Below are 55,969 nucleotides of genomic sequence, written 5' to 3'. Positions count from 1 at the left end.
TCGCCGGACCGCGGCTGATCTCCCGCTGGGGCACCCGGGTGGTGACCGCGGGCGCGCTGATCCAGGGGGTCGGACTCGGCCTGATCATCCTGGCCGCCCGGTACTCCTGGCCCGACCTGGGCCTGGTGACCCTGCTGCCGGGAGGTGCCGTCGCCGGGATCGGCCAGGCGCTCCAACTCCCCGTCGTCCTGCGGCTGGTGCTCTCCGACGTGCCGCCCGCGCGGGCGGGTGTGGGCAGCGGCGTGATGGTCACGGCCCAGCAGGCCTCGCTGGCCCTGGGCGTGGCGACGCTGGGCAGTCTCTTCCTCTCCCTGGTGCCGGGCCTGGGCATGCGGGACGCCCTGGTGACGACGCTGCTCGTGCAGCTGGCGGGGGTGGCCCTGACGGGCGTCCTGAGCCTGCGTCTGCCGCGCACGATGAGCTGACCCGGCTCATCTCCCGGCGAACACCCCGTGAAGACACTGCTGTTGATGTTGTTCTTGCTGCACACTCCTTGCCGGAGGCGAGGCACATGGTGCAGACGAACACGAGCAGGGTGAGCCGCCGGGACCAGGACGGGCGGGAACACGTCGTCCGTGTGCTGCGCAAGGGCCCCCAGCGCACGATCAGTTGCGAGACCTGCGGCTGGCGCCGGGCGGCGCAGTTCCTGCCCTGGCTGAAGGCGGAGGAACACCTGGCGGAGGCACACCGGGCGACGGTGGATCCGTCCGAGGGGTGACCCCGCCGGTCCTCAGGCCCCCTCGCGGGCGTCCAGGTCGCCGACCAGGCCGCGCAGCAGGGGGCCGTACTCGGGGTGGGCGAGAGCGTGGGCCATCTGGGCCACGAGGTAGTCGGCCGGGTTGCCGGTGTCGTACCAGCGACCCTGGATGACCTGGCCGTACACCGCCCGGGTCGCCGCGTAGGCGTTGACGGCATCGGTCAGGTAGATCTCGCCGGTGCGGTGCTCGTACCAGCGGCGGGTGCGCTCGCGCAGTTCGTCGACGATGCCCGGGGTGATGACATAGCCGCCGATGGCCGCGTACGACGAGGGCGCGGCGGCCGGGTCGGGCTTCTCGACCAGGCCGGTGATGCGCAGGGTGCCGCCGCCGAGATCCTCCTGGACGACCGGGACGCCGTAGCGCCGGGACTCGACGGGGTCCATCGGCATCAGGGCGAGGACCGGGCAGCCGGTCTGCTCGTAGGCCCGGATCAGCTGCTGGGCGCGCGGCACCTCGGCCACGAACACGTCGTCCGGCCACAGCACCAGGACGGGCTCGTCACCGAAGGAGCGGGCGGCGTTGAGGACGGGGGTGCCGTTGCCGTAGGGGCCCTGCTGGTCGAGGTAGGTGATGTGGCCGCGGCGGGCCAGCTCGGCGATCTCCTCGACGGCGTCCGCGTAGGCGCTCTTGCCGTCGGCGCGCAACTGCTCGACCAGGGCGGGGTTGGGGCGGAAGTGGTCCTGGATCAGGGACTTGCCGCCGGAGACGACGATGGTGATGTCGGTGATGCCGGAGTCCACCAGCTCGCGCACGGTGTGCTCGATGACCGGCTTGTCGCCGACCGGGAGCATCTCCTTCGGCGTCGCCTTGGTGAGGGGCAGCAGCCGGGAGCCGAGTCCGGCGGCGGGGATGACGGCCCTGCGGATGGTGGAGGACATCGGCTCGCTCACCTTCACTTCGGCCGGGCGGCCTCGTTTCGGCCGGACCGGCTGCACTTCGGCCGGCGCCTTCTCCTCGGCCGGGCCGCCCGCACTCCGGCCGAGCCGCCTTCGCGTCGACCGGGCGGCACACTCTAGCCCGTACACCTGGCCCGTCGACCTCCGGCCATAGGCCCGGCCCGTCGACCTCCAGCCGTAGGCCTAGCCCGTACGCCCGGCCCGTCCGCCTCCGGCCACACGCCCGGCCCGTCGACCTCCCGCCATAGGCCCGGCCCGTCGACCTCCAGCCGTAGGCCTAGCCCGTACGCCCGGCCCGTCCGCCTCCGGCCACACGCCCGGCCCGTCCGCCTGGCCTGTCGACCTCCGGCCGTCCGCCCGGCCCGTCGACCTCCGGCGGTACAACCGGCCCGTCCGCCTAGCCCTCCGTCCGCAGTCCCCTCAGCAGGAGCTCCACCAGCGCCACGAAGTCGCCGTCGGCCTCCGGCCGCTCCCATTCGGTGAAGTACGCGGGGTCGTGGAAACGGCCGGTGGCCTGGAAGACGGCACGGGCCTGCGCCGCCGGGTCCCCGGCGAAGGCGCCGGAGGCCGCGCCCGCCTCGATGATCCCGGTGAGCTGGCCGGTGAGGTCGGCGATGTGCTCGTCGACGACCGAGCCGGCCTCCCTGGTCAGCACCATGTAGGTGGCGAACAGCTCGGGGTCGTCGCCCGCCTTGCGGCGCTTGGCCTCGAAGAGGGCGGCGAGCCAGTCGCGCAGCCGGGTCTCCGGTGTCCGGTCCTCGTCGGCGGCGATACCGGCCAGGGACACGGAGGTACGGTCCAGCCAGCGCTTGATCACCGCCCCCCGCAGCGCCGCCTTGGTGCGGAAGTGGCGGTAGACGCTGCCGTGGCTGACGCCGAGCGCGCGGGCCACGTCGACCACGGTGGCCTTGGCGGGCCCGTGCCGGCGCAGCACCTCCTCGGTGGCTTCGAGGATGCGCTCGGCGGTCAGGGTCTCGGTGGTCGGTGCCATGTCCTGACGGTACCTGGCACGGGGGCCGCTACCTGCTGCCCAGGTGGGTCATCTGCGCGGGCGCATAGCGATCGCCCGCTGCCGCGTCGGCCGGCACGGCATCCTCGATCGCGCGCAGGTCGTCGGCGTCCAGGACGACGTCCAGGGCGCCCAGCGACTCCGTGAGCCGCTCCCGGGTGCGGGCGCCGACGAGCGGCACGATGTCCTCGCCCCGTGACAGCACCCAGGCGATGGCGATCTGCGCCACGGTGACGCCCTTCTGCTCGGCGATCTTCCGGAGCGCCTCGACGAGGTTCAGGTTGTGCTGGAGGTTGCCGTCCTGGAAGCGGGGCGAGTGGGCCCGGAAGTCGTTCGCGGCCAGCTGCCGGTCGGCGGAGAAGTGGCCGGAGATGAGGCCGCGGGACAGGACGCCGTAAGCGGTGATGGAGATGCCCAGTTCACGGGTGGTCGGCAGGACCTCTTCCTCGATGCCGCGCGAGATCAGCGCGTACTCGATCTGGAGGTCGGCGATGGGCGCGGTGGCGGCGGCCCTGCGGATGGTCTCGGCGCCGACCTCGCTGAGGCCGACGTGGCGGACGTAGCCCTGCTCGATCAGTTCGGTGATCGCGCCGACGGTCTCCTCGATCGGGACGTCCGGGTCGAGCCGGGCGAGGCGATAGACGTCGATGTGGTCGACGCCGAGGCGCTCCAGGGAGTAGGCGGCGAAGTTCTTCACGGCGGCCGGGCGGCCGTCGTAGCCCGACCATTCACCGCCCGGGCCGCGCAGCGCACCGAACTTCACGCTCAGCAGGGCCTGTTCGCGGCGGGCGGCCGGGGCGGTGCGCAGGGCCTCGCCGATCAGCATCTCGTTGTGGCCCATGGCGTAGAAGTCGCCGGTGTCGAGCAGGGTCACGCCGGCCTCCAGGGCGGCGTGGATCGTGGCGATCGACTCCTTGCGGTCCACGTCGCCGTACACGGGCGACATGCCCATGCAGCCGAGGCCGAGGGCGGAGACCTGGGGGCCGGTGGTTCCGAGGGTGCGCGTGGGTGTCGTCATGCCCTCACTCTGACATGACAGCTGACAGATTTCAATATCTGTCAGCTGTCACCTGTTACTCCTGGCCAAGAAAAAACGGCCCCCGACACGAGCCCGGCAGGGCCTGCGTCGGGGGCCGAGGAGACGGACTGACTAGCAGCCGACCAGGCGGCTCGCCAGGTAGCCCTCGATCTGGTCGAGGGAGACGCGCTCCTGCTTCATGGAGTCACGCTCGCGGACCGTCACCGCGTTGTCGTCGAGGGTGTCGAAGTCGACCGTCACGCAGTACGGCGTGCCGATCTCGTCCTGGCGGCGGTAGCGGCGGCCGATGGCACCGGCGTCGTCGAACTCGATGTTCCAGTTCTGGCGCAGCGCCTGGGCGAGACCCTTGGCCTTCGGGGACAGCTCGGCGTTGCGGGACAGCGGGAGCACCGCGACCTTCACCGGGGCGAGACGGTGGTCGAGGCGCAGCACGGTGCGCTTCTCCAGCTTGCCCTTGGCGTTGGGGGCCTCGTCCTCGACGTAGGCGTCGAGCAGGAACGCCAGCATCGAGCGGCCGACACCGGCCGCCGGCTCGATGACGTACGGCGTCCAGCGCTCGCCGGCCTCCTGGTCGTAGTAGACGAGGTCCTGGCCGGAGGCCTTGGAGTGGGCGGTGAGGTCGTAGTCGGTGCGGTTGGCCACACCCTCCAGCTCACCCCACTCGTTGCCGCCGAACTGGAAGCGGTACTCGATGTCGGCGGTGCGCTTGGAGTAGTGGGAGAGCTTCTCCTTCGGGTGCTCGTACCACCGCATGTTCTCCTCGCGCAGGCCCAGGCCGGTGTACCAGTTCCAGCGCTGCTCCATCCAGTACTCCTGCCACTTCTCGTCCTCGCCCGGCTTGACGAAGAACTCCATCTCCATCTGCTCGAACTCGCGGGTGCGGAAGATGAAGTTGCCGGGCGTGATCTCGTTGCGGAAGGACTTGCCCATCTGCGCGATGCCGAACGGCGGCTTCTTGCGCGAAGCGGTCTGCACCTGGGCGAAGTTGGTGAAGATTCCCTGTGCGGTCTCGGGACGCAGGTAGGCGATGGAGCCGGTGTCCTGGGTCGGGCCGAGGTGGGTGGAGAGCAGGCCCGAGAACTGCTTGGGCTCGGTGAACTGGCCCTTGTTGCCGCAGTTGGGGCAGTTCACGTCCGCCAGGCCGTTCTCCGGGGCGCGCTTGTGCTTGGCCTCGTACGCCTCTTCCAGGTGGTCCGCGCGGAACCGCTTGTGGCAGGAGGTGCACTCGGTCAGCGGGTCGGAGAAGGTGGCCACGTGACCGGAGGCGACCCAGACCTCGGGGGCCAGGATCACGGACGAGTCGAGACCGACCACGTCCTCACGAGACGTCACCATGTAGCGCCACCACTGACGCTTCAGGTTCTCCTTCAGCTCGACACCCAGCGGTCCGTAGTCCCAGGCGGCGCGCTGACCGCCGTAGATCTCACTACAGGGGAAAACGAAGCCCCGGCGCTTGCTCAGGCTGACGATGGTGTCGATCTTGTCGGCGGCCACGGTGCTCTCTTCATGACGAATGGACGGCAGCGAATGCCTCAGGTTACCGGCGTGGCCACCCCCGGTATCAAATCGGTTCGGGACCCGGGCTTTGTTGACAACCGTTTCCATATTTGATGAAAATGACTGTCATGAACGTACGACGACGCCTCATACCCGCGGTCGCCGCCGCCGGTGCCCTCGCCGCCCTCTCCGCTTGCTCCACCGACAGCGCCGCCGCGGGGAACACCGGCAGGTTCGACGTCGTCGCGTCCTTCTACCCGATGGCCTTCCTCGCCGAGCAGATAGGCGGGGACCACGTGCACGTCACCAGCCTGACCCAGCCCGGCCAGGAACCGCACGACCTGGAGATCAGCGCCAAGCAGACCGCGCAGCTCCAGGAGTCCGACGCGGTCCTCTACCTGAAGAACCTCCAGCCCTCCGTCGACGACGCGGTCGCCCAGTCCGGGATCAGGACCAAGATCGACGCGACCACGCTGACCTCCCTGGAGGAGCACGGCAACGAGGTCGGCGGCCACGCGGCCGAGCACGACGACGAGCACGGCGAGGAAGCGGGCGGCAAGGACCCCCACATCTGGCTCGACCCCGTGAAGTACGCCCAGGTCGCCCAGGGCGTCGGCGCCGCCTTCGAGAAGGCCGACCCGGACCACGCGGCCGACTACAAGGCCAACACCGCGGCCCTGGTGAAGAAGCTCGACGCCCTGAACACGAAGTTCGAGGACGGCCTCGCGCACACCGGCTCCAAGGTCTTCATCACCACCCACGCCGCCTTCGGCTACCTCGCCGAGCGCTACGGCCTCACCGAGGAGGCCATCAACGGCCTGGACCCCGAGTCGGAGCCCAGCGCCAACCGCGTCAAGGACCTTGAGACGATGGCGAAGGCCGACGGCGTCACCACCGTGTTCTACGAGACGCTCGTCAGCGACAAGACCGCGAAGACCATCGCCTCCGACGCCGGACTCAAGACCGATGTCCTCGACCCGATCGAGGGCATCACCGCCAAGTCCCGCGGCAAGGACTACTTCTCGGTCCAGGAAGCCAACCTCAAGGCGCTGCAGAGCGCCCTGGGAGCGAAATGACATCGGAGGACGGCATGACCGAGCCCGTCATCTCTCTGCGCGGAGTCCGCGCCGACCTGGGCTCGCGGCCCGTCCTGCGCGGCATCGACCTCACCGTGGAGCGCGGTGAGGTCGTCGCGCTGCTCGGGGCCAACGGCTCCGGGAAGTCGACCGCGATCCGCACGATCATCGGCCAAGTCCCCACGGCGGCCGGGGAGATCGAGCTCTTCGGCACCCCGCGCGGCCGGTTCCGCGACTGGGCCCGGGTGGGGTACGTCCCGCAGCGCACCACGGCCGCCGGCGGGGTCCCCGCGACCGTCACCGAGATCGTCTCCTCCGGGCGGCTCTCCCGCGCCCGCTTCGGGATGCTCCGCAAGGCCGACCACGAGGCCGTACGGCGGGCCCTGGAGCTGGTCGGCATGGCGGACCGCGCGAAGGACTCCGTCAACGCCCTCTCCGGCGGCCAGCACCAGCGCGTCCTGATCGCCCGCGCGCTCGCCGCCGAACCCGAACTCCTGATCATGGACGAGCCGATGGCGGGCGTGGACCTGGCCAGCCAGGAGGTGCTGGCGCGCACCCTGGAGGAACAGGTCGCGCAGGGCACCACGGTCCTGCTCGTGCTGCACGAACTCGGCCCGCTGGAGCCCCTGATCGACCGGGCGGTCGTCCTGCGGGACGGCTGTGTCCAGCACGACGGCCCTCCCCCGCGCGCGGTCGGGCAGCATGCCCTGCCCGGCCACGACCACGTCCACCCCCACTCCCCCGAGCACGAGCCGATGCGCACAGGACTGCTGAGCTGATGGACCTCCTCGACTACGCCTTCATGCAGCGGGCCCTGCTCGCCGCCGTCCTGGTCGGCATCACCGCCCCCGCGGTCGGCATCTACCTGGTCCAGCGCCGCCAGGCCCTCATGGGCGACGGCATCGGCCATGTCGCGATGACCGGCGTCGGCCTCGGCTTCCTGCTGTCCTGGTCGCCGGTGTGGATGGCGACCCTGGTCTCGGTGCTCGGCGCGGTCCTCATGGAGCTGATCCGCTGGTACGGAAAGACCCGGGGTGACATCGCCCTCGCGATGCTCTTCTACGGCGGCATGGCGGGCGGCGTGATGTTCATCAACCTCGCGCCCGGCGGCTCCAACGCCAACCTGACCTCGTACCTGTTCGGTTCGCTGTCCACGGTCTCCGAGTCGGACGTGACCGCGATCTGCGCACTGGCCGCGTTCGTGGTGCTGGTCACCCTGGGCCTGCGCCGGCAGCTCTTCGCGGTCAGCCAGGACGAGGAGTTCGCCCGGGTCACCGGTCTCCCGGTGCGCGCGCTGAACCTGCTGACGGCGGTCACGGCCGCGGTGACGGTGACCGTCGCCATGCGCGTGGTCGGACTGCTGCTGGTCAGCGCGCTGATGGTGGTGCCGGTGGCGGCGGCCCAGCAGCTCACCCGGAGCTTCGCGGCCACCTTCGCGATCGCGGTGGCGATCGGGGTGACGGTGACGATCGGCGGCACCGTCACCTCGTACTACCAGGACGTGCCGCCCGGTGCGACGATCGTGCTGCTCACCATCGCCGCGTTCATTCTGCTGACCGCCCTGGCCACCCCGCTGGCCCGGCGCCGCGCCCGCGCGGTGGCCGCCCGGCAGCCGGCCGGGGACCCCGCCGAGTGTGCGATTCCGGCCACTCGGGCACCGGAGGGCACGGCCGGCGTCTGACCCGGCACAGGCCGGGCTGGCACAATGGCCCGGCAGGAGCCGAACGAAGGAGGAACCCGTGACGACCGCTGGACCGCCCGTGAAGGGCCGCGCCACCCGGCAGCGGGCCGCCGTGGCGGCGGCCCTCGACGAGGTCGACGAGTTCCGCAGCGCGCAGGAACTGCACGACATGCTCAAGCACAAGGGCGACGCGGTCGGTCTGACCACGGTCTACCGCACCCTCCAGAACCTCGCCGACGCGGGCGAGGTGGACGTCCTGCGCACCTCGGACGGCGAGTCCGTCTACCGTCGCTGCTCCTCCGGCGACCACCATCACCACCTGGTCTGCCGGGTCTGCGGCAAGGCCGTGGAGGTGGAGGGCCCGGCTGTCGAGAAGTGGGCCGACGCGATCGCCGCCGAGCACGGCTATGTCAACGTGGCGCACACCGTGGAGATCTTCGGCACCTGCGCCGACTGCGCGGCCGCCGCCCAGGGCTGACCGACAGGAAACACACAGCAGAGCCGAGGGATAACCCTTGGCTCGTACTCCTTTGCATGACATGACCCGGACAACCGTGCCACGCTCCCTCCAGCTCTCACGCAGTTCCCGCACGGCACCTCCACCCCGTCGTCGCAGTAGGAGTACGAGTGAGACCCTCCCCACGAAGATCAGCCGTCGCCGCGTCCCTGGTGGCCGCCGCGTCCCTCCTCGCCATAGGCGTCCAGACGGTGCCCGCCGCCGCGGGCCCCGCCGCCCCGCACCCCAGCCCGCTGCGCACGGGAGGCCTTGAGGCCAAGCTCTCCCCGGCCCAGCGCACGGCACTGATCAGGAGCGCGTCCGGCAAGGTCGAGGCGACCGCCGACTCCCTCGGCCTCGGTGCCAAGGAGAAACTGGTCGTCAAGGACGTCGTCAAGGACAACGACGGCACCCTGCACACCCGTTATGAGCGCACCTACGACGGCGTGCCCGTCCTCGGCGGCGACCTGGTCGTGCACACGCCCCCGGCCGCACAGTCGACGGGCACGCTCGGCGCGACCTTCAACAACAACCGCCGTACCGTCTCGGTCAAGTCCACGACTGCCACGTTCAGCAAGGCGGCAGCGCAGACGAAGGCCCTGCGGACCGCCAAGGCGCTCAAGGCCGAGAACCCCGCCGCGCAGAGCGCCCGCAAGGTGATCTGGGCCGGCTCGGGCACCCCGAAGCTCGCCTGGGAGACGGTGGTCTCCGGCTTCCAGGACGACGGCACGCCCAGCAAGCTGCACGTCGTCACCGACGCCACGACCGGCGCCGAACTCTCCCGCTACGAGGGCGTGGAGACCGGCACCGGCAACAGCCAGTACAGCGGCACGGTCCCCCTGAGCACCACGCTGTCCGGTTCGACGTACCAGCTGTACGACACCACCCGCGGCGGCCACAAGACGTACAGCCTCAACAACGGCACGTCGGGCACCGGCACCCTGATGACCGACGCCGACGACACCTGGGGCACCGGCTCCGGCTCCAACACCCAGACCGCCGGGGTGGACGCGCACTACGGCGCCCAGGAGACCTGGGACTTCTACAAGAACACCTTCGGCCGCAGCGGCATCAAGAACGACGGGGTGGCCGCCTACAGCCGCGTCCACTACAGCTCGGCGTACGTCAACGCCTTCTGGGACGACGACTGCTTCTGCATGACCTACGGCGACGGCTCGGGCGGCACGCACGCGCTGACCTCGCTGGACGTGGCCGGCCACGAGATGAGCCACGGCGTCACCTCCAACACGGCGGGGCTCAACTACACCGGTGAGTCCGGCGGGTTGAACGAAGCCACCTCCGACATCTTCGGCACCGGCGTGGAGTTCTACGCCAACAACTCCTCCGACGTCGGTGACTACCTCATCGGCGAGAAGATCGACATCAACGGCGACGGCACGCCGCTGCGCTACATGGACAAGCCCAGCAAGGACGGCGGCTCGGCGGACAGCTGGTACTCGGGGGTCGGCAACCTCGACGTGCACTACTCGTCCGGGCCCGCGAACCACATGTTCTACCTGCTCTCCGAGGGCAGCGGCACCAAGACCATCAACGGTGTGACCTACACCAGCACGACCTCCGACGGGGTCGCCGTCGCCGGCATCGGCCGGGCCGCCGCCCTCCAGATCTGGTACAAGGCGCTGACGACGTACATGACGTCCAGCACCAACTACGCCGGGGCCCGCACCGCCGCCCTGAACGCGGCCGCCGCCCTGTACGGCACCAGCTCCACGCAGTACGCCGGGGTCGGCAACGCCTTCGCGGGCATCAACGTCGGCGGCCACATCACCGTGCCGTCGACCGGCGTGACGGTGACCAACCCGGGCAGCCGGACCAGCACGGTCGGGACGGCCGTGAGCCTCCAGATCAGCGCGAGCAGCACCAACAGTGGCGCACTGACCTACGCGGCCTCCGGACTGCCCACCGGGCTGTCGATCAGCAGCTCCAGCGGCCTGATCTCCGGCACCCCGACCACGGCCGGGACCTACAGCACCACGGTCACGGTGACGGACAGCACGGGGGCGACGGGCACGGCGTCCTTCACCTGGACCGTGAACGCGTCCGGCGGCGGCAGCTGCACCTCGACACAGCTGCTCGGCAACCAGGGCTTCGAATCGGGCAACACGACCTGGACCGCGTCCAGCGGAGTGATCACCAACGCCAGCGGCCAGGCCGCCCGTACCGGCTCCTACAAGGCGTGGCTGGACGGCTACGGCTCCACCCACACCGACACGCTCTCCCAGTCGGTGACGGTCCCGAGCGGCTGCACCGGGACCACGTTCACCTTCTACCTGCACATCGACACGGCGGAGACCACCACCAGCACGCAGTACGACAAGCTGACGGTGACCGCCGGGTCGACGACCCTGGCCACGTACTCGAACCTCAACGCGGCCAGCGGCTATGTCCAGAAGTCCTTCAGCCTGTCGGCCTTCGCCGGTCAGACGGTGACCCTGAAGTTCACCGGGGTCGAGGACTCCTCGCTCCAGACGAGCTTCGTGGTCGACGACACGGCGGTGACGACGAGCTGACCGCCTGAAAGGTGCGGGGCGGCTCGGGGGCTCAGGCCTCCGGGTCGCCCTTCATCGCTTCCTCCATCGCGAGCAGCTCCTCGTTCGGGACGGCCCCGCCGAAGCGGCGGTCCCGGGAGGCGAACTCGACGCACGCCCGCCACAGGTCACGGCGGTCGAAGTCGGGCCACAGGACGTCCTGGAAGACCATCTCGGCGTACGCGCTCTGCCAGAGCAGGTAGTTGGAGGTGCGCTGCTCGCCACTGGGCCGCAGGAACAGGTCCACGTCGGGCATGTCCGGGTAGTACAGGTACTTCGCCAGGGTCTTCTCGGTGACCTTGGAGGGGTCGAGCCGGCCCGCCTTCACGTCCTCGGCGAGGGCCTGCGCGGCATCGGCGATCTCGGCCCGGCCGCCGTAGTTCATGCAGAAGTACAGGGTGAGCTTGTCATTCCCCTTGGTCTGCTCCTGGGCGACCTGGAGCTCCTTGGCGACCGACTTCCACAGCTTGGGCATCCGGCCCACCCAGCGCACCCGGATGCCGAGCTCGTCGAGCTGGTCGCGGGTCTTGCGGATGAAGTCGCGGTTGAAGTTCATGAGGAAGCGCACCTCGTCGGGCGAGCGCTTCCAGTTCTCGGTGGAGAAGGCGTAGAGCGAGATGTTCTTCACCCCGGCCTCGATCGCGCCCTGGAGCACGTCGAGGACCCGCTCGGCGCCGACCTTGTGCCCCTCGGTGCGGGGCAGCCCGCGCTCCTTCGCCCAGCGGCCGTTGCCGTCCATGACGATCGCCACGTGCTCGGGGATCAGCTCACCGGGGAGCTTGGGCGCCCGGGCGCCGGACGGGTGCGGTTCCGGCGCCCGGTACTCGCGGCGCTGACGACCGAGGATCCCGCGTACGACCATGGTGGTTCTCGTCTCCCTCTCAGGGTTGCTTCTCTACGTAGCGCAGGGATCTCAGCCCGCGCTCCAGATGCCAGTGCAGGTAGGCGGACACCAGGCCGCTGCCCTCCCGGACGTGTCGCGGTTCGCTCGCGTCCGCGGTCTCCCAGTCTCCCGTAAGCAGCGCGGCGAGGAGTTCCAGGGTCTGTGGTGAGGGTACGACGCTGCCGGGCACCCGGCAGTCCACGCAGACGGAGCCTCCGGCGGCCACCGAGAAGAAGCGGTTCGGCCCGGACATCCCGCACTTCGCGCAGTCGCTGAAGCTGGGCGCGTAGCCGTTCACCGCGAGCGAGCGCAGCAGGAAGGCGTCGAGAACGAGGTGCGGGGCGTGCTCACCCCGGGCGAGGGTCCGCAGGGCCCCCACGAGCAGCAGGTACTGCTGGACGGCGGGCTCGCCCTCGTGGTCCGTGAAGCGCTCGGCGGTCTCCAGCATGGCCGTCCCGGCGGTGTACCGGGCGTAGTCGGAGACGATCCCGCCGCCGTACGGCGCGATGGTCTCGCTCTGGGTGCACAGCGGCAGCCCGCGGCCCACCAGCTCGCTCCCGCGCGCGAAGAACTGCACGTCGACGTGGGAGAAGGGTTCGAGCCGGGCGCCGAACTTGGACTTGGTGCGCCGCACCCCGCGGGCCACGGCCCGCACCCGCCCGTGTCCCCGGGTGAGGAGGGTGATGATCCGGTCCGCTTCCCCGAGCTTCTGGGTGCGCAGGACGATCCCGTCGTCCCGGAAGAGACTCATCGCCCACCCCCGTGGGCGCCGATCCGGTCCGCCTCACCCGGCGTCCGGGTGCGCAGCACGATGGCGTCGTCGCGGAACAGATGCATGAGCCCATTCTCGCCCACCCGGAGCCCTGCCTGGCGCGGTCCGGTACACAGGGCCCATGACATACGGAACACCTGGTCTCGTCGACCTGTGGCGGCGCTTCACGGACTGGCTCGGCGCGCACGCGCCCGCGGACCACGCGAGCCTGCGGCCGGGCTGTGCGGAGGGTGGGCTCGGGCGGCTGGCGGACGGGCTCGGTTTCGCCGTGCACGACGACGTGCGGGCGACGCTGGGGCTGCACGACGGGGTCGTCATGCGGCGGGCGAGTACCGAACCCGGCGCCTTTCTCCTCGGTTACAGCCTGCTGGGCGTGGACGGGATCCTGGAGGCGCACCGGGATCTCGTCGCGATGGTGGCGGACGCCCGCGAGGAGGGCGAGGAGGATCTGGTCGTCGGCCGGACGGCCGATGTCCGGTGGGTTCCCCTCGCGCGGAACATCTCCGGGGATCTGTTGTTCGTGGACCACCGGCCGCACCACGCGGGGGAAATCGGGGAAATCTCGTTCGGTGATCCCGGGTACCGCATGCTGTGGCCGCGCATGGATCTCATGCTCGCGGATCTGTGCGAGGCACTGGAGAAGGGGACCCCGGTGACCTGCGTCCCCCGGATTCCCCGTCTTTTCGAGGGGCGGATGCTGGAGTGGCCGGTACGGACGCGCTGACCGTGGGCTGCTCGACGGGGGTGGCTTCCCGTACCGCGTCCGGCGCCGCGTCCCATTCCCTGCCGCCGCCACAGGGCCTGAGCTGGACGTACGGCCCCTCGTGCCCCATCACGACGCCGACCTTCCCGGTCCGGGTGTCCACGACGTACGAACCCACGGGCATTTTCGCCACCGATTACCTCCAGACTCCGATTACACGGAACTCCCCCGCCTTTTCGGGTTTCACTCCTCCTTTCTCACGGTCGGATTATTTGGCTGCACCACCGTGTTCGAGCAGGCTTTTCGAAAACCTCTGCCGAATATCCCGCGACGCCTCGCCGACGCCCCACCCGACCGGGGGTAAACCCCCCGGAGAACCCGGCAGTTGACCGGATGGGACGCCGGCGCACGGTCCGCGAGGCTCCTCGCATGAAGCAGACGAAGCAGATGCAGCCGGTGACGAAGAGCCTCGCCCTGATCGCCGCCGCCTCCGGTGTCGTGTTCGGTGTCATGACCCCGCTGTCCGCCTCGGCGGCTCCCGGACCCCAGGCGCTGACATGGACCAAGTGCGAGGGCAGCGGTCTCGATCCGCGCCAACGGTGCGCGACCGTCGCCGTGCCCATGGACTACGCCGACCCGGACGGCCCGAAGATCGAGATCGCCGTCTCCCGGATCCCCGCCGAGAGGCCCGCCGCCCGGCGCGGTGCCCTGCTGCTGGTCCCCGGCGGACCCGGCGGCGACAGCATGAACGACCCCTCCGAGAAGGGGCAGCGGCTGCCGAAGAAGGTCCGCGAGGCCTATGACCTCGTCGGGTTCGCGCCCCGCGGCATGGCGCCCTCGACCGCCGTCGACTGCGGTCTCCAGCACCGGGACCTGGCCCGGACGACCCTGCTGCCCTGGCCCGCGGCGGACGTCTCCGTCGACGCGAACATGGCCGCGGGCAAGCGCCTGGCCGAGGCCTGCGCCCGCAACGGCGGCGAACTGATCCGGCACATCAGCACCCTCAACGAGGCCCGCGACCTCGACCGCGTCCGCGCCGCGCTCGGCGAGCGCGAGGTGTCCCTGTGGGGCGTCTCGTACGGCACCTATGTCGCCGACGCCTACCTCCAGCTGTTCCCGCACCGCACCGACCGGGTCGTCCTGGACAGCAACGACAACCCGGACCCCGTGCTCGCGGAGCGCGCCTGGCTCGCCGCGTTCGAGCGGGGCGCCGAGGACAACTTCCCGGAGTTCGCCAAGTGGGCCTCCGCGCCCGGCAATCCGGACCGCCTCGCCGACACGGCCGCCGAGGTGCGCCCCCTGTTCCTGAAGCTCGCCGCCCGTCTCGACCGCGAGCCGATCCCCTGGCCGGGCGCCAACCCCGACGAGCTGAACGGCAACGTCCTGCGCCAGACGATGCTCGACTCCTTCTACGACCCCGACGACTACCCGGCGCTCGCCCGGCTGATCCTCGCCGCACACCAGGGCACGCTGCCACCCGCCCCCGCCGGGCCGCCCGAGGCCGTCCTCCAGAACGTCACCGCCGTCGCCGCGGCCACCATCTGCAACGACGTCGACTGGCCGAGCGACCCGGACACCTACCGCGAGGACGTGGCGAAGAGCCGTGCCGCGTTCCCGCTGACCGGGGGCATGCCGAGGAACGCCATGCCGTGCACCGCCTGGCCGTGGGAGCCGCAGGAGGCACCGGTGCACGTCACCGACCGGGGCCCCTCCAACATCCTGATGGTGCAGAACGAACGGGATCCCGCCACCCCGCTCAGCGGCGCCCTGAAGCTCCGCGAGGCGCTCGGCCGACGGGCCGTGATGGTCGTCAACGACTCCACCGGCCATGACGCCTACCTCGGCAACGGCACCGCGTGCGGCGACGCGACGGTGTCCCGTTTCCTGGCGACGGGGGTGCGCCCGGCCCGGGACACCTACTGCCGCTGAGGGGTCACGGCCGTGCAACCAAGGGACGGCCGTCGGCGTCGGTCATGGGAGAGATCGACATCTGTCCCCGTACGAAGGAGAGCGAGATCTTAGGCTCCGGAAAGCTGTCCCGCCGCACGCTCCTGGCCGTCGGCACAGCCACGTTCCTGACCAGTACGACCACGTCGGCCGCGCATGCCGACGACGACGTCGCCGCCCGCCTGCGCGCACTGGAGCAGCGGTACGACGCCCGGCTCGGCGTCTTCGCCCACCGCCTCTCGACCAAGCGGTCCGTCCGCTTCCGCGCCGACGAGCTGTTCCCGATGTGCTCGCTGTTCAAGACCCTCGCCGCCGCGGCCGTCCTGCGCGACCTGGACCGGCACGGGGAGGTGCTCGCCCGCCGCGTCCACTACACCGAGGACGACCTGGTGATCCCGGGCTCGGACCAGACGGCCGCACACCTCGCCGAGGGCATGACGATCGCCGAACTCGCCGAGGTGGCCATCACCTACAGCGACAACACGGCCGGCAACCTGCTCCTGCGCGAACTCGGCGGCCCCACGGCGATCACCCGCTTCGCCCGTTCCCTCGGCGACCGGACGACCCGCCTGGACCGCTGGGAGCCCGAGCTCAACACCGCCGAGCCGTGGCGGCGTACGGACACGACGAGCCCGTACGCCATCGGCCGCACCTACGGCCGGCTGGTCCTCGGCGACGCCCTGAACCGACGGGACCGGGAGCTGCTCACGCACTGGCTGCTGTCCAACACGACCAGCGTGAACCGCTTCCACGCGGGCCTGCCGAAGACGTGGACGATCGCCGACAAGACGGGCAGCGGCTCCTACGGCACCGCCAACGACGTGGGTGTCGTGTGGACCGAGGACGGCGACCCGGTCGTCCTGTCCGTGCTGTCGACCCTGCGCGAGCCGGACGCCGTACGCGACGACGCCCTGGTCGCCGACGCGGCCGCGGTGGTCGCCGGCGCGCTGGGCTGACGGCTCAGAAGCGCCGGACGTACCGGCGCTGCCAGGGGGTCTCCACCGCCCGCCGGTCGTAGTGCGACCGGACGTACGCCACGGCCTCCGCGGCGGGCACCCCGTCCAGAACCGCCAGACAGGCGAGGGCCGTTCCGGTGCGGCCCCTGCCTCCCCCGCACGCGAGCTCCACCCGTTCGCCGGCCGACCGCCGCCAGACCTCGGTGAGCACAGCGCGAGCCTGCGCACGGTCCGCGGGCAGCCGGAAGTCCGGCCAGCGCAGCCAGAGCGAGTCCCAGGGGACCTCGGGAGGGGTGCCGCCGAGCAGATAGACGCCGTACGACGGGGTCTGCGCGGCCGGATCCAGCGGGTGCCGCAGGCCACGGCCCCGCACCAGACGCCCGGACGGCAACCGGAGGATGCCCGGCGCCTGTTCGTCCCACCCATTCATGGAGACATTCGAACCCGCCACCGTCGCACGGGCAACCGAATCCGCTCGTCCTGTGGTCTGAGGGGCGAGGGAGGGTGCTTGATGCAGGCCGAACAAGAGGATCGGTTCCAGGAATTCGTCAGAGCGAGATGGTCGCACCTCGTGCGGACCGCCTATCTGCTCACCGGCGACGCACACCATGCCGAGGACCTGACGCAGACGGCGCTGGCGAAGGCGTACCGCTCCTGGCGGCGCGTGTCGGGCAGCGACAACCCGGAGGCGTACGTCCGGCGGATGCTCGTCACGTGCAACAGCGACCGCTTCCGCAAGCGGCGGGTCAAGGAGTCGCTGACGGACGCGCCACCGGAGCGGGCGGGCCGGGAGGAGGCGGTGGCCCGGGTCGACGAACGCGGGGCGCTGATGGCCGCCCTGGCCCAACTGCCGCCCCGGCAGCGGGCCGTGGTCGTCATGCGCTACTGGGAGGACCTGTCGGAGGCGGAGGTCGCCGAGGTGCTCGGCTGCTCGCAGGGCACGGTCAAGAGCCAGGCGTCCAAGGGACTGGCGAAGTTGCGTACGTATCCGGGGCTCGCGCAGGTCATGGACCGCGCCCCGCAGGGAGGCACGAGATGAGCGGGATGAGCGAAGGGGAGCGGGACTTCGAGGAGCAACTGCGGGAGCTGCTCAGCGAGGACGCCTACACGATCCGGCCCTCGTCGGTGCCGTACCCGCAGATCCGCCGCCAGGGCGTGGCCGAGCGGCGCCGGCGGATGGTGCTGGCCGGGGCGGCCCTGGTGACGCTGGCCGCGGTGCCGGTGGCGGCGATCACGCTGGGCGGCTCGGGAGCGGGGGCGGCGGAGACGACACCCGCCGCGGCGTCCACGAGCCCCACGTCCACGTCCACGCCCTCCCCCACCCCGTCCCCCACACCCAGTGGGCCTGCCGGACCGGCGACGGCGGGACAGCTGCGGGACGGGATCACACTGGCTCAGGCCGTGGACGGGCTGGACAAGTGCCTGGCGTACAACCGGGAGACCACCGAGGCCGGGTCCCACAGCCCGGACCTGGGCAAGGCCCAGGAGTACCGGATCATCCTGGCGCTGAACAGCACCGGCGACTCCAACGCGCCCGGTGACGGCATCTGGGTGGTCGCGGTGAAGGAGAAGCCGGTTCAGACGCGGCTGATGTGCAACATCAAGGACGGCAAAGCCGTCGGCGCCAACATCAGCACCGGCAACGACCGTCTGCCGGACTCCCCGCCCGTGCTGGCCGACATCAACAGCGGCAAGCTCTACCAGCAGTCCTTCATCGACAAGGGCCACTGGAAGCTGCCGTTCGGCTGGGGCCTCATCGGCACGGTCGAACCCACGGTGGCCAAGGTGACCGTCTCCTACGGCGACTCCAGCGGTCAGGCCGTCCTCGACCACGGCTGGTTCGTCGCCGGGGGCACGCTGAACGAGCAGGTCACCAGGAACCCGCACGTCAAGGGCTACGACAGGAACGGCAAGCTGATCTACGACTCCGACACGGACAAGACGTACCAGCAGGTGCAGTAGAAGGACGGCCCGGAACCGGGGGGCGCCGTACAGGGGTCGGCGCCCCCTCGTCCTGTGCGGGAAGATCGGTGGACGGCCGATCCCGAGGAGCCCCGATGACCTTTCCCGCCCCGCTGACCGGTGTCGTCCCGCCCGTCTGCACGCCCCTGACACCGGACCGCGAGGTGGACGTGCCCTCGCTGCTCGCGCTCGTCGACCATCTGGTCGCGGGCGGGGTGCACGGACTGTTCGTGCTCGGCACCTCGTCCGAGGCGGCCTTCCTGACCGACGCCCAGCGCAGGCTGGTGGTCGAGACGGTGACCGGGCGTGTCGGGGGCCAACTCCCGGTGCTGGCCGGGGTGATCGACATGACGACGGCCCGGGTCCTGGACCATGTGCGGGCGGTCACCGCGGCGGGCGCCGACGCGGTCGTCGTCACGGCCCCCTTCTACACCCGCACCCACCCGGCGGAGATCGCCCGCCACTACCGGCTGGTCGCGGCAGGCAGCCCGGTTCCCGTCCTCGCCTACGACCTGCCGACAGGCGTGCACACCAAGCTCCCCGCGGACCTCGTGCTGGATCTGGCCGCCGAGGGCGTCCTGGCCGGGCTCAAGGACTCCAGCGGTGACCTGGCCGGCTTCCGCACGGTCGCAGCCGGCGCCCGCGGCCGCTCCGACATCACCGGCTTCAGCGTCCTGACCGGCTCCGAGGCCTTCGTCGACGCGGCCCTCGCCGTGGGCGCGGACGGGGCGGTGCCCGGTCTCGCCAACGTCGACCCCGAGGGGTACGTCCGCCTGGACCGGCTGTTCCGCGCGGGCGACCTGGAGGGGGCGCGGGCCGAACAGGAGCGGCTGTGCGCCCTGTTCGGCATGGTGGGCGTGGGCGACCCGGCCCGTATGGGCGCGTCCTCGTCGGCGCTGGGCGCGTTCAAGGCGGCGCTGCACCTGCGGGGCGTGATCGCGTGCCCGGCGACGGCGGAGCCTCAGGTGCCCTTGTCGGAGGACGAGGTGGAGCGGGTGGGCAGCTTCCTGGCCGAGGCAGGACTGCTGTAGACGAACGACCGCGGGTCACCCCGTCCGAGGCGTCACCATCCCCGACTCGTAGGCCACGATGACCAGTTGGGCCCGGTCCCGGGCGCCCAGCTTGCCCATGATCCGGCTGACGTGTGTCTTCGCGGTGAGGGGGCTGAGGCCCAACGCCTCGGCGATCTCGGTGTTGTTGAGGCCCCGCGCGACCAGGGCCAGCACTTCGCGCTCCCGGTCGGAGAGGCACTCCGGACCGCCCGTCACGACCGGTGAGGGGGTGCGCAGGAACCGCTCGATCAGACGGGCCGTCGGCCCCGGCGAGAGCAGCGCCTCCCCGGCGGCCACCGTCCTGATCGCGTCGAGGAGTTCGGCCGGCCGGGTGTCCTTCACCAGGAATCCCGAGGCGCCCGCCCGCAGCGCCTCGACGATGTTCTCGTCGGTGTCGTAGGTGGTCAGGACGAGCACCCGCACTCCGGCGAGCGTCTCGTCGGCGGCGATGAGCCGGGTCGCCTCGATGCCGTCCAGGTCGGGCATGCGGATGTCCATCACCACCAGGTCGGGCCGGACCTCGCGGGCCGCGCCCACGGCTTCCCGCCCGCCGGCCGCCTCCCCCACGACCTCCATGTCCCGGGCCGACGCGACGAGCATGGCGAACGCGGCCCGCACCAGGGTCTGGTCGTCGGCGAGCAGCACGCGGATGGTCATACGGTTCCCTCCCCCAGGGTGAACGGCAGCGCCGCCGTCACCTCGAAGCCGCCGTCCGGCCGTGGTCCGGCGTCGAGTGTGCCACCCACGCTGCGGGCCCGCTCCCGCATGCCGAGCAGTCCGAAACCGGGGGTGCCGCCGGGGACGGGCCCGGTGCCGTCGTCGGCCACCGACACGCGTAGGGCGCCGGGTTCGTCGTACAGCCGCAGCCGTACGGCGGGCCGGGGACCCGCGTGCCGGACCGCGTTGGTGAGGGCCTCCTGGACGATCCGGTAGGCGGCGGCGCCGACGGCGGGCGGCGGGTCGGCGCGGACGCGCAGGTCCTGCTCGACGCGGGCGCCGGCGAGCCGGGCGGCGGCGACGAGGTCGGGCAGGCCGTCGAGGCCGGGCAGCGGGCCGCGGGCGTCGGGCAGTCCGGGCTCGCGCAGCACCTCCAGGGTGGTGCGGAGTTCACCGCGCGCGGTGCGGCAGGTCTCGGTGATGTCGTCGAGGGCCTTGGCGACGGTCTTCCGGTCGAGGCGCTCGGGGTCGGCGGCCAGGACGTGGGCGGCGACGGAGGTCTGCACGCCGATCAGGGTGATGCTGTGGGCGAGCAGGTCGTGCAGGTCGCGGGCGATGCGCAGGCGTTCCTCGGCGACCCGGCGGCGGGCCTCCTCCTCTCGGGTGCGTTCGGCGCGGACGGCCCGTTCGACGATGGAGGCCACGTACTGGCGGTAGTAGCGCACGTCGATGCCGCAGAACAGGACGGCGATGATCCAGCCGGAGGTCCCCAGCAGTTCGAGGGCCCGGTGGGGGTTGACGGTGAGCATCACGCTCAGCGAGACGCTCAGCACGGCGGCGCCCGTCAGGACGGTCCGAAGGGGGCGGCCGGTGACGGCGACCGTGTAGAGGGCGACGTAGGCGACGAGGGTGGGGGCCGCGTGGTTGTTGTCGAGGGCGTGGTACGGCGCGATCAGCGTCACGATCGCGGCCAGCACGAGCAGCGGACGGCGGCGGCGCCACACGAGCGGCACGTGGGCGGCGAGCAGCAGCGTCCAGCCGAGGGCGTCCGGGCGGCGGCCGTCGTCGATGAACAGGCCGGCACCGACGGCCGCCGCCGCCAGTACGACGGCGAGCAGCGTGTCGTTGCGGGTGCCGTGCGGGGCGGTCCGCGGGTCGCGGTTGACGGCCGCCATGATCCGTTCGCCCAGCCGGGGCCTCGTGGTCTCCTGCACGGTGTCATCTTCCGGGACTTCGGGGCGGAGGGCGCCCTTCCGGGAGGGAAGGGCGCCCAGGGGTGACCTAGTCACACGCGTTCCGGCTGGGGTTCGTTGCGGACCGGCGGCTCGGGCGCCCGGGACAGCGGGCCCGGCCACCACACCTTGCGCCGCAGCGCGACGGCCGCGCTGGTGACCAGGTAGGTCCGCACCAGGAAGGTGTCGAGGAGGACGCCCACCGCGATCACGAAGCCCAGCTCGACGAGTTGGACCAGCGGCATGTTGGTGAGCACCGCGAAGGTGGCCGCGAGGACGAGTCCGGCGGAGGCGATGACCCCGCCCGTGGTCCGCAGCGCGGTGAGCGCGGCGGTGACCGGTTCGGCGCCGGCCAGGGACTCCTCGCGCATCCGGTGCATCAGGAAGATGCCGTAGTCGACGCCCAGGGCGACCAGGAACACGAAGGACAGCAGCCCGAGCCCGGGGTCGGTGCCCTCGAAGCCGAACAGCGGCCCGAAGACCAGCCCGCCGATGCCGAGGGCTGCGCCCCACACGGCGACCACGGCGGCCACCAGAATCAGCGGCGCGACGAGGGACCGCAGCAGGGCGATCAGGATCAGCAGCACGGAGACGAGGACGATCGGCACGACGATCTTCCGGTCGCGGCTGTTGGTGTCCTTCAGGTCGAGCTGCTCGGCGCTGGGCCCGCCGACGTAGGAGCCGTCGAGCCGGTCCCGCAGGGCCTTGATGGTCGCGGTCTCCCCGGCGGACTCGGGGGCGTTCACGGCGGTGACGGAGATCTCGGTCCAGCCGTCCCCGGTACGTCCCTTCTGCGCGCTGTCGACGCCCCGGGTGCCGCGGATCGCGGCGAGGGTGGCGTCGGCGCGGTCGGCCGGGGTGATGACGGCGATGGGCTGCGTGCCCTGCTCCGGGTAGGCCGCGGCGAGCGTCCGCATGGCGGCGACGGCGTCGGGCCTGGTGGTGAACGAGTCCTCCTGCTTGAGGCTGCCGGGCAGGTTCAGCACGCCCAGCGCGAGCGCCCCGAGCAGCACGGCCCCGCCGGCCAGCACGGTGAGCGGCCGCCGCCCGGCGGAGCTGCCCATCGCGGCGAACAGCGACCGGCGGGCCTTGGGGGTGCTGCCGTAGCGGGGCACCAGGGGCCAGAAGACCCGGCGGCCGAGCAGCACGAGGACCGCGGGCAGCAGCGTCATCATCGCGGCAAGGGCGACCAGCACCCCGACCGTGCCCAACGGGCCCATTCCGCGGCTGCTGTTGAGGTCGGCGGCGAGCAGGCACAGCAGTCCCGCGGCGACGGTCCCGGAGGAGGCGAGCACGGCGGGCCCGCAGCCCTTGAGCGCGGCGACCATGGCGTCGTACGGCCGCTCGATGCGCCGTAGCTCCTCCCGGTACCGGGAGACGAGCAGCAGCGCGTAGTCGGTGCCGGCGCCGAACACGAGGATGGTCATGATGCCGGCGCTCTGGCCGGTGACGGAGGTCCCGAACCCCTGGTTGAGCCCGTAGGCCACGCCTTGCGCCAGGTACTCCGACATGCCCGCGACACCGAGCGGCACCAGCCACAGCAGCGGGCTGCGGTAGATGAGGATCAGCAGCAGGGCGACGACCCCGGCGGTGGTGTAGAGCAGCGGCCCGCCGAGCGAGTCGTAGACCTCGCCGGCGTCGGTGGCGAGGGCTCCTTCCCCGCCGACGTCGACGCCGAGCCCGTCCTCGCCCTTCGCGACGCTCCGCACCTCGTTGACGAGCCGGTCGCGGGCCTTCTCGTCGCTGCCCGGCTCGGTGCTGGCGACGGGGTACATCACGGTGGTCCCGTCCTTGGACGGAATGCCCCGCGGCTCGGCGGTGAGCGTGTGCGCGTCGGCGATCCGCCCGATCTGCCGGGCGGCGGTGGCCCGGTCGGCGGCCGTCAGCCCGCCGTCCCGGTGGTAGACGACGACCATCTCGGTGGCCTCGCCCCCGGGCAGCCGCTCCTGGACCTTCGCGACCTGCGTCGAGTCGGCGCTCGCCGGCAGGTAGTCCACGGCCCGGTCCCGCTGCACATCGGCGAGCTTGGCGGCGAACGGCGACACGGCCACCATGATGACGATCCACAGCCCCAGCACCAGCCAGGGCACGGCCCGCCGCCGCGCACTCTTCTCTACGGCCCCCATCAACGGGCCTCCTTCCGGTCGGACGTCTGAGTCGCTTCCAGACTTCCGCCGCAAAGGGGCGTGTTCGTCGGACGGGAGGGCGAGTTGGCGGCTACTGCCCGGGGAGACCCGGGAGGCCGACTACTCCCCGGGGAGTATCAGGACGGGGTCCTCGCCGCTGCCAGCAGTCTCGTGACGTCGTCCGCGCAGATCGTCAGTGCCGTGCCGATCGTCGAGAGGGCGTCGCGTTCCGCCGGGGTGTAGGGGCCGTCCGCCAGGGCGATGCGGGCCGCCTGGAGGAGGATCGATTCGCGGCCCGCCGGGGCGAGGTGCGGGGCGAGGGGGTCCAGGGCCTCGTGGAGCTCTATGGCGAGGCCCGCTCCGCAGGGGCGGTCGTAGACGCCGCCGGTGTCCTCGGCGAGGGCCTCGACCAGGGTCTCCAGCTGGTCCTCCGTGCAGTCCTCGAAGCCGGCCGCGCGGACCGTGCCGGCCGCGGCCTCGAGCGAGCTGCGGGAGCAGGTGCCGCCCGCCGTGAGGACCCCGAGGGCGACGGTGTGGACGGCGTCGCGGAGCATCGCCGAGAAGCGGGTCGTGGTGGGGTGGTCGAGGACGTCCGTGCCGAAGTGGTCCCGGCAGGCCGCGCATTCCACCACCGGGCCGGTGTCGCCGCGCGGCAGGACCGGGACGCCCAGCAGCGTCAGGCGGCGGCGGCCCGAGAGGCGCTGGTAGTTGCGGTCCCCTCCGCACCCGGGGCAGAAGAACTCGCCGTCTCCGACGGTCGTCCACGCGGTACGGGTGCCCAGGAGGCGCGCAGGCCTGTCGGCATGGCCGTTTCGTCCCCGTCCAGGCAGCACGTCAGCACCTCCGTAACGCCGCGGCAACATCGCCGCGCTTGCGTGATGTTAGCCACATGAGGGAGGCGGCGTCAGCACCTCGGACGATACCTGCTCGTGACCTCCACGCGCCGATGGCCGATAAACAACGGGGCCTTGATCGCCGTATACAGCGATCAAGGCCCCAAAACCCCCGGTCAGGCGGATTATCGAGCGGCTCGGTTGACGGCCGAGACGACCGCCTTGAGCGACGCACGCGTCGTGTTCGCGTCGATGCCGATTCCCCACAGAACCTTGCCGTCGATCGCGCATTCGATGTAGGAGGCGGCCTGCGCGGAGGCGCCCTCGCTCATCGTGTGCTCCTGGTAGTCCAGGAGCCGGGCGTCGATGCCGACCTTCGCCAGCGCGTCGAAGAAGGCGGAGATCGGACCGTTGCCGGAGCCGGTCAGGACGGTGTCGACGCCGTCGACCGTGGCCTCCACCTTCAGCGTGTCCACGCCGTCGGTGTCCGTGGTCGACTGGCCGTTCCTGACCTGGATACGGCCCCAGGGGTTCCCGGGGTTCGGCAGGTACTCGTCCTGGAAGACCGCCCAGATGTCCGAGCCGGTGACCTCGCCGCCCTCGGCGTCCGTCTTCGCCTGGATGATCTTCGAGAACTCGATCTGCATCCGGCGCGGCAGGTCCAGCTTGTGGTCGTTCTTCAGGACGTACGCGATCCCGCCCTTGCCGGACTGCGAGTTGACCCGGATCACGGCCTCGTAGGAGCGGCCGACGTCCTTCGGGTCGATCGGCAGGTAGGGCACCGCCCACTCGATGTCGTCGACGGTGACGCCCTTGGCGGCCGCGTCGGCCTCCATCGCGTCGAAGCCCTTCTTGATGGCGTCCTGGTGGGAGCCGGAGAAGGACGTGTAGACCAGGTCGCCCACGTACGGGTGGCGCGGGTGGACCTCCATCTGGTTGCAGTACTCCCACGTGCGACGGATCTCGTCGATGTCGGAGAAGTCGATCTGCGGGTCGACGCCCTGCGAGAACAGGTTCATGCCCAGGGTGACCAGGTCGACGTTGCCGGTGCGCTCGCCCTGTCCGAACAGACAGCCCTCGACGCGGTCGGCGCCGGCCATCAGGGCCAGCTCGGCGGCGGCGACGGCGGTGCCGCGGTCGTTGTGCGGGTGGATCGAGATGCACACGTACTCGCGGCGGGACAGGTTGCGGTGCATCCACTCGAAGCGGTCCGCGTGCGTGGACGGGGTCGAACGCTCCACCGTGGCGGGCAGGTTGAGGATGATCTCGCGGCCCGGGCCCGGCTGGTAGACGTCCATCACCGCCTCGCAGACCTCCAGCGCGAAGTCCAGCTCGGTGTCGGTGAAGATCTCCGGGGAGTACTGGTAGCCGAACTCGGTCTCCGGGCCCAGCAGCTTCTCCGCGTACTCCATGACCAGGCGGGTGCCGTCGACGGCGATCTGCTTGATGTCGTCCTTGGAGCCCCGGAAGACGACCCGGCGGAAGACCGGCGCGGTGGCGTTGTACAGGTGGACGGTGGCCCGCTTGGCGCCCTTCAGGGACTCCACGGTCCGCTCGATCAGGTCCTCGCGGGCCTGGGTCAGTACGGAGATCGTCACGTCGTCCGGGATCACGCCCGGCTCCTCGATGATCGACCGTACGAAGTCGAAGTCCGTCTGGCCCGACGCCGGGAAGCCGACCTCGATCTCCTTGTAGCCCATCTTGACCAGCTGGTCGAACATCCGGCGCTTGCGCTCGGGCGACATCGGATCGATCAGGGACTGGTTGCCGTCGCGCAGGTCGGTGGAGAGCCAGCGGGGGGCGACGGTGATCCGGTTGTCCGGCCAGGTGCGGTCCGGGATGTCGACCTGCTCGTACCGGCCGTACTTGTGGATCGGCATGGAACTGGGCTGCTGGCGGTTCGCCATGATTGCGGGGCTCCTAGGGATGTCCGGAAAGGACGGCCGACACGCAACACGAAGCTCCGCGGGGAGGGAGTCGACCTGGACTACAGGCCCTCGCCGCGGCAGCTAAGAAGAAGCAGCCCGAAACGCATGATGCGAGCCACTCTAGCCGAGCCGATCCGGATGGGCGGTTCCGTATCAGTATGCGGGACCCACAGCCGACCCGGTAGCACAGAGCGACTGACGACGGGCCTCCGTATCCCTACATTTCACCAATCATGGTTGCACCTAGTGACAAGCACATAACGCAGTGCAAGGGTGCCGGACATGACGACCAACGGGGGCTTCGAGCCCGTCTTCTGCACCGTCGTACCGCCACACGTCCTGGACAAACTGGCCCGTAACGACGACCCCGCACTCTCCGGTCCCGCGCAGCAGACGTTGATGCGCGACAGCGAACTGCGCGGCCGGCGCCGCGTGACCACCGAGTTCGGCCTCGCGGCCGCACCGACGGCGAAGGCCCCGTCGGACCAGCCGCTGCGGACGATCTACGACGCCGGCCACGGCAGCGCCCTGCCCGGCACCGAGGTCCGCGCCGAGGGCTCCGAACCCGGCCAGGACGCCACCGTCAACCGCGCCTACGCCGGTCTCGGCGCCACCTTCGACCTCTACCTGAAGGCGTACGCCCGCCACTCCATCGACGGCGACGGCCTCCCGCTCGACGCGACCGTGCACTTCGACGAGAACTACAACAACGCCTTCTGGAACGGCGAGCAGATGGTGTTCGGCGACGGCGACGGCGAGATCTTCCTCGACTTCACCCTCCCGATCGACGTCATCGGCCACGAACTCACCCACGGCGTCACCCAGTACACGGCGAACCTCACGTACTACGGCCAGTCGGGCGCCCTCAACGAGTCGATGTCCGACGTCTTCGGCTCGCTCATCAAGCAGTACACGCTCGGCCAGACCGCCGCCGAGGCCGACTGGCTGATCGGCGCCGGGCTCCTCGCCCCCAGTGTCACCGGCAAGGCCCTGCGGTCCATGAAGGAGCCGGGCACCGCGTACGACGACGACGTGCTCGGCAAGGACCCGCAGCCCGCGACGATGGACGACTACGTCCGCACCGGCCGCGACAACGGCGGCGTGCACATCAACTCCGGCATCCCCAACCACGCCTTCTACCTGGTCGCGAACGCCCTCGGCGGCCACGCCTGGGAGCGCGCGGGCCAGATCTGGTACGACGTCCTGACCGGCGGGGAGCTCTCCGACCGCGCCCTGTTCAACGACTTCGCGGGGCTCACCGTCAAGGCCGCCCGCGAGCGCTTCGGCGACGGCGGCGAGGAACTCCAGGCCGTGTCGAAGGCCTGGGAGCAGGTCGGGGTGCGGATCCTGTGAGTCCGTGCGCGACATAGCGCGGCATCCGTACTAGACAGGGACCCATGCGTATTCACGTGAGGCGCACGGGCGGGTTCGCGGGCATCGAGCGGCACAAGGAGGTCGACACCTCCGGGCGGCCCGATGCCCACGAGTGGCAGGCCCTTGCCGAGAAGGCACTCGCCGCCGGCCGCGACACCCGCCCGGTCGGCGTCCCGGACGGCTTCAGCTACGAGATCACCGTGGACGGCAGGACGGTGTACGCGGCCGATCCCCGGCTGACGGAGGAGCAGCGCGAACTGATCTCGAAGGTGCTCAAAGAAGGCGCCTAACTGGCAGTTCCCGCTTGCCCGTTGACTTCCCTACCCGCCAGTACCCATGATCCGGCGCATGGCGACTGAAGAGCATGCGATCCCCCGGTTCCCCGACGGCTTCCTGTGGGGCGTCTCGACCTCGGCCCACCAGATCGAGGGCGCGACGGACGAGCGCGAGCGGTCCGTGTGGGACACGTTCACGGCCGAACCGGGCCGGGTGAAGGACGGCTCGACGGCGGAGGTGGCCTGCGACCACTACCACCGCTACCGCGAGGACGTCTCCCTGCTGGCGGGGCTGGGCGTGGACGCGTACCGCTTCTCGGTCTCCTGGCCGCGGGTGCGCACGGACAAGGGCCTCGACTTCTACGACCGTCTCGTGGACGAACTGGTCGCGGCGGGCGTACGTCCGGTCCCGACCCTCTTCCACTGGGACCTGCCGGTGGCGCTGGAGGAGAGGGGCGGCTGGCTGGAGCGGGACACCGCGTCCCGGTTCGCCGAGTACGTGTCCCTCGTGGCCGACCGTCTCGGCGACCGCGTCGACCGGTGGATCACCCTCAACGAGCCCGCCGAGCACACCCTGTTCGGGCACGCGATCGGCGCCCACGCCCCCGGCAAGCAGCTGATGTTCGACGCGCTGCCCGTGGCCCACCACCAGCTCCTGGGCCACGGCCTGGCCGTGCAGGCGCTGCGCGCGGCCGGTGCGACGGACATCGGGATCGCCAACTCGCACGGACCGACCTGGGCGGCCTCCCGGGACCAGCCCGACGTGGAGGCGGCGGACTTCTACGACCTGCTGCTGAACCGGCTGTTCGCGGAGCCGCTCCTGCTGGGCGAATACCCGTCCGGGCTGGGCGACTTGATGCCGGGTGACGTGGCGGCGGACCTCAAGGTCATCTCCGAGCCGCTCGACTTCTACGGCGTCAACTACTACGCCCCGACCCGCGTGGGCGCCCCGAAGGGCGAGGACGTCGAGTTCGGCGGACTGACCATCCCCGCCGAACTCCCCTTCTCCGTCGAGCAGATCGAGGGCGTCCCGGTCACGGACTTCGGCTGGCCGGTGGTCCCGGAGGGCCTCACCGAACTCCTCACGACCTTCCACGAGCGCTACGGCGACCGCCTGCCACCCGTCGTCGTCACCGAGAACGGCTGCTCCTACGAGGGCGTCGACGACCAGGACCGGATCGCCTACCTGGACAGCCACGTCCGCGCCCTGCACAAGGCGGTCGAGGCGGGGGTGGACGTGCGCGGGTACTTCGTGTGGTCGCTGCTGGACAACTTCGAGTGGGCCGAGGGGTACGCGCGCAGGTTCGGCCTGGTGCACGTCGACTTCGAGACGCTCGCGAGGACCCCGAAGGCGTCGTACGGCTGGTACCGGGACCTGCTCCGGGCCCAGAGGTGAGCCAAGCCCTCGCGGAGCCGGTGGAGCGGGTCGGCAAGGGCTGGACGGCCTCCCTCTCGCTCGCCAACGTGGCGATCTGGGTGGGCTGGTACGGCCCGCTCCAGATCCTGCTGGCCCGCCAGGCGGAGGACTTCGCGCCCGGCACCGGCATGTCGAAGGAGACGCTGCTGGCCTGGGTGACGGGGGTGGGCGCGGTGGTGTCGCTGGCGGCGAACCCGCTGTTCGGCGCCCTGTCCGACCGCACCGCGTCCCGCTGGGGCCGCCGCAGCCCCTGGATCGTGGCCGGGGCCGCGGGCGGCGCGCTGTCGTTGCTGCTGCTCGCGGGCGCGCACGGGCTCTGGCTCATGGCGTTCGCCTGGTGCCTGGTCCAGCTGACCCTGAACGCGGCCTTCGCGGCGGTCACGGCGGCGGTGCCGGACCGGGTGCCGCGCCTCCAGCGGGGCGTGGTGGGCGGCTGGATCGGGGCGGCCCAGATCCTTGGCGCGGTCGTCGGCACGGGCCTCGCGACGGCGGCCGGCGGGATCGCGGCGGGCTATGCGGCGTGCGCGGTGTTCACGGTCGCGGGGGTGCTGCCGTACGTGCTGCGCCACCGGGACCTGAGACTGCCGGCCGCGGACCGGCCGCCCTGGTCCTGGAGGGCGTTCGTGCGCGGCTTCTGGCTGAGTCCGCGCCGCCACCCCGACTTCGCGTGGGCCTGGCTGACCCGCTTCCTGATCAACCTCAGCAACGCGCTGGTGATCCTCTACCTCCTCTACTACCTGCGGGACCAGCTCCACCACCACGACCCCGAGCAGGGTGTCCTGATCCTCACCGCGGTGGACAGCGTGGCGCTGCTGGCCACGGTCGTGGTGGGCGGCATCTGGTCCGACCGCGTGGGCCGCCGCAAGCCGTTCGTGCGCTGGTCCGGCGTGCTGATGGCGGTGGCCACGGGGCTGTTGGCCGTCTGGCAGACCTGGCCCGGCGCGATCGTCGTGGCGGCCCTGCTCGGGGTCGGGCTGGGGGTGTTCATGTCGGTCGACTTCGCCCTGATGACGGACGTCCTCCCGACGGCCCTGGACCGCGGAAAGGACCTGGGCATCATCAACGTGGCGAACTCCCTGCCGCAGGTCGCGGCCCCGGCCTTGGCAGCACCGATCGTGACGCACCTAGGGGGGTACAGGGTCCTGTACTGGGTGGCGGCGGTGGTGGGCTTGGCGGGGGCGGTGCTGGTGGACCGTATAAGGAGCGTCGACTAGAGGCTTTTAGGGGCGCGGGGCTGTATCGATGTGCGGCTCCGCCGCGTGGGCGCGACCAGCCCCCACCGGACCGGCAGACGACAACCGGCCCATACTTCACAGCGCCCCCGCCTCCCGCGCCGCATAAACAGACGGATACACCGGCCGATACCCCAGCTCCCGCCGAATCCGCTCCGTCGACATGATCACCAGCCACGGATCCGGATCCACCCGCTCGTACAACTCCCCCGGAATCTCCGCCCCGTTGAGCTGGTGCAACTCGACCGCCGTCACAGGAGCGTCGTCGGCGATGTTGTAGACCCGTCCCGAGATCCCCGGCGTGTGAAGAACCCGCAGCAGCCCCTGTGCCACATCCGCATGGTGCCCCATGTGCAACCGCTGCGCCGAGGACCAGTTCTTCGCCCACATCAGGGACTGCGCGAGATGCGGATCCCCCTCGCCGTAGACGAACGGCAGCCGCGCGATCCGCACGTCGAGCCCCTCCATCGCCAGCAGCGACCGCTCGGCCTCCGCCTTGGACGCGGGGTAGGCGCCCCACATGGACCCGCCGGGCCGGCTCTCGTCGTCCTCGGTGACCGGCCGGCCCCGTCCGGTGCCGTACACCAGACCGGTGCTGACCTGCACGAACCGCTCGACACCCGCGGCCGCCGCGGCACGGCCCAGTTCCACCGCCGCGTCCCGGTTGACGGCCCACGCCTCCTCGTCGGGTACGCCCCGGAAGGCCGCGGCGACGTTCACGACCGCGTCGACGCCGGCGACGGCCTTGCCGAGCGCGTCGGCGTCCCGCAGATCCCCTGTGACGACCTCGGCGCCGAGTTCGGCGAAGGGCTCACCGCGCGAGGCGTCCCGTACCAGGACGCGCACGCGCTCCCCCGGCCGGGACTGGGCCAGCAGCCTCGGGACGAAGCGCCGGCCGACCTGTCCCGTCGTACCTGTCACCAATGTCAGCATGTTCTGCTCCTCTCGTCCGGACCAGCGTGGAACGGCCGGGCGCGTACCGGGAGAGACCTCTCGATCGGGGGATCGGCAGTCCCTGGATAAGCCGGGCGCGGTGGCGCAGGCTGGAGGGGTGAACCGAGCCGAACTCGCCGACTTCCTGCGCCGTGGCCGCGCCCGCCTGGACCCCTCCGACGTGGGCCTCACGGCCGGGGCGCGCCGCCGTACGCCGGGGCTGCGGCGCGAGGAGGTGGCGCAGCTGGCGGGGATGTCGGTGGACTACTACACGCGGCTGGAGCAGTCACGTGGGCCGCGGCCGTCCCGTCAGATGCTGACGGCGCTGGCCCGGGCGCTGCGTCTGACCGACGTGGAGCGGGACCATCTGTTCCACCTGGCCGGGGAGGAGCCGCCGCGCCGGGAGACGGCGTCGGGGCATGTCCGGCCGGGGCTGCTGCTGATCCTGGACCGGCTGCACGACACCCCGGCGCAGGTGGTGAACGACTGCGGGGAGGTGCTGGCGCAGAACGCGATGGCCAAGGCGATGGTGGGCGACGTGATGTCCCGCCCGCGTCGCGACCGCAATCTGACCCGCCGGTTCTTCCTGGACCCGACCGCCCGCTCGCTCTTCCCCGAGGAGGACGTGGCGGGCCACGCGCGCGCCCATGTCGCGACCTTGCGGGCGGTGGCCGCGGCCCGCCCGGACGATCCGGAACCGACCGCGCTGGTGGCCGAACTCCGGGCGTCCAGCGCGGAGTTCGCCCGCCTCTGGGACGCGCACGAGGTGTCCCAGCGCAACCGGGCCACGAAGCGGTTCCTGCATCCGGTGGTGGGCCTGCTCGAACTCGACTGCGAGGTGATGCTCAGCCACGAGCACCACCACCTCCTGGTCGTCCACACGGCCCGCCCGGGAACGGAGTCGTACGAACGCCTCCAGCTGCTCAGGGTGCTGGGCCTCCAGGACCTGTCCCCGCAGGAAACGGCCTACTAGGCCCTGTCTCCCCGGTCGCGGGGGGACGGGGCCTAGAACCCCAGCTTCCGCAGCTGCCGAGGATCCCGCTGCCAGTCCTTCGCGACCTTCACGTGCAGGTCCAGGAAGACCGGTGTGCCGAGGAGGGCCTCGATCTGCTTGCGGCTCTTGATGCCGACCTCCTTCAGGCGCTTGCCCTTGGGGCCGATGATGATGCCCTTCTGGCTGGGGCGCTCGATGTAGACGAAGGCGTGGATGTCGAGCAGGGGCTTGTCGGCGGGGCGGTCCTCGCGGGGGAGCATCTCCTCGACGACCACCGCGATGGAGTGCGGGAGCTCGTCCCGGACGCCCTCCAGCGCGGCCTCCCGGATCAGCTCGGCGATCATGACCTGCTCGGGCTCGTCCGTGAGGTCGCCCTCGGGGTAGAGCGCGGGGCCCTCCGGCAGCAGCGGGACGATCAGGTCGGCCAGCAGGCCCACCTGCTTGTCGGCGACCGCCGAGACCGGCACGATCTCCGCCCACTCGAAGCCCAGCTCCTTGCCCAGCTGGTCGATCGCGATGAGCTGCTCGGCGAGGGCCTTGGAGTCGACGAGGTCGGTCTTGGTGACGATCGCGATCTTCGGCGTCTTCTTGATCGACGCCAGCTCCTTCGCGATGAAGCGGTCACCGGGACCGAGCTTCTCGTTCGCCGGCAGGCAGAAACCGATCACGTCGACCTCGGCCCAGGTGGTGCGGACGACGTCGTTGAGCCGCTCGCCCAGCAGCGTGCGCGGCTTGTGGAGCCCGGGGGTGTCGACCAGGATCAGCTGGGCGTCCTCCCGGTGCACGATCCCCCGTACCGTGTGCCGCGTGGTCTGCGGCTGGTTCGCGGTGATCGCGACCTTCTGGCCGACCAGAGCGTTCGTGAGGGTGGACTTGCCCGCGTTGGGGCGACCCACGAAGCAGGCGAAGCCGGCACGGTGGGGGGCCTCCGACGACGCCGGCGGCTCGGATGACTGACTGCGAACGCTCATGCGCCCCATTCTCCCTGATCCACAGAGCCCCGCCGTACAGACGCCCGACCGTCCGCCTCCCCGTGAGCTTCCAGAAACCTCCACGCAACGAAACATCGCGGAAACACCGGCGTGCCCGGCCGGAAACGCAGGCCGGTGAACCTCTGACGAGCCCCCACACCGTTGGAGACGACCGTGACCCTCGCCGCGCAAGGCATCGACACCGGCGACACCGCCTGGCTGCTCGCCGCCACCGCCCTCGTCCTGCTGATGACCCCGGGCCTGGCCCTCTTCTACGGCGGCATGGTCCGCACGAAGAGCGTCCTCAACATGCTGATGATGAGCTTCGTGTCGATCGCCCTGGTCACGGTGGTGTGGCTGGCCGCCGGCTACTCCCTGGCGTTCTCCGACGACAGCTTCGCCGGGCTGATCGGCGGCCTGGAGCACGCCGGTTTCGAGGGCCTCGGCCCCGACAGCGTGCACGGCACCGTCCCCACCCTCCTCTTCGCGACCTTCCAGCTCACCTTCGCGATCATCACGGCGGCCCTGATCAGCGGTGCGATCGCGGACCGCGCGAAGTTCGCGGCCTGGCTGGTGTTCGTGCCCGTCTGGGCGCTGCTGGTATACGTTCCCGTCGCGCACTGGGTGTGGGGCCCGGGCGGCTGGATCCTGGACAAGCTCGGCGCGCTCGACTTCGCGGGAGGTCTGCCGGTCGAGATCACCTCCGGCGCCTCCGGTCTCGCCCTCGCGCTGGTCCTCGGCCCGCGGCTGGGCTTCAAGAAGGACGCCATGCGCCCGCACAACCTCCCGATGGTCGTCCTGGGCGCGGGCCTGCTCTGGTTCGGCTGGTTCGGCTTCAACGCGGGCTCGGCGCTGGGCGCCAACGGGCTGGCCGCGGCCGCCTTCCTCAACACCCTCGCCGCCGGCTGCACCGGCCTGCTCGGCTGGCTCTTCGTCGAGCAGAAGCGCGACGGCCACCCCACCACGCTCGGCGCCGCGTCCGGCGCGGTCGCGGGCCTGGTCGCGATCACCCCGTCCTGCGGCTCGGTCTCCCTGCTGGGCGCACTGGTCGTCGGCCTCGCCGCCGGTGTCGTCTGCTCCTACGCGGTGGGCTGGAAGTTCAGGCTGAACTACGACGACTCGCTCGACGTCGTCGGTGTGCACCTGGTCGGCGGTGTCATCGGCACCCTGCTGATCGGGGTCTTCGCCGAGAAGGCGATGACCGGCGGCACCGAGGGCCTGCTGTACGGCGGCGGGCTCGGCCAGCTCGGCAGGCAGCTGGTGGCCGTGCTCGCCGTGGGGGCGTACGCCTTCGCCGTGACGTACGGCATCGGCAAGGGGATCGACAAGGTGATGGGCTTCCGGGCCGACGAGGAGCACGAGCACACCGGTCTGGACCTTACGGTGCACGCCGAGACCGCATACGATCACGGCGTCCTGGGCCACGGTGCCCCGGTCAGCGCGTCCACCGTCCACTCCGCCCAGAAGGCCAGGACCACGTGAAGCTCATCACCGCGATCGTCAAGCCGTACCGCCTCGACGAGGTCAAGACCGCGCTCCAGGAGATCGGCGTCCACGGCCTGACCGTGACCGAGGCCAGCGGCTACGGCCGTCAGCGCGGCCACACCGAGGTGTACCGCGGCGCCGAGTACCAGGTCGACCTGGTGCCCAAGGTCCGTATCGAGGTGGTCGTGGACGACGCCGACGCGGACGCGGTGATCGACGCGATCGTCAAGGCCGCCCGGACCGGCAAGATCGGCGACGGCAAGGTGTGGGCGCTGCCGGTGGAGACGGTCGTACGGGTACGGACGGGCGAGCGGGGTCCGGACGCCCTTTAGGGCGCCCCATCGGGGCGCGGGGCTGTGTCAATGTGCGGCTCCGCCGCGTGGGCGCGACAAGCCACCACGGCGCAGCAGCCGAAAACGTACCGCCAGCCCCCCTCCCACACCACCGGCCACGAACAACACCACCGCCACCAACCACGGCAACGCAAAGAAACCTGCACTCGCCGACTCGTGAGTACCCGTCGCGCTCGCCGTCAACTTCACGTCCCCCCAGTCCAGTTGCGGCGCCCCGTGCCACGGCTCGCTCAGCCGCACCCGCTGCCCGGGCAGCAGCTCACCGGGGATCCTCGCGAGGTCGCGCGCCAGCAGGGTCCGCCCGAACAGCCCCGTCGCCCGCAGCTCGACCTTCGGGTTCAGCGTGACGTTGCCGGTGTTGCGCAGGGTGTAGGAGATCGTCGCCCCGCTGTCCCCCAGCCCGGGGACCAGCGGCTGGTGGTGGCTGACGTGCACGTCCTCGACGGTGATCGCGGGGACGGTGGGCCCGCCGACCCGCAGGTAGATCCGCGCGGCGACGGCCCGCTGCACTCCGAGCGCCACCGTGCCGTCGCCCTTGTCGACCCGTTCGTCCAGCGCCACCAGCGCGCCCGGGTGGTCACCGGGTTCGGCGCCCTCGGGCACCGACAGGGTGAAGGGCACGGTGACCTTGCCGTGGGCGGGGACGGTCACCCGGGACCTCGCGGGCTTCGCCCAGGCGCCCACCCCGCGCTGCTTCTCGACGACCGTGCGCACGGCGAAACCGCCGTCGCGGGCGGTGTTGTAGGCGTCGGCGGCGTAGAGCCGGAAACTCAGCGGCTCGCCGGTCTTGTTGGTGACGACGACCTTGTCGTCGATGCTCTGCCCGGGATCGGCGGAGAGGTAGAAGTAGGGGCGCGCCCCGATCTGGGAGGCGGCCGGGTACACGGACCAGCTGCCGTTGTCGGCGGCGTGCGCGGGCACGGGCGCGGCGGCGGCCAGGAACAGGCTCAGGAGGAGGACGTACAGCTTGCGCATGGGTGCGGACCCCCACGGGTGGAGAGGGACGGACGGGCGGGTGCGGGCGCCCGTACGGTTCAGCTGAGCGTGAGGGTGAGCACGCCGGAGTAGGTGCCGACCGGGGTGAACGCCGGTACGTTCAGGGAGAGTCCGGCGTCCACGGTGAACTCACCGCCGGTGAGCGCCGCGTTGGGAGTGGATGCGAGCGTCGCTCCCGAGGATCCGACCGCGCCGGCGGAACCGCCCTGGCAGGTGCTCGGGCTGCCCGCCTTGGTGGCGCAGGAGGGACTCCAGCTCAGCGCACCGGCGTCGATCTTGGCGCCGGGTCCGGTGAAGTCGGTGACCTTGCCGGTGAGGGACCAGCCGGCGGGGCCGCCACGGAAGTCCTTGACCGTGACCTGGTTGAGGTTGCCGGTCGAGGCTCCGCCCTTGCCGTAGTCCACCGCCGAGAGGCTGACGGTGTCCCCGGCCTGGGACATGGACAGGGTGCCGGCCTTCACCGTGGTGGTGATCTTCTGGCTGCCGGCCGGGACGGGCGTGTCGTCGATGACGACGTACGCCTTGGGCCCGGTCCCCTTGGTGTCGCTCCACGCGCTGCCCTCGTACGCCACGATCCCGGTCGTCGTCTTGTCGTTGACGACGAGCGAGCCGCTGAAGGCGCCCGTGGAGTCGGCGGTCGCGGTGGCGGTGTCCGCGGTCTGGGCGGAGCCCGCCCGCCCGGCCAGGGTGACCGTGGCGCCCGGGGTGAACTTGCTGCCGGTGACGGCGACGGCGGCACCGGGCTTGCCGGAGGCCGAACCCAGGGTGATGTCCCGCTGGTTGACGGGGGTGGTGTCCGTCGCGGTCACCGTCTCGGAGACCGGGGCGGGCGGGGTGATCACCGTGCAGGGGGTGTCCAGCTCGAGGATGTAGCTGGTGTGGATGTTGTAGTCGCTCGGCGAGAGGGTGATCGCGCCGGGCGAGGTGACCTTGAAGGTGCCGGTCATGGAGAACGACGGGAAGGCGCCGTTGCCCGGCACCGGGTCGTTCTTCTTGGGGCCCGCGACGGTGACGGCGCCGGTCTGGGCGCCGCCGAGGGTGACCTTGCCGGTCGGGGTCATGATGTCGGCCGGCAGGGCGATGGCCGTGGGGTTGCTGGCGGCGGGCTTGACCACCGTGTAGGTCACGGTGACGGTGTCGCCCACCTTGGGGCTGGTGTTGTCGACGGCGATCCTGGCCGTGGTGGTGCCGTCGATCGGCGGGATGCCCGCGACCGCGGGCGGGATGCAGTGCGTGGCGAAGTCCACGTCGGTGGCGGCACCGGCCGGACAGGCCAGTGCGCCGCCCGCGGTGACCGCGAGCGCGGTCGCCCCGAGAAAGGACGCCAGACGGCGTCGTCTTCGAGTCGTCGAACCCATGGATGTGCCCCCTCCGGAAGCTCCTGAAGTCCTGTGCCGACAGGGGGCATTGATGTGTGGATCGCGTGAGAAGTCAATGGAGTTGCCGCAGAAACCTGACGACATGTCAGTTCCTGCGGCAACTGAGGCACTTGACTCGAGCGCTCCGGTACGGGGTCAGTCGAACACGAACGGACCGGGCGCCTGCGGACCGGTCGCCGAGCAGGTCACGGTGATGCCGAAGACGACGATCTGGAGCGAACCGCCGTACGACTCGAGGCTGTCGCCGGGGTTCACGGTGCCGCTGAGCGGGCCGACGGTCACGGGGTCGCCGGTGGCGATGGCGGGGTTCTCCGTGCCGCTGAAGGTGGTAGTGGTGCCGTTCGCGTTCACGAACGTCAGGGTCGAGGCGATCGAGTCCTCGGAGAGCGGGAGCGGGGCGTTGATCGCCGAGGTGACGGTGACGGTGGCGGCGGTGCCGTCCTGCGTCGCGGTGAGGGTGGCCTGGCCGCTGCCGAACATGCCGCAGTCGGCGTTGATGGTCGCGGTGTCCGGGGTGACAGCGAGGGCGGCGGGTGCGAACGCGAGCCCGGCGGCCGCGAGCGCTCCGACCACCAGTGCCGCACCGGTACTGATGCGTGTGCCGTTCATTGGAATCCGGTTCCCTTCCCGTGGGGACTGCCATGTGGGGACGGACGGGGAGGTGCGGTCCGACGGCCGGCCTGCGCGGGCGTGGTGCGGGACGCCTCGCGGGCCGGGATCTGACGGTCCGTCGGAATTCCCGGTTCCATTGATGCGCGAGGGAAGGGGGACCGGCAAGCGGGAAATCCGGCCAAGTGTTACCGGTGGTATCAGCCGACGGTGACGGTACTCCGCACCGTCCCGTCGGCGCCCGCCACCAGCACCGGGGTCCCGGGCCCGCCCAGATCCCGGACCGCGGCCAGGTCCTGCTCGGAGGCCGATTCCGCATCCGTCACCACCGCGGCCGCCTCCAGGGACTTCGCCCCGGACGCCACGGCCATGGCCACCGCGGTCCGCAACGCGCTCAGCCGCAACGAGTCGAGCTCCACCGTCGCGGCCACATACGTCCGCCCGGTGTCGTCCCGTACGGCCGCCCCCTCCGGCACTCCGTTCCGGGCCCGCGCCGAACGGGCCAGGGTGACGATCTTGCGGTCCTCGGGGTCAAGCGCACTGTTGTCGGTCATGACAGGAGCATACGAACCGGGCCCCCGGTCATCCCGCCACGGGGTACATCGCCCCGCGCCGCCCCTCCGGTGAGGCCAGCCACTCCAGCTTGGCGGCGGTGTTCGCCTCGTCCAGCGGGGTGTGCAGGACGACCGTCAGATCGGAACGGGCCGGCACCTTCAGCGCCGTGGACTCCACGCACAGCAGCCCGACCAGCGGATGGTCGAGCTCCTTGCGGATCACCCCGGCGTCCTCGATGTCCCGCCGCTCCCACAGCGCGGCGAACTCGGCGCTCGCCGCCATGACCCGGGCCAGCACCTCCTGGTACCCCTCGTCGTCCGGCCGCGCCGAGGAAGCCGCCCGGAACTGGGCGACGACGGTCCGCGCGTTCTGTTCCCAGCTGTGCGAACGCGACCGGTACAGCGGGTCGGTGAAGAAGTCCACGAGACAGTTCTGGGTGTTCTCCGGCCGCATGCCCAGCACCCAGCCGGCCGCGTCGTTGTACAGCACGCAGTTGTAGTACGCGTCCATGATGTGCGCCGGGTACGGCATCCACGTGTCGATCAGCCGCCGCATCCCCTCGCAGCCGTGGTCGGCGGCCGGCTCGGGCGCGGGCGGGTTCAGCCCGGCCAGGACGTACAGATGCCGCCGCTCGGCGTTGCTGAGCCGCAGCACCCGCCCCACGGAGTCGAGGACCTGCGGGGAGACCGAGATGTCCCGGCCCTGCTCCAGCCACTGGTACCAGGAGGCCCCCACGCCCGCGAGCACCGCGACCTCCTCGCGCCGCAGACCCGGGGTGCGGCGCCGCGCCCCGCCGTCCGGCAGACCGGCCTCGGCGGGCGAGACCCGGGCCCGCCGGCTCATCAGGAACTCGCGCAGCTCACGGTGGCGCTCACTCTTGGGTACGACCTCGGGCACACGTCCCCCTCGACTCAGCCTGGTGGTGCCACCACCAGCACAACTTCCGGCTCCCCAAGGCTATTCCGGCGGCCGCAGGCTCTTGCCCATGGCGATCGACACCACCAATCCCGTCCCCGGCGCCCTCGACACCCCCCGGTTGTCGACGCGCGACAAGTTCGTCCTTTTCGTCCTGTGCGCCGCCCAGTTCATGGTGGCGCTGGACTTCTCCGTCCTGAACGTCGCCCTGCCCGTCCTCGGCACGGACCTCGGCATGAGCCGCTCCGCGCTCCAGTGGGCGGTCACCGCGTTCGCGCTGCCCTCCGGCGGCTTCCTGCTCCTGTTCGGCCGGGTCGGCGACCTCTTCGGCCGCAGGAGGCTGTTCCTCACGGGCCTCGCCGTGTTCGGCGCGGCCTCCGTCCTCGCGACCGTCGCATGGGACCCGGCGTCCTTCCTCACCGGCCGCGCCCTCCAGGGGCTCGGCGCGGCGGCGATCGTGCCGACCGGGATGTCCCTGCTGACCACGACCTTCCCGGAGGGCCCGGCCCGCGACCGCGCCCTGGGCATCTCCGGAACCCTGCTCTCGCTCGGCTTCACCGTCGGCATGGTGGCCGGCGGCACCCTCACCGACACCTTCGGCTGGCGCTCCACCATGGGCCTGCTCACCCTGTTCGCCCTGATCGTGCTCCCGCTGGCGCCCGTCCTGCTGAAGGAGTCCCGCACCCCGGACCGCCCCCGCCTGGACGTGCCCGGCGCGATCACCGTCACCGGCGCCCTGCTCGCCCTGATCTACGCCCTCTCCACGGCCGCCGACCACGGTTTCGGCCGCGCCGACGTCGTGGTCACCCTGATCGCGGGCCTGCTGCTGCTCGCCGCCTTCGTCACGGTCGAGTCCCGCACCGCACAGCCCCTGGTGTCCCTGCCGATGCTGCGCCGCCGCACGGTGGCGTGGGGCAACATCGGCGGCCTGGTCACCTTCTCGATGATGTCGACGGTCGTGTTCGTGCTGACCCTCTACCTCCAGGAGGTCCTGCACCTGTCCGCCTTCGAGACCGGCCTGGTCTTCGGCGTCCAGGGCGTCCTGTCGGCGGTGGCCGGCATCTACGCCCCCAGGGTCATCGGCCGCTACGGCCCCCGCCGTACCCTGGTCGGCTCGCTCGTCGGCCAGGGCGCCCTGATCGCCGCCCTGCTGGGCCTGGGCACCGGGGACTGGTCGGTCTGGCTCGCCACGGCCGCCGTCTCCCTGGCCAGCATGTGCCACCTGGGCGCGATCATCTCGTACGGCATCACGGTCACCTCCGGCGTCCCCGACGAGGAGCAGGGCCTGGCCACCGGCCTGGTCACCTCCACCCAGCAGGTCGGCATCACCGTCGGCATCCCGCTGCTCGGCGTCCTCGCCACCACCTCCCCCGACCTGCTGACCGGCGTCCACACGGTCCTCGCCCTGGACGCGGTGCTGGTGCTGGCGGCGGCGGTGCTGGTCGCGGTGGGGCTGCGGGTGCGCTCAGGGGCGGTCGAGACGCAGCCGCTCGGCGCGCGGTAGACCGGCCACCACCAGGTCGTACGAGTCCTCGACGAGCTCCCGGACCAGCCGGTCCGGGAGTTCGCCGTCGACGGTGACGGTGTTCCAGTGGCGCTTGTTCATGTGGTAGCCGGGGATGATCAGCCCGGGATGGTCGGCGCGGAGCCGGATCGCGTCCTCGGGGTCGCACTTGAGGTTGACCTTCAGGGGACGTGCGTCGATCCAGCTCAGGGCGAACATCTTGCCGAGCACCTTGAAGACCGAGATCTCCGGACTGAACGGGAAGTCCTCCACCGCCGCGTTGAACGACAGGCACAGGGAGCGCAGTTCCTCGGCGGTCACTCGGACTCCTTCTCCGCCTCGGCGGGTTCGAGGGCGGCCACCGGCTCCACCAGCACGGTCACGATCTTGTTCCGGCGGCCGGCGGCGGCCTCCGCGGTGAGCCGCAACGAGCGGCCGTCGGGCAGCTCCACGACCGCGGACGCCCCGGCGATGGGCACCCGCCCCAGCGCCTTCGCGAGCAGCCCGCCGACCGTCTCCACGTCCTCGTCGTCGTACTCGTCCAGCCCGTACAGCTCGCCGAGGTCGGTGATGTCGAGGCGGGCGGTGACCCGGAAGCGGTCCTCGCCGAGGTCCTCCACCGGCGGGAGTTCACGGTCGTACTCGTCGGTGATCTCGCCGACGATCTCCTCGAGGATGTCCTCGATGGTGACGATGCCGGCCGTGCCGCCGTACTCGTCGATGACGACCGCCACGTGGTTGCGGTCCTGCTGCATCTCGCGCAGCAGGTCACCGGCGTTCTTGGTGTCGGGCACGAAGGCGGCGGGCCGCATGGCGGTGGAGACCAGCTCGGACTCGGCGTCCCGGCTGATGTGCGTCTTGCGGACCAGGTCCTTCAGGTACACGATCCCCACGACGTCGTCCTCGCTCTCCCCGGTGACGGGTATGCGCGAGAAGCCGGACCTGAGGGCCAGGGTCAGCGCCTGACGGATCGTCTTGTACCGCTCGATGACGACGAGATCGGTGCGCGGCACCATGACCTCACGGACGAGCGTGTCGCCCAGCTCGAAGACCGAGTGCACCATCCGGCGCTCGTCGTCCTCGATCAGGGACTCCTTCTCGGCGAGGTCGACCAGCGCGCGCAGCTCCGCCTCGGAGGCGAACGGGCCCCGGCGGAAGCCCTTGCCGGGGGTGAGCGCGTTGCCGATGAGAATCAGCAACGACGGGATCGGGCCCATGATCCGGGCCAGCGGCAGCAGGATGTACGCGGCCGCGGTCGCCGTGTTGAGGGGATGCTGGCGCCCGATGGTCCGCGGGGAGACGCCGACGGCGACGTACGACACGAGCACCATGACACCGATCGCGACCAGCAGGGCCCGGGTGGTGCCCGGGAACTCCTGGAGGCAGGCGTAGGTGACCAGGGCGGCCGCCGCCATCTCGCAGGCGACGCGCACCAGCAACGCCACGTTGAGATAGCGGGTCGGGTCGGCGGCGATCTGCGCGAGCTTGGCGCTGCCCCGCCGCCCGTTCCGTACGGCTTCCTCGGCGCGGAAGCTGGAGACGCGCGCGAGGCCCGCCTCCGCGCAGGCGGCGAGCCACGCGACGACGACCAGGGCGATCGCGCCCGAGACGAGGGGCAGGCTCATGAGACGGTCGGCGCGGGGGACGGGCCGGTGAGCCCCTTCTCCTGCCGCCAGCCGTCCACGATGGCCGCCTGGAGGCCGAACATCTCGGCCTTCTCGTCGGGCTCCTCGTGGTCGTAGCCGAGCAGGTGCAGCACGCCGTGGACGGTGAGGAGCTGGAGCTCCTCGTCCATGGAGTGCTGCGTCTCGGCCTCCTCGCCCTGCTTCTTGGCGACCTCGGGACACAGCACGATGTCGCCGAGGAGGCCCTGCGGGGGCTCGTCGTCGTCCTTGCTGGGCGGCCGGAGCTCGTCCATCGGGAACGACATGACGTCGGTGGGCCCCGGCAGGTCCATCCACTGGATGTGCAGCTGCTCCATGGCATCCTCGTCCACGACGATCACCGAGAGCTCGGAGAGCGGGTGGATGCGCATCCGGGCGAGGGCGTAGCGGGCGATGTCGAGGATCGCCTGCTCGTCGACCTCGGTTCCGGACTCGTTGTTGACGTCGATCGACATGGTGCTGGCTTGTCTACTTCCGCTTGGTCCGGCCGCCCTTGTGGGTGCCGTTCTCCGTACCGTTCTGGCTGTCGTACTTCTCGTACGCGTCGACGATACGGCCGACCAGCTTGTGCCGTACGACGTCCTGGGACGACAGGCGGGAGAAGTGCACGTCCTCCACACCCTCCAGGATGTCCTGCACCTGCCGCAGCCCCGACTTGGTCCCGTTGGGCAGGTCGACCTGCGTCACGTCACCGGTGATGACGATCTTCGACTCGAACCCGAGCCGGGTGAGGAACATCTTCATCTGCTCGGGGCTCGTGTTCTGGGCCTCGTCCAGGATGATAAAAGCATCATTGAGGGTGCGACCCCTCATATATGCCAGCGGGGCCACCTCGATCACCCCCGAAGCCATCAGCTTCGGGATCGAGTCCGGGTCCAGCATGTCGTGCAGGGCGTCGTACAGCGGGCGCAGGTACGGGTCGATCTTCTCGTACAGCGTGCCGGGCAGGAAGCCGAGCCGCTCTCCCGCCTCCACCGCCGGGCGGGTCAGGATGATGCGGTTGACCTGCTTGGACTGGAGGGCCTGGACCGCCTTGGCCATGGCGAGGTAGGTCTTTCCGGTACCGGCGGGGCCGATGCCGAAGACGATCGTGTGCTTGTCGATCGCGTCGACGTACCGCTTCTGGTTGAGGGTCTTGGGGCGGATGGTGCGGCCGCGCGAGGACAGGATGTTCTGTGTGAGCACCTCGGCCGGGGTCTCCTGGCCGTCGCTCGTCCCGTTCTCGCTCGCCCGCAGCATGGCGATCGAGCGTTCCACTGCGTCCTCCGTCATCGGCTGTCCGGTGCGGAGCACCAGCATCATCTCGTCGAACAGGCGCTGCACGAGGGCGACGTCCGCCACCGCGCCGGTCGCGCTGATCTCATTGCCCCGGACATGGATGTCGGCCGCCGGGAAGGCCTTCTCGATCACGCGCAGCAGGGAGTCTCCGGACCCCAGGACCGAAACCATGGGGTGCTGGGCGGGGACGGTGAACTGTGCTCTCGCCTGCCCCTGCGCGGGGGTGTGACCTGTGGGTGTCTGAGTCATGGGCCGGCGCTTAAGGCCTGCGGTTCCTCCTCGTCAGGGCCGCACCGTGGAAGGCGGCCTCGCGGTTCCAAGGGTACGACGGTGCACCGACAACGCCGTAGGGCTTTTCGATGGCCCAAGCGCCCGGGTTGCCGCGGTGAGCCCTGCATGCTCCCCCGCGCTCCCGGGAAGAATGCGTCGCTGCCACGCGTGTGTTCGAAGAACCTGGCTGGTCGACCGTCCGACGGAGAAAGCGGGAAGCCCGTGCTGTTGCGTCTGCCCACGACCCTGCCCGAGGCACAGGAGTGTCTGACCGACGGGGCGATACCCGTCGGCGGCGCGACGCTGGTGTGGGCCGCCTGGCAACGCGACGGCTTCCCCGAGCAGGCCGTGTCGCTGCGCGAGGTCCCGGAGGCGAACGTCCTCGGGGCCGGTGAGGTCGGGGCGGCGGTCCTGCTGCACCGGATCGACGAGCGGGTGCCGGAGGTGCTGCACCGGGCCGCGTCGGGCATCGGCACGGGGGCGGTGCGGCGGACCGCCACGGTCGGCGGGAACGTCGTCGGCAGCACCCTGCGCTGTCTGCTGCCCGCGGCACTCGTCCTGGACGCCCGGGCGCGGGTGCTGGCGGCGGAGGGTCCCTTCGAGACGGATCTCGCCGAGGTGCTCGCCAAGAAGCCGCTGCTGCTGAGCCTGCACTGGGACGAACCGCTGGTCAGCGGCTACCGCAAGGTGGCCGAGGCGGCGGGCGGGCCGCCGCCGCTGGTCGTCGCGACGGCCGTGCACGCGACCGGGGAGGGCGGTCGCGTGCTGCGGGTCGCCGTCCGTGACGGCTACGAGTTCCTCAGCGAGAGCGTGCCTTGCGCAGGGGGCCCGGACAGGGTCCTCGACGCCTTGGGCGGTACGGCGGTCGGGTCGCTGCCGGAGGAGGCCCGGGAGGTGGTCCGAGAGCAGGTGATCTCGGTGCTGGAGCGGGCCGCGGAACGCTGAGCCGAAGCCGCCGGGTGCTCATGGCGGCGGGTGGCTCGTACCGGCCGGGCGCAAGCCGACCAGGCCCAGCAGACCGGGCCCGAGCCGACCGTGCGCTCGCCGACCTGGGACTCACGCGAACCTGAGGCGTACGCCGACCCGGGGGCCCGCGCCGTCGATGAACCCACGCCGTCCCGGGGCTCACCCCGCTACGGAACCCGCGCCGCCCCCGGGCTCACCCCGCCACGGAACCCGCGCCGTCCCGGGACGTCACGCCGATCTTCCGAACCCGATCGTCGGCACCGCCCTCCGCAGGGGCCAGGCCGGGGTCTCCTCCTCCGGGATCAGACCGGCGAGGAACGCGTAGCGGCGCAGGGCGGTCGGGTCCTGGGAGTCGACGGACTGGACCCTGCGCCACCAGGCGCCGATCTCGGACCAGCCCGGCGCGGACAGCGAGCCGCCGAACTCCTGGACGGAGAGCGCGGCGGTCAGGCCGGCGAAGGCCAGCCGGTCCGCCAGCGGCCAGCCCGCGAGCGTGCCGGTGACGAAGCCGGCCACGAAGACGTCCCCGGCGCCGGTCGGGTCCATCGCCTCGACCTCGATGGCCGGGACCTCGGCGGTCTCCCCGGTGCGCCGGTCCACGGCGTACGCGCCCTCCGCGCCCAGGGTCACCACGGCGAGCGGCACATGCTCGGTGAGGGCGTGGGCGGCCTCCCGGGGGCAGCCGGCGCCGGTGTACCGCATGGCTTCCTCCGCGTTCGGCAGGAAGGCCTCGCAGTGCGCGAGGTCGGGCAGGCCCGCCAGGTCCCACGCCCCGGTGTCGTCCCAGCCGACGTCGGCGAAGATGCGGGTGCCCCCGCGGGCGGCCTGGGCGATCCAGGGGGCGCGTCGGCCGGGCTCCAGCGAGGCGACCGCGGCACGCGCGCGGGGCGGGCAGTCCGGCGCGGGCTCCTCCGGGGGCGGTTCGTGGCCGTGGGAGACCATGGTGCGCTCGCCCTCGTAGGCCATGGAGACGGTGACCGGGGAGTGCCAGCCCGCGACGGTGCGGGACGGTGAGAGGTCGATGCCCTCGCCCTGCTCCAGCGCGTCCCAGCAGTACTCGCCGTAGTGGTCGTCGCCGAAGGCCGCGGCGAGCGAGGTGCGCAGGCCGAGCCGGGCCAGGGCGGTCGCCATGTTCGCCACTCCGCCGGGGCTGGATCCCATGCCGCGGGCCCAGGACTCGGTCCCGCGCACCGGGGCGGAGCCGAGTCCGGTGAAGACGATGTCGAGGAAGACGGTGCCGGTGAGATAGACGTCCCAGGGCGGATCTCCGGCTGTGCGCACTGCGGCCAGGGGGTCGACCTGGGCCTTGTACGACGGTCCCTTCCCGGTGGACGCGATCACGGTGTGCTCCCTGCGGTGGTGCCGATCAGCCCAGTCTGCACCACGGGACCGACAACCAGCCGCGTGCCACGTCAGCCTTCAGAGGTCCGGCCCCGCACCGCCGGCAGCGCCCGCACCGCTACCAGCGGGGAACCGCCGGCGTGACCCAGTCCGGCTCGGCCACCCGCATCGCCGCCGCGTCGTCCCGCTCGCGCAGGGAGCCGTCGTCGTCGAGCCACCGCCGGTGCAGGAGGGCGAGCTTCTCCCGGTCGAGCTCGACGCCGAGGCCCGGCGCGTCGGAGACGGTCACCGACCCGCCCTCGAACACCAGCCGCTCGGTCAGCACGTCCTCCGACTGCCACGGGTAGTGCGAGTCGCAGGCGTGGTGGAGACCGGGCACGGTGGAGGCGACATGGGTCATCGCGGCGAGGCTGATGCCCAGATGGGTGTTGGAGTGCATGGACACCCCGACCCCGAACGTCCGGCAGATCGCGGCGAGTTGCTGGGTGTTCCGCAGCCCGCCCCAGTAGTGGTGGTCCGAGAGCACCACCTGTACGGCGTCCCGGGTGAACGCCTCCTCGATCTCGGCGAAGGTGGTCACGCACATGTTGGTGGCCAGCGGCACCGCCGTCCCCGCGGAGACCTCGGCCATCGCCGCCGTTCCCAGCGCGGGATCCTCCAGGTACTCCAGGACGTCCCCGAGTTCCTGGGCCACCCTCAGTGAAGTCGCCACGCTCCACGCCCCGTTGGGGTCGAGCCGCAGCGGATGCCCCGGGAACGCCTCGGCGAGCGCCCGGATCGCCGCGATCTCCTCGTCCGGCGGGAACACCCCGCCCTTGAGCTTGAAGGACGTGAACCCGTACCGCTCGGTGAACAGGCGGGCCTGCGCGACGACTCCCGCGGGATCGACGGCCGCTCCCCAGTCGTCCTTCTCGGCGGCCACGCCCTCGGGGTGGGAGGCCCACTTGTAGAAGAGGTAGGCGCTGTACTCCACGGCGTCGCGCACCTTGCCCCCGAGCAGTGCGTGCACGGGCAGCCCCAGCGTCCTGCCGAGGGCGTCGAGGCAGGCCACCTCGAACGCGGAGACCACGGACAGGCGCAGTTTGTCGGCGGTCTGCACGCCTCGCAGTCCTCCGACGTCGACCTGTCCGGAGACCCGGGAGGAGTCGACGGCCATCTGGTCCGCGAGCGTGAACAGTCCGTTGAGGTCGCTGACCGGGCGCCCGACGAGTTTCGCGGCGAACGGCCGTGCCAGTTCCAGGTACTTGGTGTCCCCGTACGTCTCCCCGACGCCGGTCACCCCGTCCGCGGTCTCGACCTCGACGATCAGCCGGGGCGTGTAGGGCTGGTGCACGCCCTGCGTGTTCAGCAGGGGCGGGTCGGCGACGAGGATCGGGGTGAGGCGGACGTCGGTGATCGTGAGGTCCACAGTGGGGGTCACAGCGCGGCTCCTACGAGGTCGAGGCCGGTGGTCAGCAGCTGCCGGAGTTCCGCGAGGTCGGCGGCCGTCGGATCGGTGAGGGGGGCGCGTACGGGTCCCACCGGGCGGCCCCGCAGCCGCGCGGCCGCCTTCACCAGCGACACCGCGTACCCGGGCACGCGGTCCCTGAGCTCGACGAGCGGGACGTAGAAGTCGCGCAGCAGTTTCACCACGGTGCCGTCGTCGCCGTCGCGCAGGGCCGCGAAGAAGGCGTCGGCGATCTCGGGGGCGAAGGCGTGGACGGCCGAGGAGTAGGCGGGGACGCCGACGGTGGCGTAGGCGCGGGCCTGGATCTCGGCGGTGGCGGCGCCGTTGAAGAACAGGAAGTCCTCGGGGGCGGCGAGGGTGAGCCGCTGGAGCCGGTCGAGGTCGCTGTGCCCGTCCTTGAGCCCGATGACCCCGGGGATGGCGGCGACGCGCCTGAACGCGCCCGCACCGAAGGCGACCTGGCCGCGCTGGTAGGCGATGAGCGGGAGCGAGGTGCGGGCGGCGAGCTGCTCCAGCTGGCCGACGAGCCCGTCCTGCGGGGCGGCGACCAGGTAGTGCGGGAGCACCAGCAGGGCGTCCGCGCCGGCTTCCTGAGCGATCCGGGCGAACCGGGCGGCCTGCGCCCAGCCGTAGCCGACCCCGGCGACGACGGGCAGGCGTCCGCCGGCCTCCTCGACGGCGACGGTGACGACCTGCCGGTACTCGTCCTCGTCGAGCGAGAAGAACTCGCCGGTGCCGCAGGCGGGGAAGACCGCGCCGGGGCCGGTGGCGATCTGGGCCGCGACATGGGCGCGGAAGCCGTCCGGGTCGAGGGTGCCGTCGTCGTGGAAGCTCGTGAGCGGGAACGACAGCACGCCGCGTGCCATGCCGTCCCGCAGCCGCCGGACCGTGTCCGCGTGGAGGGTCCCCACTGCTGATCTCCCCATGTAGATGTCATCCACGTATGAAGATGGAGATTAGATAGGCGAACGGGTCTCGTCAATGGGTCGGCACCTCGTCCGGCGGCCCGATTACGATCGGCGCATGTCGGAGACAGGTGGCGTCCGCGAGGTGAAGTCGGCGGCCCGCACGGTGGAGCTGCTCGAACTGCTGGCCGCGCGCGGCGACCGCCCGGCCCGGCTCCAGGAGCTCGCGGACGAGCTGGGCGTGCCCCGCAGTTCGATGTACGCGCTGCTCCAGACCCTGATCTCGCGCGGCTGGGTCCGCACGGACCTCACCGGCTCCCTCTACGGCATCGGCATCCACGCCCTGCTCACCGGCACCAGCTATCTCGACTCCGACCCGCGCGTGCGGGCCGTACGCCCGTATCTCGACGAGGCGTCCCAGGCGCTCGGCGAGACGATCCACATGGGCCGGCTCGACGGCCGGGACGTGGCGTACCTGGCGACCCGGGAGTCCCACGAGTACCTGCGGACCATCAGCAGGGTGGGCCGCCGTCTGCCCGCGCACGTGGGCGCGCTCGGCAAGGCGTTGCTGGCCGAGCGGCCCGACGAACGGCTCCCCGAGGGGCCGTACGAGGCACTGACCCCGAACACCCGCACCACCCGCGACTCCCTGCTGGCCGACCTCGCCGAGATCCGGGCGCGGGGCTACTCCGTCGACCGCGAGGAGGGGGTCCTCGGCATCGTCGGCTTCGGGTTCTGCCTGCGCTACGACTCTCCCGCCCAGGACGCCATCAGCTGCTCGGTGCCGGTCGCCCGGCTGACGCCGGAGCACGAGCGGCAGATCGTGACGGTGATGCGGGAGATCAGGGGCAAGATCGAGGCGACGGCACCGGGCACACGAGGCGCCCCGAACTGGCGTTAGCCACACGGAAAAGCGGGTCGCCTACCCGGCATCACTCACCCCAAACAGAACGTGATCCAGATCACGCCCTCCGGGCTGTCTCCGCAACCGCGTGCTTGATACAAATTCTTCGCGCGTTCCTGTCCGTCGACGGCCTGCGCCCCACCCCCTTTTTTGAGCCGCTTCTTTCGCATGCCCTGGGAACGCCCGTGTTCGCCCGTCGCTCCACCCTGCCCTGGCCCCTCGTCGCCCTTTTCACGGCCGGGTACCTCGCCCCCTACCTCCTCCCCACCACCGTCGGCAGACTCGACTCCGGTCTTCCGCTGACCGCCACCGAGGCGGGCGCCGTCGGCAGTGCCCTGCTGCTGAGCTCGGCCGCGGCCGGCTTCCTGCTCGCCGCCCGCGTGGACCGCCTCGGCCCCCGCACCCTCGCCCGCGTCGGCCTGACCCTCGCCGTCCTCGGCTACGGCGGCGCCGCCCTCGCCCACGCCGTCCCCGCGGTCGTCGTGGGCGCCCTGGTCGGCGGCTTCGGATCCGGTACGGCGACCGCGGTGGCCGCCACCGGCATCGCCGCCCAGCCCGACCCGCACCGCACCACCACGGCCGGCCTGCTGGGCGTCTCCGCCCTCGCGGGCGCCGTCTACCTGACCGTCCCCCACCTGGGCCAGGGCCACGGCCAGCCACTCGCGGCGATCGCCCTCACCGCCCTGGCGGTCTGGCCCCTGACGGGCCGTCTCCCGCTGCGCACGGCACCGGCACGGGGCCGGGACACGGCGGCGACGCCGCTCCCCCACCTCCGGGCCGGCGTCCTTCTCGCCGCCACCCTCCCCTGCTGGTCCCTCGCCCAGAACGCCCTCTGGGGCGTCAGCGGCCGCATCGGCCTCACGCAGGCCCACCTCTCCGAGGCGACGGTCGGCGCGGTCTTCGCCGTCGCCCTCGGCGCGGGCCTGCTGGGAGTCGTCGGCGCGGGCGCCCTCGGCCCGCGCCTCGGCCGCGCCCTCCCCATCGGCGGCGGCACGGTCCTCATCGCAGCCTGCATCACCCTCAGCGCGTCGGCGACCGACCTGACGACCTTCGCGAGCGGCGAGATCGCGTGGAACACCCTCTACCCGATCGTCCTGTCGTACGTCATAGGCCTGGCCGCCTCCCTGGACCCCCGCGGCCGTTGGGCGGTCCTGGTCGGCTCGGCGTCGTCGTTGGGCACGGCAGCGGGCCCGTTGACGGGCAGCGTCCTCGCATCCGGGACCGGCTTCCCGACGATGGGCACGGTCCTGGCAGCGGGCCTGCTGCTGATCGCGGTCCCGATGACGGCGGTGGCCATGGGCGCAGGCAGGCGCACACTCCCGGTGGTGGAAATCCAGGTGGAAACCCAGGCATACGACAAGGCGACGGCCGCTTAAGGGTATTTAGGGGCGCGGGGAACTGCGCGACCAGCCACGAACCACCCGCACCCGACAACGCACCTCAGAACTCGTACGCATCAACTTCCGCAAGATACCGAGCCCGCAGCTCCTCATCATGCTCAAGGAAGGACGCAAGGAAGGAGTTCCGAGCAAGCTCCCGCAACCGCTCCTCACTCAACCCCAACTCCACCCGCACCGCCTCGAAGTTGTCCCCCGCATACCCCCCGAAGTAAGCCGGGTCGTCAGAGTTCACCGTGCACAAAAGCCCCGCATCCAACATCGCCGGCAACGGATGATCGCCCAACACATCAACCGTACGAAGCCGCACGTTGGACAAGGGGCACAACGTCAACGGCACACGATCCCGCACCAGACGAGCCACCAGCTCCGGCGACTCCACACACCGCAACCCGTGGTCGATCCGCTCCACCCCGAGCACATCCAGCGCCTCGACGATGTACGACGGCGGCCCCTCCTCCCCCGCATGAGCCACCCGCCGCAGCCCCAGAGCGGCAGAGGCCTCGTACACCTCGCGGAACTTCACCGGCGGATGCCCCACCTCGGCTGAGTCGAGCCCGACCCCGACGATCCGGTCGAGATACGGCTTCGCGGCCTCCAGCGTCTCCAGTGCCGACTCCGCGGACTCGTCCCGCAGGAAGCACATGATCAGCTGGGTGGAGACCCCGTGGTTCTCCACGCTGCGCCCCAGCGCCCGCCACAGCCCCTCGACGACCGTCCCCATCCCCACGCCCCGCGCGATGTGCGCCTGCGGATCGAAGAAGATCTCCGCGTGCCGCACCCCCTGCGCGGCGGCCCGGGCGAGGTATGCGTTCGCCAGGTCCTCGAAGTCCCGCTCGGTGCGCAGGACGGCCATGAGCTCGTAGTACAGGTTCAGGAAGGACTGGAGGTCCTCGAAGGCGTACGCCTTGCGCAGCTCGTCCGTGGCGGCGTACGGCAGCTCGACGCAGTTGCGCGCGGCCAGCTCGAAGGCCAGCTCCGGCTCCAGGGTGCCTTCGATGTGCAGGTGCAGTTCAGCTTTGGGGAGGGACATCAAAGCATCGTACGGCTGCTCTACCGCCGTTTCGGAACCGGCACCCGCAGCAGGTCGTGGGCCACCGTCAGCTCGCCCTCGTACCCGGCGGCCCGCGCCTGCCGTTCGAACTCGTCCGGTTCGGAGTAGCGCTGGCTGAAGTGGGTGAGCACGAGATGCCGTACGCCCGCGTCCCGGGCGACCCTCGCGGCCTGAGCGGCGGTCAGATGGCCGTGTTCCACGGCGAGTTGCTCGTCCTCGTCGAGGAAGGTCGACTCGATGACGAGCATGTCGGTGCCGTCCGCGAGGGCGTGCACGCCGTCGCAGAGGCGGGTGTCCATGACGAACGCGAACCGCTGGCCGCGGCGGACCTCGCTGATGTCGTCGAGCGAGACGCCGTTCAGTGAGCCCTCGCGCTGGATCCGGCCGACGTCGGGGCCCTTGATACCGTGCGCGGCGAGCCGGTCGGGGAGCATGCGGCGGCCGTCGGGTTCGGTCAGGAGGTAGCCGTAGGACTCGACGGGGTGGGAGAGCTTCCGGGCCTCAAGGGTGTAGCCGGCCGTCCGTGCGATCACCCCGTCCTCGGCGACCGGCGCCTCGGTCAGCGCGACCGTCTCGCGGTAGGCCGTCGCGTACCGCAGGCGGTCGAAGAAGCGCTGCCCGGACTTCGGGTAGTGGGCGGTGACCTCGTGCGGGACCCGGTCGAGGTTGATGCGCTGGATCACTCCGGCGAGGCCGAGGGAGTGGTCGCCGTGGAAGTGGGTGACACAGATGCGGTTGAGGTCGTGGGCGGCGACCCCGGCGCGCAGCATCTGGCGCTGGGTGCCCTCGCCGGGGTCGAAGAGGAGACCCTCGCCGTCCCAGCGCAGCAGGTAGCCGTTGTGGTTGCGGTGCCGGGTGGGGACCTGGCTGGCGGTGCCGAGGACGACCAACTCACGTACGGACATGGCGAGTTATCCGGGGGGCCACTGGAGGCCGCGGCCGCCGACGACATGGGCGTGGGCGTGCCAGACGGTCTGGCCCGCGCCGCTGCCGGTGTTGAAGACGGTGCGGTAGCTCTCCAGCTTCTCGTCGTCGGCGACGGCCTGGGTCTCGCGCAGGACGTCCGCGGCGAGTTCCGGGGCGGCGGAGGCGAGGGCCGCGGCGTTCTCGTAGTGGGCCTTGGGGATCACCAGGACGTGGGTGGGGGCCTGCGGGTTGATGTCCCGGAAGGCGACGGTGGTGTCCGTCTCACGGACGATGGTCGCCGGGATCTGACCTGCGACGATCTTGCAGAACAGGCAGTCGTCCTGGGGTTCCCCTGCCATGTGGTTCCTTCCGTAGAGGTCCTGAGGCATCTTAACGAGGCGTGGTCGGCGGAGTCTTCGCCGGACGGGCCTCCAGGGCCTCCAGCGCGATCCGCACGGCCTCGTCGAGCTGGGCGTCCCGGCCCGCCGCGTGGTCCTGGGGCCGTTGCACCACCTCCACGTCGGGATCCACGCCGTGGTTCTCGACCCCCCACTCGTAGCCCTCCAGCCAGAACGCGTACTTCGGCTGGGTGATCAGCGTGCCGTCGACCAGGCGGTAGCGGCTGTCGATGCCGATGACTCCGCCCCAGGTGCGGGTGCCGACGACCGGGCCGATGCCCAGCGCCTTGATCGCCGCGTTGACGATGTCGCCGTCGGACCCGGAGAACTCGTTGGCCACGGCGACGACGGGACCGCGGGGTGCGTCCCAGGGGTAGCTGTACGGCCGCATCCCGCGGGGCACCGCCCAGCCGACGATCCTGCGGGCCAGTTTCTCGACGACCAGCTGGGAGGTGTGGCCGCCGCGGTTCTCGCGGACGTCCACCACGAGGCCCTCGCGGGCCACCTCCACCCGCAGGTCGCGGTGGATCTGGGCCCAGCCGGGGGCCTGCATGTCGGGGACGTGGAGATAGCCCAGCCGTCCGCCCGACTTCTCGTGGACGTAGGCGCGGCGGTCGGCGACCCAGGCGTGGTAGCGCAGGGGCTCCTCGTCGGAGATCGGCACGACGACGGCGTGGCGCAGTTCGCCGCCGCCGGACGGGGAGACGGTCAGCTCGATCGGCTTGTCCGCGGTGCCGACGAGCAGCGGTCCGGGGCCGGTGACCGGGTCGACGGGGTGGCCGGCGACGGCGACGATCGCGTCCCCGGCGCGGACCGCGACCCCGGGTGCGGCGAGGGGGGAACGGGCGTGCGGGTCGGAGGTCTCGGTCGGCAGGATGCGGTCGATGCGCCACACCGCCGATCCCCCCGGGCCGTCCTCGTGGCGGGAGATGTCGGCGCCGAGGAGTCCCTGCCGGGGCCCGTGGCCGTGGCCGCCGCGCGGGGTGACGTAGGCGTGCGAGGTGCCGAGTTCGCCGTGCACCTCCCACAGGAGGTCGACGAGGTCGTCGTGGGTGGCCAGGCGGTCCAGGACCGGACGGTACCGGTCCAGGACGCCGTCCCAGTCGACGCCGCTCATGTCCGGGCGCCAGAACTGGTCCCGCATGATGCGGCCGGTCTCGTCGTACATCTGCCGCCACTCGGCCGACGGGTCGACGGTCTGGCGGATCCGGCCGAGGTCGACGGTGATGTTGGTGTCGCTGTCGTCGTCGCCGGAGGCACGGCGGTCGCTCGGTACGACCTTCAGCCGGCCGTCGGTCCACAGCAGCACCCGCTTGCCGTCGCCGCTGACGGCGAAGTGGTCGGCGTCGCCCGCGAGGTGCTCGAGGCGCTGCTGGGCCAGGTCGTAGCGCTGGAGGTCGGTCTTGGGGTCGGGGTCGTCCGGGGTGGCCCGGGTCGCGCCGAGGACGCCCTGGACGGGGTGGCGCAGCCACAGGACGCCGTCCTTGGCCGCGCGCAGGTTGGAGTAGCGGCCCGCCTCGACCGGGAAGGGCACGATCCGGTCGGCGAGGCCCTCCAGGTCGATGCGGGTGGTCGGGGTGCCCTCGCTGTCGGGGGTCTCGTCCTTGTCGGGCGCCTCGAAGGGGCGGCCGTGACGCTGCGGCCCGAAGGGCGAGGGGGTGGTCGCGGCGAGGGTGATCAGGTGCGGGCGGTCGCCGACCACGAAGGCGAGGTCGAAGACGTGCTCGTCGTAGACCGGGTCGAAGGAGCGGTTGGACAGGAACGCCAGGTGCTTGCCGTCGAGGGTGAAGGCGGGGGCGTAGTCCTGGAAGCGCAGGGGGGTGGCCTCGGTGACCGCGAGGTCGGTGGTGTTGGCGAGGCGGAGCTGGGAGAGCGGGCCGGGGCCGGGGTGCGTCCAGGCGAGCCAGGCCGAGTCGGGGGAGAACGTCAGGCCGCGGACGTCGCCGTCCTCGCTGCGGTCGACCTCGCGGACCTCGCCGGTCTCCCGCTCGACGAGCAGCACCCGGCCGTCGTGGGCGGCGACCGCGGCCCGGCTGCCGTCGGGGGCCATGGCGAGGCCCAGGACCCGGCCGAGCTGTCCGGCGGCGAGGCGGCGCGGGGTGGCGCCGGGGGCGAGTCCGGTGGCGGGCGCGAACTCCAGGGCGTCGTCGCCCTCGGCGTCCGTCACCCACACCACCCACTCCTCGCCCTCGGTGCGGAAGGTGCGGGGCAGCCGGGCCCGCACGCCGGGTTCGACGGCGAGGGCGCGGGCCGGTCCGGCGCGGTGGGTGACCCAGTGGACGGCACCGCGCACGGCGACCGCGCTGCCGCGCGCGGTGTGGTCGGGGGCGGCCGAGCCGAACCAGTGGGCGGCGTTCACCGGGAACGGCTGCCGGTCGACGCGCTGGCCGCCGAG

The 55,969-nt window shown here is 71.4% G+C and carries 55 protein-coding genes (2 of these 55 running past the window's edge); 24 read left to right on the top strand and 31 right to left on the bottom strand.

The features are described 5' to 3' along the window. Positions 1-425, top strand: partial view of an MFS transporter gene (locus H295_RS0115750; RefSeq protein ID WP_028809403.1) — the 3' end only. Its footprint begins 1,003 nt before the window's first position; the window shows 425 of its 1,428 coding nt (coding positions 1,004-1,428); its start codon lies beyond the left edge, outside the window; its stop codon occupies positions 423-425. An 86-nt stretch (positions 426-511) separates the two neighbouring features. Continuing rightward, on the top strand, positions 512-718 hold the full coding sequence (locus H295_RS0115745) for a hypothetical protein (RefSeq protein WP_020136293.1): 207 nt from the start codon (positions 512-514) through the stop codon (positions 716-718). A gap of 12 nt (positions 719-730) precedes the next feature. Here the strand turns inward: H295_RS0115745 and H295_RS0115740 are convergent, their stop codons facing one another. The 4 genes from H295_RS0115740 to H295_RS0115725 all read right to left on the bottom strand — a co-directional run bounded on the left by H295_RS0115740 (position 731) and on the right by H295_RS0115725 (position 5,196). Beyond that, positions 731-1,636 carry a UTP--glucose-1-phosphate uridylyltransferase gene (locus H295_RS0115740; RefSeq protein ID WP_028809402.1) on the bottom strand — a complete coding sequence of 302 codons (906 nt, stop codon included), beginning with the start codon at positions 1,634-1,636 and terminating at the stop codon, positions 731-733. Between the two features lie 415 nt (positions 1,637-2,051). Next, the gene (locus H295_RS0115735) at positions 2,052-2,645 is read right to left on the bottom strand and encodes a TetR family transcriptional regulator (protein WP_020136291.1); all 594 of its coding nucleotides are present in this window, start codon (positions 2,643-2,645) and stop codon (positions 2,052-2,054) included. 28 nt (positions 2,646-2,673) lie between these two features. Next, complete coding sequence (locus tag H295_RS0115730; protein ID WP_020136290.1) at positions 2,674-3,681, bottom strand: aldo/keto reductase; 1,008 nt, start codon at positions 3,679-3,681, stop codon at positions 2,674-2,676. Between the two features lie 132 nt (positions 3,682-3,813). Next, positions 3,814-5,196, bottom strand: a complete 1,383-nt coding sequence (locus tag H295_RS0115725) for a glycine--tRNA ligase (RefSeq protein ID WP_020136289.1) — start codon at positions 5,194-5,196, stop codon at positions 3,814-3,816. A 131-nt stretch (positions 5,197-5,327) separates the two neighbouring features. On the opposite strand from H295_RS0115725, the gene H295_RS0115720 reads away from it, so the two are divergent. The 5 genes from H295_RS0115720 to H295_RS0115700 all read left to right on the top strand — a co-directional run bounded on the left by H295_RS0115720 (position 5,328) and on the right by H295_RS0115700 (position 10,983). Beyond that, positions 5,328-6,275 carry a metal ABC transporter substrate-binding protein gene (locus H295_RS0115720; protein ID WP_020136288.1) on the top strand — a complete coding sequence of 316 codons (948 nt, stop codon included), beginning with the start codon at positions 5,328-5,330 and terminating at the stop codon, positions 6,273-6,275. Then, positions 6,272-7,054, top strand: coding sequence for an ATP-binding cassette domain-containing protein (locus H295_RS0115715; RefSeq protein WP_020136287.1), 783 nt, complete (start codon positions 6,272-6,274; stop codon positions 7,052-7,054). Before H295_RS0115720 ends, H295_RS0115715 begins: the two co-directional genes overlap by 4 nt. Then, complete coding sequence (locus H295_RS0115710; protein ID WP_020136286.1) at positions 7,054-7,956, top strand: metal ABC transporter permease; 903 nt, start codon at positions 7,054-7,056, stop codon at positions 7,954-7,956. The genes H295_RS0115715 and H295_RS0115710 overlap by 1 nt, the downstream gene beginning before the upstream one ends. 58 nt (positions 7,957-8,014) lie before the next feature. After that, positions 8,015-8,434 carry a Fur family transcriptional regulator gene (locus H295_RS0115705; RefSeq protein WP_028809401.1) on the top strand — a complete coding sequence of 140 codons (420 nt, stop codon included), beginning with the start codon at positions 8,015-8,017 and terminating at the stop codon, positions 8,432-8,434. Positions 8,435-8,583: 149 nt separating this feature from the next. Then, positions 8,584-10,983: a M4 family metallopeptidase gene (locus H295_RS0115700; RefSeq protein WP_028809400.1), complete on the top strand. Its 2,400-nt coding sequence runs from the start codon at positions 8,584-8,586 to the stop codon at positions 10,981-10,983. 31 nt (positions 10,984-11,014) lie between these two features. Here H295_RS0115700 and H295_RS0115695 read toward each other — a convergent pair whose 3' ends face one another. Beyond that, a complete protein-coding gene (locus H295_RS0115695) occupies positions 11,015-11,863 on the bottom strand; it encodes an isoprenyl transferase (RefSeq protein ID WP_020136283.1) in 849 nt (282 codons plus the stop codon). Positions 11,864-11,882: 19 nt separating this feature from the next. Further along, positions 11,883-12,635 (bottom strand): DNA repair protein RecO, encoded by a 753-nt coding sequence (recO, locus tag H295_RS0115690; protein WP_020136282.1) that lies wholly within the window; start codon positions 12,633-12,635, stop codon positions 11,883-11,885. Between the two features lie 142 nt (positions 12,636-12,777). On the opposite strand from recO, the gene H295_RS43260 reads away from it, so the two are divergent. Then, positions 12,778-13,380: a hypothetical protein gene (locus H295_RS43260; protein ID WP_020136280.1), complete on the top strand. Its 603-nt coding sequence runs from the start codon at positions 12,778-12,780 to the stop codon at positions 13,378-13,380. Here the strand turns inward: H295_RS43260 and H295_RS47940 are convergent. Beyond that, entirely contained in the window at positions 13,265-13,543 is a 279-nt protein-coding gene (locus H295_RS47940; protein ID WP_078616665.1) for a hypothetical protein, read from the bottom strand. The two genes, H295_RS43260 and H295_RS47940, sit on opposite strands and share 116 nt — an antisense overlap. Positions 13,544-13,806: 263 nt before the next feature. Here H295_RS47940 and H295_RS0115675 point away from each other — a divergent pair, with 263 nt between their 5' ends. Continuing rightward, a complete protein-coding gene (locus H295_RS0115675) occupies positions 13,807-15,288 on the top strand; it encodes an alpha/beta hydrolase (RefSeq protein WP_106960862.1) in 1,482 nt (493 codons plus the stop codon). Positions 15,289-15,332: 44 nt separating this feature from the next. After that, entirely contained in the window at positions 15,333-16,262 is a 930-nt protein-coding gene (gene bla, locus H295_RS0115670) for a class A beta-lactamase (RefSeq protein WP_020136278.1), read from the top strand. Between the two features lie 4 nt (positions 16,263-16,266). Here bla and H295_RS0115665 read toward each other — a convergent pair whose 3' ends face one another. Continuing rightward, entirely contained in the window at positions 16,267-16,692 is a 426-nt protein-coding gene (locus H295_RS0115665; protein WP_028809399.1) for a protein-tyrosine phosphatase family protein, read from the bottom strand. An 81-nt stretch (positions 16,693-16,773) separates the two neighbouring features. Between H295_RS0115665 and H295_RS0115660 the strand changes: the two genes are divergently transcribed. From H295_RS0115660 to H295_RS0115650, 3 genes are all read left to right on the top strand, one after another. Further along, positions 16,774-17,301 (top strand): SigE family RNA polymerase sigma factor, encoded by a 528-nt coding sequence (locus H295_RS0115660; protein ID WP_028809398.1) that lies wholly within the window; start codon positions 16,774-16,776, stop codon positions 17,299-17,301. A 5-nt stretch (positions 17,302-17,306) separates the two neighbouring features. Continuing rightward, on the top strand, positions 17,307-18,224 hold the full coding sequence (locus tag H295_RS0115655) for a hypothetical protein (RefSeq protein ID WP_020136275.1): 918 nt from the start codon (positions 17,307-17,309) through the stop codon (positions 18,222-18,224). Positions 18,225-18,319: 95 nt separating this feature from the next. Then, on the top strand, positions 18,320-19,255 hold the full coding sequence (locus H295_RS0115650) for a dihydrodipicolinate synthase family protein (protein WP_020136274.1): 936 nt from the start codon (positions 18,320-18,322) through the stop codon (positions 19,253-19,255). Between the two features lie 15 nt (positions 19,256-19,270). Here H295_RS0115650 and H295_RS0115645 read toward each other — a convergent pair whose 3' ends face one another. From H295_RS0115645 to leuA, 5 genes are all read right to left on the bottom strand, one after another. Further along, entirely contained in the window at positions 19,271-19,933 is a 663-nt protein-coding gene (locus H295_RS0115645) for a response regulator (RefSeq protein ID WP_020136273.1), read from the bottom strand. Then, a complete protein-coding gene (locus H295_RS0115640) occupies positions 19,930-21,222 on the bottom strand; it encodes a sensor histidine kinase (protein WP_043217514.1) in 1,293 nt (430 codons plus the stop codon). Before H295_RS0115640 ends, H295_RS0115645 begins: the two co-directional genes overlap by 4 nt. Further along, complete coding sequence (locus H295_RS0115635; RefSeq protein ID WP_020136271.1) at positions 21,219-23,291, bottom strand: MMPL family transporter; 2,073 nt, start codon at positions 23,289-23,291, stop codon at positions 21,219-21,221. Before H295_RS0115635 ends, H295_RS0115640 begins: the two co-directional genes overlap by 4 nt. Before the next feature lie 137 nt (positions 23,292-23,428). Further along, positions 23,429-24,124, bottom strand: a complete 696-nt coding sequence (locus tag H295_RS0115630) for a TerB family tellurite resistance protein (RefSeq protein ID WP_020136270.1) — start codon at positions 24,122-24,124, stop codon at positions 23,429-23,431. A gap of 185 nt (positions 24,125-24,309) precedes the next feature. Continuing rightward, positions 24,310-26,031 carry a 2-isopropylmalate synthase gene (gene leuA / locus H295_RS0115625; protein ID WP_020136269.1) on the bottom strand — a complete coding sequence of 574 codons (1,722 nt, stop codon included), beginning with the start codon at positions 26,029-26,031 and terminating at the stop codon, positions 24,310-24,312. Between the two features lie 303 nt (positions 26,032-26,334). Between leuA and H295_RS0115620 the strand changes: the two genes are divergently transcribed. The 4 genes from H295_RS0115620 to H295_RS0115605 are packed head-to-tail and all read left to right on the top strand — an operon-like array spanning position 26,335 to position 30,332. Then, positions 26,335-27,405, top strand: coding sequence for a M4 family metallopeptidase (locus H295_RS0115620; RefSeq protein ID WP_020136268.1), 1,071 nt, complete (start codon positions 26,335-26,337; stop codon positions 27,403-27,405). Positions 27,406-27,449: 44 nt separating this feature from the next. After that, positions 27,450-27,716 carry a protealysin inhibitor emfourin gene (locus H295_RS0115615; RefSeq protein ID WP_028809397.1) on the top strand — a complete coding sequence of 89 codons (267 nt, stop codon included), beginning with the start codon at positions 27,450-27,452 and terminating at the stop codon, positions 27,714-27,716. Positions 27,717-27,762: 46 nt separating this feature from the next. Next, positions 27,763-29,097, top strand: a complete 1,335-nt coding sequence (locus tag H295_RS0115610) for a GH1 family beta-glucosidase (protein WP_199788591.1) — start codon at positions 27,763-27,765, stop codon at positions 29,095-29,097. Beyond that, a complete protein-coding gene (locus tag H295_RS0115605; protein WP_028809396.1) occupies positions 29,094-30,332 on the top strand; it encodes an MFS transporter in 1,239 nt (412 codons plus the stop codon). Before H295_RS0115610 ends, H295_RS0115605 begins: the two co-directional genes overlap by 4 nt. A gap of 96 nt (positions 30,333-30,428) precedes the next feature. Here H295_RS0115605 and H295_RS0115600 read toward each other — a convergent pair whose 3' ends face one another. Further along, positions 30,429-31,283, bottom strand: coding sequence for an NAD-dependent epimerase/dehydratase family protein (locus tag H295_RS0115600; protein WP_020136264.1), 855 nt, complete (start codon positions 31,281-31,283; stop codon positions 30,429-30,431). 118 nt (positions 31,284-31,401) lie between these two features. Here H295_RS0115600 and H295_RS0115595 point away from each other — a divergent pair, with 118 nt between their 5' ends. After that, positions 31,402-32,256 carry a helix-turn-helix transcriptional regulator gene (locus H295_RS0115595; RefSeq protein ID WP_020136263.1) on the top strand — a complete coding sequence of 285 codons (855 nt, stop codon included), beginning with the start codon at positions 31,402-31,404 and terminating at the stop codon, positions 32,254-32,256. Positions 32,257-32,288: 32 nt separating this feature from the next. On the opposite strand, the gene era is transcribed toward H295_RS0115595, so the two are convergent. After that, on the bottom strand, positions 32,289-33,248 hold the full coding sequence (era, locus tag H295_RS0115590; RefSeq protein WP_020136262.1) for a GTPase Era: 960 nt from the start codon (positions 33,246-33,248) through the stop codon (positions 32,289-32,291). A 174-nt stretch (positions 33,249-33,422) separates the two neighbouring features. Between era and H295_RS0115585 the strand changes: the two genes are divergently transcribed. Continuing rightward, positions 33,423-34,730 carry an ammonium transporter gene (locus H295_RS0115585; RefSeq protein ID WP_028809394.1) on the top strand — a complete coding sequence of 436 codons (1,308 nt, stop codon included), beginning with the start codon at positions 33,423-33,425 and terminating at the stop codon, positions 34,728-34,730. Further along, positions 34,727-35,065, top strand: a complete 339-nt coding sequence (locus H295_RS0115580; protein WP_020136260.1) for a P-II family nitrogen regulator — start codon at positions 34,727-34,729, stop codon at positions 35,063-35,065. Before H295_RS0115585 ends, H295_RS0115580 begins: the two co-directional genes overlap by 4 nt. 27 nt (positions 35,066-35,092) lie before the next feature. On the opposite strand, the gene H295_RS0115575 is transcribed toward H295_RS0115580, so the two are convergent. From H295_RS0115575 to H295_RS0115555, 5 genes are all read right to left on the bottom strand, one after another. Beyond that, positions 35,093-36,061, bottom strand: coding sequence for a WxL protein peptidoglycan domain-containing protein (locus tag H295_RS0115575; protein WP_020136259.1), 969 nt, complete (start codon positions 36,059-36,061; stop codon positions 35,093-35,095). Between the two features lie 59 nt (positions 36,062-36,120). Continuing rightward, positions 36,121-37,440, bottom strand: a complete 1,320-nt coding sequence (locus tag H295_RS0115570; RefSeq protein WP_020136258.1) for a beta-xylosidase — start codon at positions 37,438-37,440, stop codon at positions 36,121-36,123. A gap of 156 nt (positions 37,441-37,596) precedes the next feature. Further along, a complete protein-coding gene (locus H295_RS0115565; RefSeq protein ID WP_020136257.1) occupies positions 37,597-38,070 on the bottom strand; it encodes a hypothetical protein in 474 nt (157 codons plus the stop codon). Positions 38,071-38,270: 200 nt separating this feature from the next. Further along, positions 38,271-38,624 carry a cytidine deaminase gene (locus H295_RS0115560; protein WP_020136256.1) on the bottom strand — a complete coding sequence of 118 codons (354 nt, stop codon included), beginning with the start codon at positions 38,622-38,624 and terminating at the stop codon, positions 38,271-38,273. 28 nt (positions 38,625-38,652) lie between these two features. After that, entirely contained in the window at positions 38,653-39,468 is an 816-nt protein-coding gene (locus tag H295_RS0115555; protein WP_234021622.1) for a helix-turn-helix transcriptional regulator, read from the bottom strand. A gap of 142 nt (positions 39,469-39,610) precedes the next feature. On the opposite strand from H295_RS0115555, the gene H295_RS0115550 reads away from it, so the two are divergent. Further along, positions 39,611-41,044 carry an MFS transporter gene (locus tag H295_RS0115550; RefSeq protein WP_020136254.1) on the top strand — a complete coding sequence of 478 codons (1,434 nt, stop codon included), beginning with the start codon at positions 39,611-39,613 and terminating at the stop codon, positions 41,042-41,044. Here H295_RS0115550 and H295_RS0115545 read toward each other — a convergent pair. Genes H295_RS0115545 through H295_RS0115530 form a run of 4 tightly spaced genes read right to left on the bottom strand, consistent with a single transcriptional unit; the run spans position 41,006 to position 44,235 of the window. Beyond that, the gene (locus tag H295_RS0115545) at positions 41,006-41,365 is read right to left on the bottom strand and encodes an MmcQ/YjbR family DNA-binding protein (protein ID WP_020136253.1); all 360 of its coding nucleotides are present in this window, start codon (positions 41,363-41,365) and stop codon (positions 41,006-41,008) included. The two genes, H295_RS0115550 and H295_RS0115545, sit on opposite strands and share 39 nt — an antisense overlap. Continuing rightward, positions 41,362-42,669 carry a hemolysin family protein gene (locus H295_RS0115540; RefSeq protein ID WP_020136252.1) on the bottom strand — a complete coding sequence of 436 codons (1,308 nt, stop codon included), beginning with the start codon at positions 42,667-42,669 and terminating at the stop codon, positions 41,362-41,364. The genes H295_RS0115545 and H295_RS0115540 overlap by 4 nt, the downstream gene beginning before the upstream one ends. Next, positions 42,666-43,163, bottom strand: coding sequence for an rRNA maturation RNase YbeY (ybeY, locus tag H295_RS0115535; protein ID WP_020136251.1), 498 nt, complete (start codon positions 43,161-43,163; stop codon positions 42,666-42,668). The genes H295_RS0115540 and ybeY overlap by 4 nt, the downstream gene beginning before the upstream one ends. 13 nt (positions 43,164-43,176) lie before the next feature. Further along, on the bottom strand, positions 43,177-44,235 hold the full coding sequence (locus H295_RS0115530; protein ID WP_078616658.1) for a PhoH family protein: 1,059 nt from the start codon (positions 44,233-44,235) through the stop codon (positions 43,177-43,179). A gap of 243 nt (positions 44,236-44,478) precedes the next feature. Here H295_RS0115530 and H295_RS0115525 point away from each other — a divergent pair, with 243 nt between their 5' ends. Beyond that, complete coding sequence (locus tag H295_RS0115525) at positions 44,479-45,201, top strand: FAD binding domain-containing protein (protein WP_020136249.1); 723 nt, start codon at positions 44,479-44,481, stop codon at positions 45,199-45,201. A 249-nt stretch (positions 45,202-45,450) separates the two neighbouring features. Here the strand turns inward: H295_RS0115525 and H295_RS0115520 are convergent, their stop codons facing one another. From H295_RS0115520 to H295_RS0115510, 3 genes are all read right to left on the bottom strand, one after another. Further along, positions 45,451-46,563, bottom strand: a complete 1,113-nt coding sequence (locus H295_RS0115520) for a carbohydrate kinase family protein (protein ID WP_020136248.1) — start codon at positions 46,561-46,563, stop codon at positions 45,451-45,453. A 118-nt stretch (positions 46,564-46,681) separates the two neighbouring features. After that, entirely contained in the window at positions 46,682-47,983 is a 1,302-nt protein-coding gene (locus H295_RS0115515; protein WP_020136247.1) for an enolase C-terminal domain-like protein, read from the bottom strand. Continuing rightward, the gene (locus H295_RS0115510; protein ID WP_043217512.1) at positions 47,980-48,936 is read right to left on the bottom strand and encodes a 5-dehydro-4-deoxyglucarate dehydratase; all 957 of its coding nucleotides are present in this window, start codon (positions 48,934-48,936) and stop codon (positions 47,980-47,982) included. Before H295_RS0115510 ends, H295_RS0115515 begins: the two co-directional genes overlap by 4 nt. Before the next feature lie 97 nt (positions 48,937-49,033). On the opposite strand from H295_RS0115510, the gene H295_RS0115505 reads away from it, so the two are divergent. Continuing rightward, entirely contained in the window at positions 49,034-49,816 is a 783-nt protein-coding gene (locus H295_RS0115505; RefSeq protein WP_020136245.1) for an IclR family transcriptional regulator, read from the top strand. Between the two features lie 188 nt (positions 49,817-50,004). Then, the gene (locus H295_RS0115500) at positions 50,005-51,195 is read left to right on the top strand and encodes an MFS transporter (protein WP_020136244.1); all 1,191 of its coding nucleotides are present in this window, start codon (positions 50,005-50,007) and stop codon (positions 51,193-51,195) included. Between the two features lie 64 nt (positions 51,196-51,259). Here H295_RS0115500 and H295_RS0115495 read toward each other — a convergent pair whose 3' ends face one another. The 4 genes in view from H295_RS0115495 to H295_RS0115480 are tightly spaced (at most 31 nt apart) and all read right to left on the bottom strand, a layout consistent with a single transcriptional unit that may run on beyond the window. Next, on the bottom strand, positions 51,260-52,249 hold the full coding sequence (locus H295_RS0115495; RefSeq protein ID WP_020136243.1) for an adenosine deaminase: 990 nt from the start codon (positions 52,247-52,249) through the stop codon (positions 51,260-51,262). Positions 52,250-52,269: 20 nt separating this feature from the next. Beyond that, positions 52,270-53,175: a ribonuclease Z gene (locus H295_RS0115490; protein WP_020136242.1), complete on the bottom strand. Its 906-nt coding sequence runs from the start codon at positions 53,173-53,175 to the stop codon at positions 52,270-52,272. A 6-nt stretch (positions 53,176-53,181) separates the two neighbouring features. Continuing rightward, on the bottom strand, positions 53,182-53,535 hold the full coding sequence (locus H295_RS0115485; RefSeq protein ID WP_020136241.1) for a histidine triad nucleotide-binding protein: 354 nt from the start codon (positions 53,533-53,535) through the stop codon (positions 53,182-53,184). Between the two features lie 31 nt (positions 53,536-53,566). Then, positions 53,567-55,969 carry the 3' portion of a S41 family peptidase gene (locus H295_RS0115480; protein ID WP_020136240.1) on the bottom strand. Its footprint extends 756 nt past the window's final position, so only the last 2,403 of its 3,159 coding nucleotides appear in the window; its start codon lies off the right edge, out of view — the gene reads right to left on this strand; the stop codon is at positions 53,567-53,569.

This window comes from Streptomyces sp. 351MFTsu5.1, assembly GCF_000383655.1.
Classification (GTDB): domain Bacteria; phylum Actinomycetota; class Actinomycetes; order Streptomycetales; family Streptomycetaceae; genus Streptomyces; species Streptomyces griseorubiginosus.
The sequence above is the reverse complement of the archived record's forward strand: the minus strand, read 5'-3'. Positions and strand labels throughout refer to the sequence as shown.

Excerpts from the sequence above, each read along its gene's own strand:
- H295_RS0115745 (WP_020136293.1), top strand. The coding sequence starts at position 512 with ATGGTGCAGACGAACACGAGCAGGGTGAGCCGCCGGGACCAGGACGGG.
- H295_RS0115740 (WP_028809402.1), bottom strand. The coding sequence starts at position 1,636 with ATGTCCTCCACCATCCGCAGGGCCGTCATCCCCGCCGCCGGACTCGGC.
- H295_RS0115735 (WP_020136291.1), bottom strand. The coding sequence starts at position 2,645 with ATGGCACCGACCACCGAGACCCTGACCGCCGAGCGCATCCTCGAAGCC.
- H295_RS0115730 (WP_020136290.1), bottom strand. The coding sequence starts at position 3,681 with ATGACGACACCCACGCGCACCCTCGGAACCACCGGCCCCCAGGTCTCC.
- H295_RS0115720 (WP_020136288.1), top strand. The coding sequence starts at position 5,328 with ATGAACGTACGACGACGCCTCATACCCGCGGTCGCCGCCGCCGGTGCC.
- H295_RS0115715 (WP_020136287.1), top strand. The coding sequence starts at position 6,272 with ATGACATCGGAGGACGGCATGACCGAGCCCGTCATCTCTCTGCGCGGA.
- H295_RS0115710 (WP_020136286.1), top strand. The coding sequence starts at position 7,054 with ATGGACCTCCTCGACTACGCCTTCATGCAGCGGGCCCTGCTCGCCGCC.
- H295_RS0115695 (WP_020136283.1), bottom strand. The coding sequence starts at position 11,863 with ATGGTCGTACGCGGGATCCTCGGTCGTCAGCGCCGCGAGTACCGGGCG.
- recO (WP_020136282.1), bottom strand. The coding sequence starts at position 12,635 with ATGAGTCTCTTCCGGGACGACGGGATCGTCCTGCGCACCCAGAAGCTC.
- H295_RS43260 (WP_020136280.1), top strand. The coding sequence starts at position 12,778 with ATGACATACGGAACACCTGGTCTCGTCGACCTGTGGCGGCGCTTCACG.
- H295_RS47940 (WP_078616665.1), bottom strand. The coding sequence starts at position 13,543 with ATGCCCGTGGGTTCGTACGTCGTGGACACCCGGACCGGGAAGGTCGGC.
- H295_RS0115675 (WP_106960862.1), top strand. The coding sequence starts at position 13,807 with ATGCAGCCGGTGACGAAGAGCCTCGCCCTGATCGCCGCCGCCTCCGGT.
- bla (WP_020136278.1), top strand. The coding sequence starts at position 15,333 with ATGGGAGAGATCGACATCTGTCCCCGTACGAAGGAGAGCGAGATCTTA.
- H295_RS0115665 (WP_028809399.1), bottom strand. The coding sequence starts at position 16,692 with ATGAATGGGTGGGACGAACAGGCGCCGGGCATCCTCCGGTTGCCGTCC.
- H295_RS0115660 (WP_028809398.1), top strand. The coding sequence starts at position 16,774 with ATGCAGGCCGAACAAGAGGATCGGTTCCAGGAATTCGTCAGAGCGAGA.
- H295_RS0115655 (WP_020136275.1), top strand. The coding sequence starts at position 17,307 with ATGAGCGAAGGGGAGCGGGACTTCGAGGAGCAACTGCGGGAGCTGCTC.
- H295_RS0115650 (WP_020136274.1), top strand. The coding sequence starts at position 18,320 with ATGACCTTTCCCGCCCCGCTGACCGGTGTCGTCCCGCCCGTCTGCACG.
- H295_RS0115645 (WP_020136273.1), bottom strand. The coding sequence starts at position 19,933 with ATGACCATCCGCGTGCTGCTCGCCGACGACCAGACCCTGGTGCGGGCC.
- H295_RS0115635 (WP_020136271.1), bottom strand. The coding sequence starts at position 23,291 with ATGGGGGCCGTAGAGAAGAGTGCGCGGCGGCGGGCCGTGCCCTGGCTG.
- leuA (WP_020136269.1), bottom strand. The coding sequence starts at position 26,031 with ATGGCGAACCGCCAGCAGCCCAGTTCCATGCCGATCCACAAGTACGGC.
- H295_RS0115620 (WP_020136268.1), top strand. The coding sequence starts at position 26,335 with ATGACGACCAACGGGGGCTTCGAGCCCGTCTTCTGCACCGTCGTACCG.
- H295_RS0115615 (WP_028809397.1), top strand. The coding sequence starts at position 27,450 with ATGCGTATTCACGTGAGGCGCACGGGCGGGTTCGCGGGCATCGAGCGG.
- H295_RS0115610 (WP_199788591.1), top strand. The coding sequence starts at position 27,763 with ATGATCCGGCGCATGGCGACTGAAGAGCATGCGATCCCCCGGTTCCCC.
- H295_RS0115600 (WP_020136264.1), bottom strand. The coding sequence starts at position 31,283 with ATGCTGACATTGGTGACAGGTACGACGGGACAGGTCGGCCGGCGCTTC.
- era (WP_020136262.1), bottom strand. The coding sequence starts at position 33,248 with ATGAGCGTTCGCAGTCAGTCATCCGAGCCGCCGGCGTCGTCGGAGGCC.
- H295_RS0115575 (WP_020136259.1), bottom strand. The coding sequence starts at position 36,061 with ATGCGCAAGCTGTACGTCCTCCTCCTGAGCCTGTTCCTGGCCGCCGCC.
- H295_RS0115570 (WP_020136258.1), bottom strand. The coding sequence starts at position 37,440 with ATGGGTTCGACGACTCGAAGACGACGCCGTCTGGCGTCCTTTCTCGGG.
- H295_RS0115565 (WP_020136257.1), bottom strand. The coding sequence starts at position 38,070 with ATGAACGGCACACGCATCAGTACCGGTGCGGCACTGGTGGTCGGAGCG.
- H295_RS0115560 (WP_020136256.1), bottom strand. The coding sequence starts at position 38,624 with ATGACCGACAACAGTGCGCTTGACCCCGAGGACCGCAAGATCGTCACC.
- H295_RS0115555 (WP_234021622.1), bottom strand. The coding sequence starts at position 39,468 with ATGAGCCGGCGGGCCCGGGTCTCGCCCGCCGAGGCCGGTCTGCCGGAC.
- H295_RS0115550 (WP_020136254.1), top strand. The coding sequence starts at position 39,611 with ATGGCGATCGACACCACCAATCCCGTCCCCGGCGCCCTCGACACCCCC.
- H295_RS0115540 (WP_020136252.1), bottom strand. The coding sequence starts at position 42,669 with ATGAGCCTGCCCCTCGTCTCGGGCGCGATCGCCCTGGTCGTCGTCGCG.
- ybeY (WP_020136251.1), bottom strand. The coding sequence starts at position 43,163 with ATGTCGATCGACGTCAACAACGAGTCCGGAACCGAGGTCGACGAGCAG.
- H295_RS0115530 (WP_078616658.1), bottom strand. The coding sequence starts at position 44,235 with ATGACTCAGACACCCACAGGTCACACCCCCGCGCAGGGGCAGGCGAGA.
- H295_RS0115510 (WP_043217512.1), bottom strand. The coding sequence starts at position 48,936 with ATGGGGAGATCAGCAGTGGGGACCCTCCACGCGGACACGGTCCGGCGG.
- H295_RS0115505 (WP_020136245.1), top strand. The coding sequence starts at position 49,034 with ATGTCGGAGACAGGTGGCGTCCGCGAGGTGAAGTCGGCGGCCCGCACG.
- H295_RS0115495 (WP_020136243.1), bottom strand. The coding sequence starts at position 52,249 with ATGTCCCTCCCCAAAGCTGAACTGCACCTGCACATCGAAGGCACCCTG.
- H295_RS0115490 (WP_020136242.1), bottom strand. The coding sequence starts at position 53,175 with ATGTCCGTACGTGAGTTGGTCGTCCTCGGCACCGCCAGCCAGGTCCCC.
- H295_RS0115485 (WP_020136241.1), bottom strand. The coding sequence starts at position 53,535 with ATGGCAGGGGAACCCCAGGACGACTGCCTGTTCTGCAAGATCGTCGCA.